Annotated in this window: 55 protein-coding genes and 1 pseudogene (1 of these 56 cut by a window edge); 28 read left to right on the top strand and 28 right to left on the bottom strand. The window is 74.3% G+C overall.

Annotated features, from left to right (window positions below; translation table 11 throughout):
- Positions 1-988: the 5' portion of a phosphoenolpyruvate carboxykinase (GTP) gene (locus FHL79_RS10330; RefSeq protein WP_138758515.1), read on the bottom strand. 830 nt of this gene lie to the left of the window's left edge; the window shows 988 of its 1,818 coding nt (coding positions 1-988); the start codon lies at positions 986-988; the stop codon falls past the left edge of the window.
- A 188-nt stretch (positions 989-1,176) separates the two neighbouring features.
- Between FHL79_RS10330 and FHL79_RS10325 the strand changes: the two genes are divergently transcribed.
- Positions 1,177-2,358, top strand: coding sequence for an NADH:flavin oxidoreductase/NADH oxidase (locus tag FHL79_RS10325; protein ID WP_138758514.1), 1,182 nt, complete (start codon positions 1,177-1,179; stop codon positions 2,356-2,358).
- 70 nt (positions 2,359-2,428) lie between these two features.
- Here the strand turns inward: FHL79_RS10325 and FHL79_RS10320 are convergent, their stop codons facing one another.
- Entirely contained in the window at positions 2,429-2,929 is a 501-nt protein-coding gene (locus FHL79_RS10320) for an SRPBCC family protein (protein WP_138758513.1), read from the bottom strand.
- Positions 2,926-3,255 carry an ArsR/SmtB family transcription factor gene (locus FHL79_RS10315; protein WP_138758512.1) on the bottom strand — a complete coding sequence of 110 codons (330 nt, stop codon included), beginning with the start codon at positions 3,253-3,255 and terminating at the stop codon, positions 2,926-2,928. The genes FHL79_RS10320 and FHL79_RS10315 overlap by 4 nt, the downstream gene beginning before the upstream one ends.
- Before the next feature lie 84 nt (positions 3,256-3,339).
- Here FHL79_RS10315 and FHL79_RS10310 point away from each other — a divergent pair, with 84 nt between their 5' ends.
- The 3 genes from FHL79_RS10310 (at position 3,340) to FHL79_RS10300 (ending at position 4,912) form a co-directional block, all read left to right on the top strand.
- Positions 3,340-3,576: a hypothetical protein gene (locus FHL79_RS10310; protein ID WP_138758511.1), complete on the top strand. Its 237-nt coding sequence runs from the start codon at positions 3,340-3,342 to the stop codon at positions 3,574-3,576.
- A gap of 80 nt (positions 3,577-3,656) precedes the next feature.
- Entirely contained in the window at positions 3,657-3,899 is a 243-nt protein-coding gene (locus FHL79_RS10305) for an acyl carrier protein (RefSeq protein ID WP_138758510.1), read from the top strand.
- 50 nt (positions 3,900-3,949) lie between these two features.
- Positions 3,950-4,912: an NAD(P)H-dependent flavin oxidoreductase gene (locus FHL79_RS10300; RefSeq protein WP_138758509.1), complete on the top strand. Its 963-nt coding sequence runs from the start codon at positions 3,950-3,952 to the stop codon at positions 4,910-4,912.
- A 91-nt stretch (positions 4,913-5,003) separates the two neighbouring features.
- Here the strand turns inward: FHL79_RS10300 and FHL79_RS10295 are convergent, their stop codons facing one another.
- The 6 genes from FHL79_RS10295 to FHL79_RS10270 form a co-directional block, all read right to left on the bottom strand.
- Positions 5,004-5,696, bottom strand: coding sequence for a DsbA family oxidoreductase (locus FHL79_RS10295; protein ID WP_138758508.1), 693 nt, complete (start codon positions 5,694-5,696; stop codon positions 5,004-5,006).
- A gap of 29 nt (positions 5,697-5,725) precedes the next feature.
- Positions 5,726-6,751: a cation diffusion facilitator family transporter gene (locus FHL79_RS10290; RefSeq protein WP_138758507.1), complete on the bottom strand. Its 1,026-nt coding sequence runs from the start codon at positions 6,749-6,751 to the stop codon at positions 5,726-5,728.
- 65 nt (positions 6,752-6,816) lie between these two features.
- Positions 6,817-8,022: an HNH endonuclease signature motif containing protein gene (locus FHL79_RS10285; protein WP_138758506.1), complete on the bottom strand. Its 1,206-nt coding sequence runs from the start codon at positions 8,020-8,022 to the stop codon at positions 6,817-6,819.
- 132 nt (positions 8,023-8,154) lie between these two features.
- Positions 8,155-9,018, bottom strand: a complete 864-nt coding sequence (locus FHL79_RS10280; RefSeq protein WP_138758505.1) for an ATP-grasp domain-containing protein — start codon at positions 9,016-9,018, stop codon at positions 8,155-8,157.
- Positions 9,019-9,086: 68 nt separating this feature from the next.
- Positions 9,087-9,380: a DUF1905 domain-containing protein gene (locus FHL79_RS10275; RefSeq protein WP_138758504.1), complete on the bottom strand. Its 294-nt coding sequence runs from the start codon at positions 9,378-9,380 to the stop codon at positions 9,087-9,089.
- Positions 9,381-9,419: 39 nt separating this feature from the next.
- Positions 9,420-9,788: a MerR family transcriptional regulator gene (locus FHL79_RS10270; protein WP_218938417.1), complete on the bottom strand. Its 369-nt coding sequence runs from the start codon at positions 9,786-9,788 to the stop codon at positions 9,420-9,422.
- Between the two features lie 96 nt (positions 9,789-9,884).
- Between FHL79_RS10270 and FHL79_RS26480 the strand changes: the two genes are divergently transcribed.
- Both FHL79_RS26480 and FHL79_RS10265 read left to right on the top strand, forming a co-directional pair.
- Positions 9,885-10,097, top strand: coding sequence for a KR domain-containing protein (locus FHL79_RS26480; protein WP_369333691.1), 213 nt, complete (start codon positions 9,885-9,887; stop codon positions 10,095-10,097).
- Positions 10,025-10,588, top strand: coding sequence for an SDR family NAD(P)-dependent oxidoreductase (locus tag FHL79_RS10265; protein ID WP_246080598.1), 564 nt, complete (start codon positions 10,025-10,027; stop codon positions 10,586-10,588). Before FHL79_RS26480 ends, FHL79_RS10265 begins: the two co-directional genes overlap by 73 nt.
- Positions 10,589-10,676: 88 nt before the next feature.
- Here FHL79_RS10265 and FHL79_RS10260 read toward each other — a convergent pair whose 3' ends face one another.
- Positions 10,677-11,054, bottom strand: a complete 378-nt coding sequence (locus FHL79_RS10260) for an FKBP-type peptidyl-prolyl cis-trans isomerase (protein ID WP_138758503.1) — start codon at positions 11,052-11,054, stop codon at positions 10,677-10,679.
- A gap of 199 nt (positions 11,055-11,253) precedes the next feature.
- On the opposite strand from FHL79_RS10260, the gene FHL79_RS26140 reads away from it, so the two are divergent.
- Together FHL79_RS26140 and FHL79_RS10250 are read left to right on the top strand one after the other, a co-directional pair.
- On the top strand, positions 11,254-13,974 hold the full coding sequence (locus FHL79_RS26140; RefSeq protein ID WP_138758502.1) for an ATP-binding protein: 2,721 nt from the start codon (positions 11,254-11,256) through the stop codon (positions 13,972-13,974).
- Positions 13,975-14,393: 419 nt separating this feature from the next.
- Positions 14,394-15,530: an MFS transporter gene (locus FHL79_RS10250; protein WP_171058105.1), complete on the top strand. Its 1,137-nt coding sequence runs from the start codon at positions 14,394-14,396 to the stop codon at positions 15,528-15,530.
- A gap of 9 nt (positions 15,531-15,539) precedes the next feature.
- On the opposite strand, the gene FHL79_RS10245 is transcribed toward FHL79_RS10250, so the two are convergent.
- Complete coding sequence (locus tag FHL79_RS10245; protein ID WP_138758500.1) at positions 15,540-16,766, bottom strand: amidase; 1,227 nt, start codon at positions 16,764-16,766, stop codon at positions 15,540-15,542.
- On the bottom strand, positions 16,763-18,748 hold the full coding sequence (locus FHL79_RS10240; protein WP_138758499.1) for an acetoacetate--CoA ligase: 1,986 nt from the start codon (positions 18,746-18,748) through the stop codon (positions 16,763-16,765). Before FHL79_RS10240 ends, FHL79_RS10245 begins: the two co-directional genes overlap by 4 nt.
- A 77-nt stretch (positions 18,749-18,825) precedes the next feature.
- On the opposite strand from FHL79_RS10240, the gene FHL79_RS10235 reads away from it, so the two are divergent.
- Positions 18,826-19,998, top strand: coding sequence for a glycosyl hydrolase (locus FHL79_RS10235; protein WP_171058102.1), 1,173 nt, complete (start codon positions 18,826-18,828; stop codon positions 19,996-19,998).
- 27 nt (positions 19,999-20,025) lie between these two features.
- On the opposite strand, the gene FHL79_RS10230 is transcribed toward FHL79_RS10235, so the two are convergent.
- The 6 genes from FHL79_RS10230 to FHL79_RS10205 form a co-directional block, all read right to left on the bottom strand.
- On the bottom strand, positions 20,026-20,403 hold the full coding sequence (locus FHL79_RS10230) for an ATP-binding protein (RefSeq protein WP_171058101.1): 378 nt from the start codon (positions 20,401-20,403) through the stop codon (positions 20,026-20,028).
- Between the two features lie 28 nt (positions 20,404-20,431).
- Positions 20,432-20,767 carry an STAS domain-containing protein gene (locus tag FHL79_RS10225; protein ID WP_138758496.1) on the bottom strand — a complete coding sequence of 112 codons (336 nt, stop codon included), beginning with the start codon at positions 20,765-20,767 and terminating at the stop codon, positions 20,432-20,434.
- Positions 20,764-22,743: a glycosyltransferase family 2 protein gene (locus FHL79_RS10220; RefSeq protein WP_218938416.1), complete on the bottom strand. Its 1,980-nt coding sequence runs from the start codon at positions 22,741-22,743 to the stop codon at positions 20,764-20,766. The genes FHL79_RS10225 and FHL79_RS10220 overlap by 4 nt, the downstream gene beginning before the upstream one ends.
- Positions 22,740-23,945, bottom strand: a complete 1,206-nt coding sequence (locus tag FHL79_RS10215; RefSeq protein WP_218938415.1) for a PP2C family protein-serine/threonine phosphatase — start codon at positions 23,943-23,945, stop codon at positions 22,740-22,742. The genes FHL79_RS10220 and FHL79_RS10215 overlap by 4 nt, the downstream gene beginning before the upstream one ends.
- A 254-nt stretch (positions 23,946-24,199) precedes the next feature.
- Positions 24,200-24,991, bottom strand: coding sequence for a CPBP family intramembrane glutamic endopeptidase (locus tag FHL79_RS10210; protein ID WP_138758494.1), 792 nt, complete (start codon positions 24,989-24,991; stop codon positions 24,200-24,202).
- Positions 24,988-25,923, bottom strand: coding sequence for an NAD(P)H-binding protein (locus tag FHL79_RS10205; protein ID WP_138758493.1), 936 nt, complete (start codon positions 25,921-25,923; stop codon positions 24,988-24,990). The genes FHL79_RS10210 and FHL79_RS10205 overlap by 4 nt, the downstream gene beginning before the upstream one ends.
- Positions 25,924-26,014: 91 nt before the next feature.
- On the opposite strand from FHL79_RS10205, the gene FHL79_RS10200 reads away from it, so the two are divergent.
- From FHL79_RS10200 to FHL79_RS10185, 4 genes are all read left to right on the top strand, one after another.
- A complete protein-coding gene (locus tag FHL79_RS10200; protein WP_138758492.1) occupies positions 26,015-26,440 on the top strand; it encodes a DUF2237 family protein in 426 nt (141 codons plus the stop codon).
- Between the two features lie 36 nt (positions 26,441-26,476).
- Positions 26,477-26,968: a glutathione peroxidase gene (locus tag FHL79_RS10195; protein ID WP_138758491.1), complete on the top strand. Its 492-nt coding sequence runs from the start codon at positions 26,477-26,479 to the stop codon at positions 26,966-26,968.
- A 79-nt stretch (positions 26,969-27,047) separates the two neighbouring features.
- Complete coding sequence (locus FHL79_RS26475) at positions 27,048-27,203, top strand: DUF2510 domain-containing protein (RefSeq protein ID WP_138758490.1); 156 nt, start codon at positions 27,048-27,050, stop codon at positions 27,201-27,203.
- Positions 27,200-27,652: a nuclear transport factor 2 family protein gene (locus FHL79_RS10185; protein ID WP_138758489.1), complete on the top strand. Its 453-nt coding sequence runs from the start codon at positions 27,200-27,202 to the stop codon at positions 27,650-27,652. Before FHL79_RS26475 ends, FHL79_RS10185 begins: the two co-directional genes overlap by 4 nt.
- A 154-nt stretch (positions 27,653-27,806) precedes the next feature.
- Here the strand turns inward: FHL79_RS10185 and FHL79_RS10180 are convergent, their stop codons facing one another.
- A complete protein-coding gene (locus FHL79_RS10180) occupies positions 27,807-28,184 on the bottom strand; it encodes a hypothetical protein (RefSeq protein ID WP_138758488.1) in 378 nt (125 codons plus the stop codon).
- Positions 28,185-28,369: 185 nt separating this feature from the next.
- On the opposite strand from FHL79_RS10180, the gene FHL79_RS10175 reads away from it, so the two are divergent.
- Both FHL79_RS10175 and FHL79_RS10170 read left to right on the top strand, forming a co-directional pair.
- Positions 28,370-28,795 (top strand): hypothetical protein, encoded by a 426-nt coding sequence (locus tag FHL79_RS10175; protein WP_138758487.1) that lies wholly within the window; start codon positions 28,370-28,372, stop codon positions 28,793-28,795.
- Positions 28,792-30,057 (top strand): glutathionylspermidine synthase family protein, encoded by a 1,266-nt coding sequence (locus tag FHL79_RS10170; RefSeq protein WP_138758486.1) that lies wholly within the window; start codon positions 28,792-28,794, stop codon positions 30,055-30,057. The genes FHL79_RS10175 and FHL79_RS10170 overlap by 4 nt, the downstream gene beginning before the upstream one ends.
- A 15-nt stretch (positions 30,058-30,072) precedes the next feature.
- Here the strand turns inward: FHL79_RS10170 and FHL79_RS10165 are convergent, their stop codons facing one another.
- Together FHL79_RS10165 and FHL79_RS10160 are read right to left on the bottom strand one after the other, a co-directional pair.
- Positions 30,073-30,726 carry a phosphatase PAP2 family protein gene (locus FHL79_RS10165; RefSeq protein ID WP_138758485.1) on the bottom strand — a complete coding sequence of 218 codons (654 nt, stop codon included), beginning with the start codon at positions 30,724-30,726 and terminating at the stop codon, positions 30,073-30,075.
- Positions 30,723-31,529: a COG4705 family protein gene (locus FHL79_RS10160; protein ID WP_138758484.1), complete on the bottom strand. Its 807-nt coding sequence runs from the start codon at positions 31,527-31,529 to the stop codon at positions 30,723-30,725. The genes FHL79_RS10165 and FHL79_RS10160 overlap by 4 nt, the downstream gene beginning before the upstream one ends.
- A gap of 82 nt (positions 31,530-31,611) precedes the next feature.
- Between FHL79_RS10160 and FHL79_RS10155 the strand changes: the two genes are divergently transcribed.
- The 3 genes from FHL79_RS10155 to FHL79_RS10145 all read left to right on the top strand — a co-directional run bounded on the left by FHL79_RS10155 (position 31,612) and on the right by FHL79_RS10145 (position 34,317).
- A complete protein-coding gene (locus FHL79_RS10155) occupies positions 31,612-32,286 on the top strand; it encodes a response regulator transcription factor (protein ID WP_218938414.1) in 675 nt (224 codons plus the stop codon).
- Complete coding sequence (locus FHL79_RS10150; RefSeq protein WP_138758482.1) at positions 32,283-33,623, top strand: ATP-binding protein; 1,341 nt, start codon at positions 32,283-32,285, stop codon at positions 33,621-33,623. Before FHL79_RS10155 ends, FHL79_RS10150 begins: the two co-directional genes overlap by 4 nt.
- Before the next feature lie 82 nt (positions 33,624-33,705).
- Positions 33,706-34,317: a DedA family protein gene (locus tag FHL79_RS10145; RefSeq protein ID WP_246080594.1), complete on the top strand. Its 612-nt coding sequence runs from the start codon at positions 33,706-33,708 to the stop codon at positions 34,315-34,317.
- A gap of 79 nt (positions 34,318-34,396) precedes the next feature.
- Here FHL79_RS10145 and nhaA read toward each other — a convergent pair whose 3' ends face one another.
- Both nhaA and FHL79_RS10135 read right to left on the bottom strand, forming a co-directional pair.
- Positions 34,397-37,039 carry a Na+/H+ antiporter NhaA gene (gene nhaA / locus FHL79_RS10140; protein ID WP_171058100.1) on the bottom strand — a complete coding sequence of 881 codons (2,643 nt, stop codon included), beginning with the start codon at positions 37,037-37,039 and terminating at the stop codon, positions 34,397-34,399.
- Positions 37,040-37,080: 41 nt separating this feature from the next.
- Positions 37,081-40,455, bottom strand: coding sequence for a pyruvate carboxylase (locus FHL79_RS10135; RefSeq protein WP_138758481.1), 3,375 nt, complete (start codon positions 40,453-40,455; stop codon positions 37,081-37,083).
- 142 nt (positions 40,456-40,597) lie between these two features.
- On the opposite strand from FHL79_RS10135, the gene FHL79_RS10130 reads away from it, so the two are divergent.
- The 4 genes and pseudogenes from FHL79_RS10130 to ilvA all read left to right on the top strand — a co-directional run bounded on the left by FHL79_RS10130 (position 40,598) and on the right by ilvA (position 45,147).
- Positions 40,598-41,506 carry an SDR family NAD(P)-dependent oxidoreductase gene (locus FHL79_RS10130; protein ID WP_138758480.1) on the top strand — a complete coding sequence of 303 codons (909 nt, stop codon included), beginning with the start codon at positions 40,598-40,600 and terminating at the stop codon, positions 41,504-41,506.
- A gap of 113 nt (positions 41,507-41,619) precedes the next feature.
- Positions 41,620-42,159 (top strand): annotated as a pseudogene (locus tag FHL79_RS10125) (SDR family NAD(P)-dependent oxidoreductase); the annotation flags it as partial.
- A gap of 161 nt (positions 42,160-42,320) precedes the next feature.
- Entirely contained in the window at positions 42,321-43,814 is a 1,494-nt protein-coding gene (locus FHL79_RS10120; RefSeq protein WP_138758479.1) for an HNH endonuclease signature motif containing protein, read from the top strand.
- A gap of 73 nt (positions 43,815-43,887) precedes the next feature.
- The gene (gene ilvA, locus FHL79_RS10115; RefSeq protein ID WP_218938413.1) at positions 43,888-45,147 is read left to right on the top strand and encodes a threonine ammonia-lyase IlvA; all 1,260 of its coding nucleotides are present in this window, start codon (positions 43,888-43,890) and stop codon (positions 45,145-45,147) included.
- A 9-nt stretch (positions 45,148-45,156) separates the two neighbouring features.
- On the opposite strand, the gene FHL79_RS10110 is transcribed toward ilvA, so the two are convergent.
- Both FHL79_RS10110 and FHL79_RS10105 read right to left on the bottom strand, forming a co-directional pair.
- Entirely contained in the window at positions 45,157-45,426 is a 270-nt protein-coding gene (locus tag FHL79_RS10110) for a DUF2277 domain-containing protein (protein ID WP_138758477.1), read from the bottom strand.
- 52 nt (positions 45,427-45,478) lie between these two features.
- A complete protein-coding gene (locus FHL79_RS10105) occupies positions 45,479-46,672 on the bottom strand; it encodes an acyl-CoA dehydrogenase family protein (RefSeq protein ID WP_138758476.1) in 1,194 nt (397 codons plus the stop codon).
- Positions 46,673-46,789: 117 nt separating this feature from the next.
- Here FHL79_RS10105 and FHL79_RS10100 point away from each other — a divergent pair, with 117 nt between their 5' ends.
- The 4 genes from FHL79_RS10100 to FHL79_RS10085 are packed head-to-tail and all read left to right on the top strand — an operon-like array spanning position 46,790 to position 50,407.
- Positions 46,790-47,380, top strand: a complete 591-nt coding sequence (locus FHL79_RS10100; protein WP_138758475.1) for a TetR/AcrR family transcriptional regulator — start codon at positions 46,790-46,792, stop codon at positions 47,378-47,380.
- Positions 47,381-47,439: 59 nt separating this feature from the next.
- Positions 47,440-48,504, top strand: a complete 1,065-nt coding sequence (locus FHL79_RS10095; RefSeq protein WP_138758474.1) for a FecCD family ABC transporter permease — start codon at positions 47,440-47,442, stop codon at positions 48,502-48,504.
- A gap of 5 nt (positions 48,505-48,509) precedes the next feature.
- Entirely contained in the window at positions 48,510-49,592 is a 1,083-nt protein-coding gene (locus FHL79_RS10090) for a FecCD family ABC transporter permease (RefSeq protein ID WP_138758473.1), read from the top strand.
- On the top strand, positions 49,589-50,407 hold the full coding sequence (locus tag FHL79_RS10085; protein WP_138758472.1) for an ABC transporter ATP-binding protein: 819 nt from the start codon (positions 49,589-49,591) through the stop codon (positions 50,405-50,407). Before FHL79_RS10090 ends, FHL79_RS10085 begins: the two co-directional genes overlap by 4 nt.
- 62 nt (positions 50,408-50,469) lie before the next feature.
- Here FHL79_RS10085 and FHL79_RS10080 read toward each other — a convergent pair whose 3' ends face one another.
- The 3 genes from FHL79_RS10080 to FHL79_RS10070 all read right to left on the bottom strand — a co-directional run bounded on the left by FHL79_RS10080 (position 50,470) and on the right by FHL79_RS10070 (position 55,219).
- Complete coding sequence (locus tag FHL79_RS10080; RefSeq protein WP_138758471.1) at positions 50,470-51,459, bottom strand: acyl-CoA dehydrogenase family protein; 990 nt, start codon at positions 51,457-51,459, stop codon at positions 50,470-50,472.
- Positions 51,460-51,566: 107 nt separating this feature from the next.
- Positions 51,567-53,294 carry a methyl-accepting chemotaxis protein gene (locus FHL79_RS10075; RefSeq protein WP_138758470.1) on the bottom strand — a complete coding sequence of 576 codons (1,728 nt, stop codon included), beginning with the start codon at positions 53,292-53,294 and terminating at the stop codon, positions 51,567-51,569.
- Positions 53,295-53,407: 113 nt separating this feature from the next.
- A complete protein-coding gene (locus FHL79_RS10070) occupies positions 53,408-55,219 on the bottom strand; it encodes a BCCT family transporter (RefSeq protein ID WP_246080592.1) in 1,812 nt (603 codons plus the stop codon).
- Positions 55,220-55,434: 215 nt separating this feature from the next.
- Here FHL79_RS10070 and FHL79_RS10065 point away from each other — a divergent pair, with 215 nt between their 5' ends.
- The gene (locus FHL79_RS10065) at positions 55,435-56,337 is read left to right on the top strand and encodes a mechanosensitive ion channel family protein (RefSeq protein ID WP_138758468.1); all 903 of its coding nucleotides are present in this window, start codon (positions 55,435-55,437) and stop codon (positions 56,335-56,337) included.
- Positions 56,334-56,620: hypothetical protein (locus tag FHL79_RS10060; protein ID WP_138758467.1), on the top strand; the 287-nt coding region annotated here is incomplete at its 3' end. The genes FHL79_RS10065 and FHL79_RS10060, both read left to right, overlap by 4 nt.

Genomic DNA, 56,620 nt, shown 5'->3' with positions numbered 1-56,620 from the left:
CGTTGGGGTTGGTGTCCCAGCCGGTGCCCGGCGCGACGCCGAACAGGCCGTACTCGGGGTTGAGCGCGTAGAGCCGGCCGTCCTCGCCGAACCGCATCCAGGCGATGTCGTCGCCGAGGGTCTCGACCTTCCAACCGGGGATGGTCGGCTCGAGCATCGCCAGGTTCGTCTTGCCGCAGGCGCTCGGGAAGGCTGCGGCGACGTAGTAGGTCTTCTGCTGCGGGCTGGTCAGCTTGAGGATCAGCATGTGCTCGGCGAGCCAGCCCTCGTCGCGGGCCATCACCGAGGCGATCCGCAGCGAGTAGCACTTCTTGCCCAGCAGCGCGTTGCCGCCGTACCCGGAGCCGTAGGACCAGATGGCCCGCTCCTCGGGGAAGTGGACGATGTACTTGGTGTCGCTGCAGGGCCACGGGACGTCGGTCTGGCCGGGCTCCAGCGGCGCGCCGAGGGAGTGCATCGCCGGCACGAAGGGGCGGTCGGTGCCCATCGCCTCCAGGATCGCGCTGCCGATCCGGGCCATCACCCGCATGGAGACCACGACGTACTCGGAGTCGGTCAGCTCGACGCCGAACATCGGGTCCTCGGCCTCGACCGGGCCCATGCAGAACGGGATGACGTACATCGTCCGGCCGCGCATGCACCCCCGGTACAGCTCGGTCATGACGGCCTTCATCTCGCCCGGGTCCATCCAGTTGTTGGTGGGTCCGGCGTCGGCCTCGTCGACCGAGCAGATGAAGGTGCGGTCCTCGACGCGGGCGACGTCGCTGGGGTCCGAGGCGCAGTGGAAGGAGTTGGCCTTCGCGGTCAGCCGGGTGAAGGTGCCGACGTCCACCAGCTTCCCGGTGAGCCGCTCCCACTCCTCGTCGGTCCCGTCGACCCAGACGACCTGGTCGGGCTGGGTCAGGTCGGCCATCTCCCGCACCCAGGCGAGGAGGCGGGCGTGGGTGGTCGGGGCGTTCTCGAGACCGGGGGTGGCCACGGCAGTCACGGCGTCTCCTGCATGTGGGGACGCCTGCGCTGGGCGCGGGGCAGGCGTCGGCGCTGGCTGGGGGCCCGCCCCGACCGCTCCGTTGAGGCCGGGGGGATCCGCGAAGACTACTCGTATAGGACGTCTACCCACACTGTGACCTGCATCGCTGCGGGATGCCGGGCACCGGCAGCCGGGTTGTGCCGGTCGTGACCCAGCCGACCACTGACCAGCCCGTCCTGCTGCAGCCGCTGACCCTGCGCGGGGTCACGCTGCCCAACCGGCTGGTCGTCGCGCCGATGTGCCAGTACAACGTCACCGACGGCGTCGTCGGGGACTACCACCTGGTCCACCTGGGGCGCTTCGCCCTCGGCGGCTTCGGGCTGGTCATGGTCGAGGCGACCGGCGTGAGCGCGGACGGCCGGATCAGCCCCGGGGACGTCGGCCTGTGGGACGACGCCCAGGTCCCCGGGCTCGCCCGGGTCGCCGCGTTCCTGCGCGAGCACGGCAGCGTCCCGGCGATCCAGCTGGCCCACGCCGGCGGCAAGGCCAGCACGCTGCGCCCGTGGGACGGGCACGGCCCGGTGACCACCGAGAACGCCCGTCCCGGTGACGAGCCGTGGACGGCGGTCTCCCCCAGCGGCGTCCCGATGGGCGAGGGCTGGCCGGCACCCCACCCGCTGACGACGGCGGAGCTGGCCGGCGTGCGCGAGGCGTTCGTGGCCGCCGCCCGGCGGGCGCTCACCGCCGGGTTCGCCGTCGCCGAGGTGCACGCGGCGCACGGCTACCTGCTCAACCAGTTCCTCTCCCCGCTGACCAACCGGCGCACCGACTCCTACGGCGGCTCGCTGGAGAACCGGATGCGGTTCCCGCTCGAGGTGGTCGAGGCCGTGCGTGAGGTCTGGCCCGCCGACCTCCCGCTGGTGGTCCGGGTCTCCGCCGTCGACGCCCAGCGCGACGGGACGACGCTGGAGGACACCATCGCCTTCGCGCGCGAGCTGAAGACGCTGGGTGTGGACGCGATCGACGTCTCCGGCGGCGGCATCGGCGCAGGCTGGCAGCACCCGATCGGCTACGGCTACCAGGTGCCCTTCGCCGCGGCCATCAGGGGGCAGGCCGGGATCCCGACCATGGCCGTCGGGCTGGTGGTGGACCCGGCGCAGGCCGAGGCCGTCGTCGCCACCGGCCAGGCCGACCTGGTCGCCGTCGCCCGCGAGGCGCAGGACGACCCGAACTTCGCCGTGCACGCCGCCCGGGCGCTGACCGGCGGCTCGTACGACACCTACCCGGTGCAGGCGGGTCCGCGGCTGGCCGCCCGCGACCGGCTGCTGCACCGCCTCGGCCCGTGGACCGGCCCCGGCCCGGTCCTGGTGGAGGAGCCCGCCTCCTGAGGCGCCGGGATCTCCCCCGAGAGCGCGCCCCGGGGGGTCCCCACGACCGCCGAGGGCGCGCCTTCGGCGGTCAGCCGGCGGGGCGGCCGTAGGCCGGGCCGGTGGCGGCGAGGAAGGTGTCCCAGTCGCCCGGCCCGGGCGCACCGGAGACCTCGGCGCCGAACTTGTCGAGGTACCAGTGCCAGCCCAGGACGTAGTCCCCGGCGTCGGTGCCCGGGGGGAAGACCTGGGTGAAGACCAGGACCGTGCGGCCCTGCTCCTCGGCCAGGTCCAGCTCGATCCGCCACGCCTGCTCGGACTCCCACCGGACGACGAGGCGGCGGGGCGGGTCGCACTCGACGATCCGCATCGGCTCCCTGGACGCCCCCTCCTCGTGGGTCATCGTCAGGGTGCCCGAGCCGCCGACCCGCCGTTCGCCGTCGTAGGTGCCGAACCAGCGCGCGGTCCTGTCCGGGTCGGTGAGCGCGGACCAGACGTCCGCGACCGGGTCCGGCCAGCTGCGGCGGAACTGGACCTGCACCCCGTCGGCCACCTCGGTGACCTCGCCCAGCCGCTCGTCCTGCGTCGTCATCGACCGTCCTCCTGAGTCCGCGCCCGCCGTCCGCGGGCGATCTCGGTGTCCAGGGCGTCCAGGCGCTGCGCCCACAGCCGACGGTAGGGGGCCAGCCACGCGTCCAGCTCGGACAGCGGCCGCGGGTCCAGCGCGTACACCCGACGCTGCCCCTCGGCGCGGACCTGCACCAGCCCCGCCTCGCGGAGGACCCGCAGGTGCCGGCTGATCGCCGGGCGGGTCACCGGGAACTGCCCGGCGAGCTCCCCGGCGCCCCTCTCACCGGCCGCCAGCAGCGCGACGATCTGCCGCCGGGTCGGGTCGGCCAGTGCCGCGAGCGCCTCCACGGGTCATGTGTAACAGATGGCTTACGTAAGCGTCCAGTTACACATGACGGTTCAGGGCCGGGGCTCGCGGGCACGGTCGGGTGCATGACCGTCACCGACCCCGACGTCCCCGACCCGCTGAACGACCCGCGCACCCTGCAGGCCGACCCCGGCGCACTCGGCCAGGGCGAGGACCTCGCCTCCGCCGAGGACGACGCCGTCGCCACCGGTGAGGACGAGCTCGCCACCTCCCGGACCGAGGCCGACGAGGCCGGCGGCGGCGACGTGACCGGCGGCTTCGCCGGCGCTGTCGGCGAGGCGCCGACCACCGACCGGACCTGAGCCGGACCGGTCCGTTTCACCGACCGTCCTGGGGGGAACGAGACGTGGGTCACATCCGCGCGACGCGAGGAGGGACCCTCATGGCCACCGGTGAGACCGGCTTCGCCGACGTCACCTTCGACCTCATCTCCGTCCAGTACCACTCGCTCAAGGCAGGTCACGACTACGGCCAGTACGTCCGGGACGCCGAGAACGCCGGTCTGGACGACGTCGCCTCGTTCTTCCGCGAGGTGATGGAGCAGGACTCCCAGCGCGGGCAGCGCTGCCACGACCTGCTGCGCCAGCTGGCCGGCACCGAGCACGGCGGTCCGGCCACGAGCTGAGGCGTTACCCGCCGAGTGCGCCGCCGGGCCCCGAGGACCACGATGGGGCCGTGATCAAGACGGCGCTCACCCGGTGGTTCGACCTCGACACACCCGTCTTCGGCGCCCCGATGGCCGGGGTGGCCGGCGGCGAGCTCGCCCGCGCCATCTCGGTGGGCGGTGGTCTCGGGATGATCGGCGTCGGGTCGGAGACCCCCGTCGACTGGATCGCCGCGCAGGCCCGGGTGCCGGCCGAGGCCGACGTGTCCTTCGGTGTCGGCCTGATGGCCTGGGCGCTGGACCGGCGGCCCGAGCTGCTGGCCGCGGCGATCACGGCCGAGCCGGCATTGGTCTCGGTGTCCTTCGGCGACCCGGCACCGTTCGTCGGCCCGCTGCACGATGCCGGGATCGCCGTGGCCACCGCGGTCAACTCACGCAGTGACCTCGACCGTGCGGTGGCGGCCGGCGCGGACGTCATCGTCGTGCAGGGCACCGAGGCCGGCGGTCACACCGGGCAGCGAGCCACCCTCCCGCTGCTCCAGGAGGCGCTGACCGCGACCGACCGGCCGGTGCTGGCGGCCGGTGGCATCGCGACGGGCGCCGGGCTGGCCGCCGTCCTGGTCGCCGGTGCCGCCGGGGCGTGGATCGGGACGCCGTTCCTGGCCTGCACGGAGGCGACGAACACGGCGGCGGCGCGGGAGCGCGTCCGGGCTGCCAGCGGCGACCGGACGGTGCTCACCAGCGCCTTCGACATCGCCCAGGGTCTGGACTGGCCCCGGCGGTGGCCCGGGCGGGCCCTGGTCAACGAGTTCACCGAGACCTGGCACGGCCGGGAGGACGAGCTCCGCGGCGACACCCGGGCTGCCGAGACGGTCCGCCGGGCCCGCGCCGACGGCGACCTGGACAACGCGCCGGTCTACGCCGGGGAGTCCGTCGGGCTGGTCACGGCCGAGCAGTCGGCGACCGACGTCGTCCGCCGGCTCACCGCCGACGCCCGGAAGGCGCTGGAGCGCGCCCCACGCCTGCTGCGTTGACAGGCCGGGCGGAGCCCGACGCATTCGTCATCCGGCCCCGTTCAGAGGCTCGCCCCGAGCTCGTGAGGGGCGAGGAGGTCGGGGTCCTTCTTCAGACGGCGCAGCTGCCGTCCTCGCAGCCCTCGGCGGCGGGGACGGTGACCAGCGGGTGGCTGTCGGTCCAGGCCCGCTGCAGCAGCTCGAGCAGCTGCTCGGCGGGCTGCGCCCCGGCGGCCCCGTAGGCGCGGTCGACGACGAAGAACGGGACGCCGGTCGCACCCAGCGCGCGGGCGGTCGCGATGTCGGCGTGGACGGCGTCCAGGTAGCGCATGTCGACGAGCGCGCCGCGGGCCTCGTCGGCGTCCAGCCCGACCTCGACCGCCAGGGCCACCAACGAGTCGACGTCGAACACCGACCGCTGCTCGGTGAAGTGGGCGTGCAGCAGCCGCTCCTTCATCGCCCCGCCGAGGCCGCGGTCGGCGGCCAGGTGGATGAGCTGGTGCGCCAGCAGGGTGTTGCCGCTGACGCCCTCGGCGAGGTGGTACTCGAGCCCCTCACCGGCGGCGACGTCGACGACCCGGCGCTGCATCTGCGCCATCTCCTCGACGCTGCGGCCGTACTTGGCAGCCAGCGCGGGGAGCGTCGCCTCGGTGTGCCCCTCGGGGATGCTCGGGTCGAGCTGGAAGGACCGCCAGACGACCTCCACCTGATCGGCGTGCGCGAAGCGGGAGAGCGCCGTCTCCAGCTTGCGCTTGCCGATGTAGCACCACGGACAGACGACGTCGGACCACACCTCTACCTGCATGAACCGTCCGAACCCGCCGAGCGGTCGGCTCATTCCGCGGCGGGCGCAGCCACCTGTGCCCGCCCGTTGCCGGGGGTGGGGTCGAGGAAGACGTAGCGGACGCCGGGGTGCCGGGCGACGAGCCGGCGCTCGGCCTCGTCGGAGGCCCGCTCGATGTCGGCGACGGTGGCGGTGTCGGCGAAGTCGACCTTGGCGGCGACCAGCAGCTGTCCCGGGCCGATCACCGTGGTCAGCAGGAACGGCACGTCGTCGACCTGCGCCATGCCGGACAGCTCGTCCTTGAGCTCCTGCTGGGTGGCGCCGGGGACCGACTGGCCGATGAGCAGCGAGATGTTGGCCCGCGCCAGGGAGCCCGCGACCAGGACCAGCAGGACGCCGATCAGGATGGCCGCGATGCCGTCCCACAGCGGATCGCCGGTGATCTGCTCGAGGAACAGGCCCAGAGCGGCGAGCACCAGGCCGACCAGCGCGGCGCTGTCCTCGAAGGTGACCGCCTTGACCGTCGTGTCGGTGGTGTGCTGGAGGTACTGGCGGGAGCTGATGTTCCGCTCCTTCGCCTCGCCGCGGACCTGCCGGACGGCCTTGAGCAGCGAGCTGCCCTCGAGGACGAAGGAGACGGCCAGGATGACGTAGGAGATCGTCGGGGAGCCCTCGGGCTCGCGCTCGATGATCGTCGTGACGCCCTGCCAGATGGAGAACCCGGCGCCCACACCGAAGGTGCACAGCGCCGCCAGGAACGCCCAGAAGTAGGTCTCTCGGCCGTAGCCGAACGGATGGCGCTCGTCGGCGGCCCGGTTGCCGCGCTTGAGGGCGATGAAGAGCAGCACCTCGGTGACCGTGTCGGCCAGCGAGTGCGCCGCCTCGGACATCATCGCCGAGGAGTGGCTGATCAGACCGCCGAACAGCTTGGCGACGGCGATCGCCAGGTTCGCCACCCCGGCGACGATGACGGTGCCGGTCGACTCGCCGTCGGACTTCCCGGAGGGCTTCGTGGCGGCGCCGGCCTGGGCCTCCTCGATGAGGGCGTGCCGAGTCGCCGGAGCCGGTTGTGTCATGCACCTCTGGTGCCCCGGTCCGGTGATCGACAACCGCGCGCTCCGTGCGGCACGCGTCCCGCTGCTCACACCTGGAGCAGTGGTCCGATGAGGATCTCGGTGCCGTCGGGTCGGAAGGTGCGCCATCGTCCGCCGGGATCTCGTTCGACCCGGAACCCGTGGTGGACCTTCGAATGGTGCCGTTCACACAGGAGCCCGGAGTTCTCCAAGGTGGTCTCGCCGCCGAACAGCCAGTGGATGAGGTGGTGCACCTCGCACCAGTGGGTCGGGGCGTCACAGCCTGCGAACACGCAGTGCCGGTCCCGGCGCTCCACGGCCTTGCGCAGCCCGGGGGTGACCACCCGGTGGTCTCGACCCAGGTCCAGCGGCACCCCGTCGGGGGTCATCACGATGCGGGAAATGGCACCGTCGCAGGCCAGCCACCGGGCGCGGGCGGCGGAGATCTGTGCGCCGAAGCCGGTGCGCGCGGCGCCGGGGCCGGTCGCGGGGTCGACCACGTCGTCCAGCCCGACCTCGAGGACCACCTCCGGCTTGACGGTGCGCAGCAGCGGCAGGTTCCCGGACGCCAGCTGGTTGTCACACAGCTGGACCAGCGCGTCGGCCTGCTGCTGGGCACGGGTCCGGTCATCGCCCTTCGGGCGGGAGGCCTGCACGATCGACTCGATCGCGGCCCGCACCTTCTCGAACCCCACCGCGTCCAGATCGAAGCGACCCGAGCCGCTGCCATCGGCCTGCCGGGTGAGAGACAGCCGCCGACCTTCGGTGGGGTCCGGTTCGACACCGTCGGGGTCCAGCGCCTCCTGGTAGTGGTGCACCACCTGCGCCAACCGCTCGTGCGCCTCACCCTCAGCGACGGCGACCAGCGCCCGGTCGACCTCACCGAGATCCACGCCCTGCTCGTCGGCGGCGGCCCGCTCGGCCTCGCCCGCGATCGAAGCGATCACCGCCACCTGGGCGGCGGTGAGCGTGCCGTCGGCGAACGCCGCCGCGGTGGCCTGCAGGTGCTCCAACGCCCGGCCCGACCGCACCAGCCGGGCTGCCTCGCCCGCCGTCAGATGACCGTGCCCACGCAGCCAGGACGGCATCGTCTTCTTCCCGTCGTGCTCCGCGGCCCCGGTCAGCTCGCACCGGCGCACGGTGCGGGTGACCTCGGCGGCGATCCGGTTCTGCAGCACCAGCAACGGACCCAGCCGCTCCAGCAGCGCCGGCCCGGGCAGCAGGTCGAGGTCCTCGGCGGCCAGGGCGTCCAGCGCGGACTGCAACTCGCCCATGACACCTCCCGACCGCTCCGAACACCTGTACGAAGTCTAGCGGCAGAGGAGGGTCACGACAAGACGAATCCGCAGGTCAGGCGCTTGTCCACAGATCGCGGCGAGCCCTTGACCCCAGGCACCGGGGACTGTTCACAGCTGGGCGACGACGTGCTCGGCGAGCCGGCGCCGCCCCTCGGCGGAGGCGGACGCGAGGAAGAGGAAGCAGTCGGTGGCCTCCACCTCCAGCACCACCGGTCCGGTCGGGCCGGGAACCAGGTCGACGCGGGCGTAGCCGAGCTGCTGCCGACCGCCCGGTACCGCGGCCAGCGCCGCCTCGGCCACGGCACGCTGGGCGTCGGTCACCCGCACCTCCCGGACGGACCCCAGGACGTCGGCCACCACGACCGCTGCCCGGACCCCGTCGACGGTGAGCAGGGGCTCCCGCCGCACGGCGTGGGAGAGGACCCCGCCGAGGAAGACGACGCTCGTCTCGCCGTCCCGCTCGATGCCCGGCAGGTACGGCTGGACCATCGCCGTGCGCCCCTGCGCGTGCAGCCGGGCCACCAGCGCCAGCGCACCCGGGTCGTCGGGCCGACGGAACCGGCCGGTGTCCGCGGCGCTCCCGCTCACCGTGGGCTTCACGACGTAGTCGCCCTCCGGCGCCGTCCAGGAGTGGTCCGGCGGCACGAAGACCGTCGGGATGGTCGGCACCCCGGCCCGGGCCAGGTCGTCGAGGTAGTGCTTGTCGGTGTTCCACGCCAGGACCTCGCGCGGGTTCACCATCGCGGGACAGCGTGCCGTCCAGGCGAGGAACTCCTCGCGCCGCAGCGGGTAGTCCCAGGTGCTGCGGACCAGCACGGCGTCGAAGGCCGCCCAGTCGACCCGGGGGTCGTCCCAGACGACGGGCCGGGCCCGGACCCCGACGTCCGCCAGCGCGGCCAGCAGCAGCGGGCCGTCCTCGTCCAGCTGTGGAGCGGCAGCGCAGGTCGCCACCCCGATGCGCGGCTCGGTCATGGCCGCATCCTGGCCCCGACCGCCGACAGTCCCGACCGTCGACAGTCCCGACCGCCGACAGTCCCGGGTCAGCTGAAGCGCTGCTGCAGGTGGACGGCGACCGCGGTGCCGGCCTCGTGCTTGCCGATCGCCGCGCACAGCGCCTTCTTGAGCGGCAACCAGTGCGGGCCCTGCCCCGAGGGCATGAGGGTCGCGGCGAACGGGTGGCCGTCCAGGGTCCCGGCGACCTTCACCGCCCGGCGGGTGCCGAGCACCTCCGCGGAGCCGGGGAGCTCCAGGTAGGTGGGGAAGGCGCCGTCCTTCTCGATCACGCTGGCGAAGACGGCGTCGATCGACTGGCCGGGCTGCGGTGCGGAGGTCATGGGCAGAGGACTCCCGGCGCGGCCGGAAGTCATCGGTGGTCAGGCCACCGCACCGACCGCCGGGACGAAGTCGCGGCCGATGCGGATGACCTCGTCCAGCCGCTCGCGGGCCGCAGTGAGCTCGGCGATCTGCCGGTCGATGCCGTCCCGCTGCTCGACCAGCCGGGCCATCATGGCCGGCGTGGCGACGCCGGTGTGCACGCACGGCAGCAGCTCGAGGACGTCCCTGCTGGTCAGCCCGGCGGCGTAGAGCTGCTGGATGAAGTGCACCCGGTCCACGGCGTCCTCGGCGTACCTGCGCTGCCCGCTCGGGCTGCGCTCGCCCTCCAGCAGCCCCTGCTCCTCGTAGTAGCGCAGCGCCCGCACGCTCACGCCCGCGCGGGCAGCGACCTCACCGATGCGCAACACCGGACCTCCTCGTGATCGGGCTCACTCTTGACCCTGACGTCAACGTCAGCTCCTAGCGTCGCCCACAGGTCACCCCGAGCACAAGGAGCGCGCACCATGGACATCACCGGATCGATCGCCCTCGTCACCGGCGCCGACCGCGGCCTCGGCCGCCACTTCGCCCAGCAGCTGCTCGAGCGCGGCGCCTCGAGGGTCTACGCGACCTCGCGCCGTCCCGAGCTCGTCGACGTCCCGGGGTGGAGGTGCTCCGGCTGGACGTCACCGACCCGGAGTCGGTCGCCGCCGCGGCGGCAGCCGCCGGCGACGTGACGCTGCTGGTCAACAACGCCGGCCTCTCGACCCGGGCCGACCTCGTCACCGGCGACCTGGCCGACATCCGGCTCGAGATGGAGACGCACTTCTTCGGCACGTTGGGCGTCATCCGGGCGTTCGCGCCGGTGCTCGCCCGCAACGGCGGCGGCGCGATCGCCAACGTGCTCTCGGCGCTGTCCTGGTTCTCCACCGAGGGCGCCAACGCCTACAGCGCCGCCAAGGCCGCGGAGTGGAGCCTGACCAACGGCGTCCGGATCGAGCTCACCGAGCAGGGCACGTCGGTCACCGGGGTGGTGCTGGGGGCAGCCGACACCGACATGATGGCCGGCTACACCGGCCCGATGAGCGACCCGGCCGACGTCGTCCGGGCCGTACTCGACGGCGTCGAGTCCGGTGCGTGGGAGGTCCTGGTCGACGACTGGAGCCGGCACGTCAAGGCGTCGCTGGCCGCCGACCCGCGGGAGTTCTACGCACCGACGGCGGCCTGAGCCGCACGGCGGCCTGAGCCGCACGACGGGCGCTGGGTGCCAGGTCCGACCCGCGGACCTGGCACTCAGCGCACGCTGCAGGGCTGCTTCAGCGGACGCCGACCAGGTCGACGACGAAGACCAGGGTCGCGCCGGGCTTGATGACGCCGCCCGCGCCGCGTTCCCCGTAGGCCTTGTGCGCCGGGATGGTCAGCCGACGACGGCCGCCCACCTTCATCCCGGCGATCCCCTCGTCCCAGCCCTGGATGACCATGCCCACGCCGAGCCGGAACTCCAGCGGGTCGCCGCGGTCCCAGGAGGCGTCGAACTGCTCGCCGCCGTCGTGGGTGACCCCGACGTAGTGCGCGCTCACCAGGCTGCCGGCCGTGGCCTCCGGGCCGTCGCCGACCACGAGGTCCTCGATCACCAGGTCGTCGGGGGCAGGGCCGGTCGGCGGCTCGACGTCGGGACGGGTCGGTTCTGCCACGGTGGTCTCCTCGGGTCGTCGCCGGGTCTCCCCCGGCGGGGCTGGCCCCATCCAACACCGATCGGGCCGACCGCAGACCGGGCGCCGTCGACCGCGACCAGTTCCGCCCAGGTAGGTTCCCTGACCGGGCGGTCACCTCGGCCTGCCCGGTCCGGCACCGCAGCACCGCGGGACGGGTCCGCATCGGCTGGAGGTGTGGATGGCGCCCGATCTCCCGCCGGGCCCCGAGGGCAGCGGTGCGGCCACCGACCTCTTCGCCGGGGGCGGGGAGGCCGGTCGGCTGATGGCCGGGCACGACTGGTCGGCGACCCCGCTCGGGCCGGTGGAGAGGTGGCCGGCCAGCCTGCGCTTCGCCGTCCGCACCGTGCTGGCCTCGCGGTTCCCGATGGTGCTCACCTGGGGCCCGCAGTACCTGCAGTTCTACAACGACGGCTACGCGCCCTTCATCGGCGCCAAGCACCCCGCGATCGGCGAGGACATCCGGATCACCCTGGCCGAGGGCTGGGCGGCCCTGGAGGGCCCGGTCGAGCACGCCATGGCGACCCGCGAGGCGTCCTGGTTGCCCCGGCTGCCGCTGCTGCTGGCGCGGGCGGGGTACCGCGAGGAGACGTACTTCACCGTCTCGCACGCACCGGCGTTCGGGGACGACGGCCGGGTCGCCGGCATGCACGCGGTCTGCACCGAGGTGACCGGTGAGGTGCTCGGCGAGCGCCGGCAGCAGCTGCTGCACGACCTCTCCACCGCCGGTGCCCGGTTCGGCGACGACGAGACGCTGCTGTCGGGGTTGTGCGAGGCGCTGGCCACCGGCCCGCTGGACGTGCCCGCCGCAGCGGTCTACCTCGACGACGGCGGCCGGCTCTCCCGGGCGGCCGTCGTCGGCTGCCCGGCCGACCGGCTGCCGGCCGGCGTCGACGACCCCGACGAGCTCACCGGCCGGCTCACCGACCTCGGGCTGGTCGGCGGCCCGTGGCAGGACCCGGTGACCGACGCCGTCGTGCTCCCGCTCACCACCGTCGGTGGCGAGCGGCTGGGGGTGCTGGTCGCCGGCACCAGCCCCAACCGGGTGCTCGACGCCGAGTACCGGACCTTCCTGGAGCTGGTGGCCGGTCAGTTCGTCAGCGCCCTGGGCAACGCCCGCGCCTTCGCGGCCGAGCGGCGGCGGGCGGAGTCCCTCGCCGAGCTCGACCGGGCCAAGACCGCGTTCTTCTCCGACGTCAGCCACGAGCTCCGCACGCCGCTGACCCTGCTGCTCGGCCCGATCAGCGACATGCTCGACGACGCCTCCGAACCCCTGCCGCCCGGTGCCCGCGAGCAGCTCACGCTGGCGGTGCGCAACGGCCAGCGCCTGCAGCGGCTGGTCAACGACCTGATGGACGTCGCCAGCATCGAGGCCGGCCGCGCCAACGCCGTCCGGGTGGAGACCGACCTCGCCGACTTCACCGCCGAGCTCGCCGGCGTGCTGCGCGCCGCGGCCGAGCGGGCCGGGCTGCGGCTGACGGTCGACTGCCCGCCGTTGCCCCGGCCGGTGCACGTCGACCCGCGGATGTGGGAGAAGGTGGTCCTCAACCTGCTGTCCAACGCCGTCAAGTACACCTTCGTCGGCGGCATCTCGGTGGTCCTGCGGGACGCCGGGGACGGCGTGACGCTCACCGTCGCCGACACCGGTATCGGCATCCCGGCGCAGGAGCTGCCGCGGGTCTTCGACCGGTTCCACCGGGTGCCGGGGTCGCTGGGGCGGCACCGCGAGGGCACCGGCATCGGGCTGGCCCTGGTGCGCGAGCTGCTGGCGCTGCACGGCGGGTCGGTGACCGTGACCAGCGAGCCCGGCCAGGGCAGCACCTTCACCGCGACCGTCCCCTACGGCAGCCCGGACGCCTCGGGCGACGCCGACCACCCGGTCGGCCCCTCCGAGGTGGCCCGCGGCACGGCCGAGGCCTGGGCGGCCGACGTCACCCCGCGCGAGCAGCCGGCGGTCCCGGCCGGCGCCACCGCCACCGTGCTGGTCGTCGACGACAACGCCGACATGCGCACGTACCTCACCCGGCTGCTGTCCCCGGTGTGGGCGGTGCGCACCTGCACGAACGGCGAGGAGGCGCTGGCGGCCGTCGCCGAGGAGCTGCCCGACGTCGTGCTGACCGACGTGATGATGCCGCGCGTCGACGGGTTCGAGCTGCTCCGCCGGCTGCGCGCCGACCCGGCGACCCGCGACGTCCCGGTCATCATGCTCACCGCCCGGGCCGGGCAGGAGGCGGCCGTGGAGGGCTTCGCGGCCGGCGCAGACGACTACCTCGCCAAGCCGTTCCAGGCCGCCGAGCTGATCGCCCGGGTGCGGGTGACCATCGAGCGGGCACGCGGCAGGCGGGAGGCGACCGGCGAGGACCTGCCCACCCGGCCGCTGACCCTGCCGGCCGCCGGCCGCCCCGGGAGGACCTCACCCTCTCCGCACGTGCGGGACCTGGTGCCCTCGAGCCGCCCCCCGGCGGTCGCGCCGCCGCCGGCACCGGCGCAGGTGCACTACGAGCGCTGGCGGTTCCCGGCCACCCCGCAGTCCGTCGCCGCGCTGCGCCGCGCCCTGCGCCGGCTGTTCGCCAGCGCCGAGCTGGACGAGGACCAGGCCTACGACCTGCTGCTGGCCGCGTGCGAGGCGGTGACCAACGCCGTGGAGCACGCCCAGGAACCCACCGAACCGTTCGTGGACGTCGCCGCCGAGGTCGGCGGGGGCCGGGTGGTGATCACGGTGCGCGACCACGGGCAGTGGCGGGAGCGGGTGCCGAGCATGGACCGCGGCCGTGGGTCGACCTTGATGAGCGCGTTCGCCGACATCACCGCCGTCCCCGGTCCCGAGGGCACGACCGTCACCATCCGGGCGCCGCGCACCGACGACGCACCCGAGGCCGACACGCCCGCCGAGGCCGGCTGAGCCCGCGGCCTGCACCGCGAGGCGCAGGGATGCGGTAGGACAGCGGGGTGGCCACGCGACGGCAGTTCCTGGTGGGGGCCGGCGGCCGGCCACCAGCAGGAACGCCGGGAAGACGACGTCGGCCACGTGCAGCCCGTCCCACGCGGCGTGGTGCCACTGGGCGGCGATCGACCCGTTGCCCCGGTTGTCCACGACGAGCATGCCCACGACCGCCAGGCCACGGAGGACGTCGACCCCGTGGAGCCGCGGTCGGCTCCGGGACTCACCGAGGACGACGGCGGCCGGTGGGGTGACCGGTCGGCTCGCCATCCGTCCACGGTAGGACCGCCACGGGAAATGCGGCGGACGCACGGGCCGGACCGGACTACCGTCCGGCCATGCCCCCCGATTGACCCCCTCTCCCGCCGCCGGCCCGCAGGCTGGTCCGCCGCGTCCTCGGCTGGTCGTTCGTCGCCGAGTTCGTACCGCTGTACCCCTTCTACGCGCTGCTGTTCGCCGACACCGGCCTGGACGACGGCCAGATCTCGGCGCTGCTGGCGCTGTGGTCGGCCACCGCGGTGCTGGCCGAGGTCCCCTGCGGAGCGCTCGCCGACCGCTGGTCCCGGCGCGGGGCGCTCGTGCTCGCCGGTGTCCTGCAGGCGGCGGCCTACGCGGTGTGGCTGGTGGCACCCGGCTTCCCGGGGTTCGCCGGCGGACTGGTCGTGTGGGGGGTCGGCGGTGCGCTGGTGTCCGGCGCGTTCGAGGCGCTGCTGCACGACGGGCTGGCCGCCGCGGGCGCCGACGGCCAGTTCGGCCGGGTGTACGGCTGGGTGAACGCCGTCGACCTGCTGGTGCAGGTGCCCACGGCCCTGGTGGCCGCCGCGCTGTTCGCCGCCGGCGGCTACGCGGCGGTCGGCTGGGCGAGCATCGGCACCTGCCTGGCCGGCTCCGTGCTGGCGGCCTCGTTCCCCGAGGCCCCCCGCGGCACGGACGACGACGCGGACGACGACGGGTCCGGCTGGTGGGGGACGCTGCGGTCCGGCGCCGCGGAGGCGGCGGGCCGCCCGGTGGTGCGGGCAGCGGTGCTCCTCGTCGTCCTGCTCGGCGGGGTGGACGCGGTGGAGGAGTACTTCCCCCTGCTGGCCCGGGACTGGGGTGTGCCGGACCCGCTGAACCCGCTCGCCGTGCTCGGCATCCCGGTCGCCGGTGCGGCCGGTGCCGCGCTGGGCGGTCGAGCGGCGTCCTGGCCGCCGCGCGCGGTCGCCGCCGCCCTGGGCACGGCCGGCGTCGCGCTGGTCGCCGCCTCGCTGGTGGCGGTGCCGGCCGGGCTGGCCGCGGTCGCCGCGGGCTACGCGCTCTACCGGCTGGTGCTCGTGGTCGCCGAGACGCGGCTGCAGGAGGCGATCACCGGGCCGGCCCGGGCGACGGTGACCTCGGTGGCCGGCGTCGGGGTCGAGCTCGCGGCGCTGGCGGTGTTCGCCTCCTACGCCGTCGGCGGGCTGGCGCTGCTGGCCGCCGCCGTCCTGGTGCTGGCCGCGGAGCTGCCCCGGCTCATCCGGTCCGGTACCGGGACGTGACGGACCGGTTCAGCCCACCACGCACGGGGGTCGCTGCGTGTGCCAGTCCGTGCGCTGCTGGAACCACGCCCCGGCGTCGAGCAGCAGGTCCTCGCCGCCCACCGGGGCGGTGAGCTGCAGCCCCACCGGCATGCCGGAGACCCCGTGCCGGCCCGCCGGGAGCGCGATCGTCGGGCCGGCGTGCAGCGACCAGGGCGCGCTGAGCTGGGCCAGCCGGCGGGTGGTGGTCAGGACGTCGTCGTCGGTGCGCGACGGCGGGACGTCGACCGGGAGCGCCGGGGTGAGCAGCACGTCGACGTGCTCGAACAGCTCGTCCAGCCCGCGCTGGAACTCCCGCTGCGCGCCCAGCGCCTCGGCCCGCTCGTCCTCGGAGACCCCGGTCCCGACCTGCACCCGGGTGAGCGTGTCGGGCTGGAACAGCTCCGGGCAGGCCAGCCGCTGGGAGTGCAGGTCGGCGATCCCGGAGTAGATGATCGTGTAGAGGACGTCCTGCGCGGAGGCGATCCCCGGCACCTGCACCGGCACGAGCTCGGTCCCGCCGTCGGCGAACACCCGGCCGGCGGCCGCGACCAGCTCGGCGACGTCCGGGTCCAGGTCGTCGAACCAGAGCTCGGGCACCCCGATCCGGCGCGGCGGTGCCGGCTCCAGCTCGCGGGCGCCCCGGCCGGCCAGCACGGCGAAGACCCGGGCGACCAGGTCGACGTCGCGGGCGATCGGGCCGACCGTGTCGACGAGCTCGCAGACCGGGAAGGTCCCCGCGTCCGGGACGACGGAGATCCCCGGCCGCAGCCCGGTGACCCCGCACGCCGCGGCCGGCACCCGCACCGATCCCCCGGTGTCGGTTCCCAGCGCGACGTCGACCAGCCCGGCGGCGACCGCCGCGGCACTCCCCCCGCTCGACCCGCCGGGGACGCGGGCGAGGTCCCAGGGGTTGTGGACCGGCCCGGACGCGGAGTTCTGGCTGGTCAGGCCGATGGCGAACTCGCTGAGGTTGAGCTTGGCGACCATCTGCGCCCCGGCCGCGGCGAGCCGGGTGACGACCTCGGCGTCGCAGTCCGGCACGCGGTCGGCGAAGTACGCCGACCCGCAGGTGGTGCGCACACCGGCGGTGTCGATGCTGTCCTTGAGGCCGACCCGGAGCCCGGCCAGCGGACCCTCGGCCGAGTGCGGCAGCGGCGGCTCGATCGAGGTGATGACGGCGTTGGTCGCGGCCTGCACCTCCTGCACCGAGCTCATCGGTCGGCCTGGCGGGTCCGGGCGAGCTCGACGAAGTGCTCCACGGCGGTGGCGTCGTCGACCGCGCCGACGTTGAGCGCCTTGGCCGGCTCCACGCCCTGGAACAGCCGCTTGAGCGGGACCTCCAGCCGCTTCCCGGTGCGGGTGTGCGGCACGCCGGGGACGACGGTGATCTCGTCCGGCACGTGCCGCGGGCTGGCGTTGGCCCGGATCGCGGCCCGGATCTCCGCCTCCAGCTCCGGCGTCAGCTCCGCGCCCGGGGCCAGCTGGACGAACAGCGGCATCCAGTAGCCGCCGTCGCGCTGCTCGACGCCGAGCACCACGCAGTCGACGACGGCGGGGACGGCCTCGACGGCGGCGTAGATGTCCGCCGTCCCCATCCGGACGCCGCCGCGGTTGAGCGTGGAGTCCGACCGCCCGGTGATGAGGCAGGTGCCCCGCTCGGTGATCTCCAGCCAGTCGCCGTGCCGCCACACCCCGGGCCAGGGTTCGAAGTAGGCCTCCCGGTAGCGGACGTTCCCCGGGTCGTTCCAGAAGTACAGCGGCATCGAGGGCATCGGCTCGGTGACGACCAGCTCCCCCAACTCGCCGACGACGGGGTGCCCGTCCTCGTCCCAGGACGCGGCGGCGACCCCCAGCATCGGGCGCTGCAGCTCGCCGGCGGTGACCGGCAGCAGCGGCGAGCTGCCGATGAACCCGGTCGCGACGTCGGTGCCGCCGGACAGCGAGCCGAGGAAGACGTCGGACCGCACCGCGTCGTACACCCAGCCGAAGGTGCTGGCGTGCAGCGGTGACCCGGTGACGCCGATGGTGCGCAGCGCGGAGAGGTCGTGGTCCTCCCCGGGCCGCAGGCCGGCCTTCTCGCAGGCGCCGAGGTAGCCGGGGCTGGTGCCGAGGAACGTCATCCCGGTGCGCGCGGCCAGGGCGAACTGGGCATCGACCGCCGGGTACGTGGGGGCGCCGTCGTAGACGACCACCGTCGCGCCGGCCAGCAGCGCCGAGGTGGCGATGTTCCACATGATCCAGGCGGTGGAGGCGTACCAGAACAGCCGGTCTCCCGGCCCGACGTCGATGTGCAGGCCGATCTGCTTGCGCTGCTCGAGCACCAGCCCGCCGTGCCCGTGCACGATCCCCTTGGGCAGCCCGGTCGTGCCGGAGGAGAACACGATCCACAGCGGCGCGTCGAAGGGCAGCGGGGAGAACACCGGCTCCTGCGGGTCGGCGACCGCCTCGGCCCACGGCATCACGTCGCCCATCGGCTCGTCGGGGTGCAGCCGGGGCACCGAGATCGTCGTCCGCACGGTGGGCAGCGCGGCCCGCAGCTCGGCGACGACGTCCCGCCGGTCGTAGGCCTTGCCCCCGAACCGGTAGCCGTCGACGGCGACCAGCACCACCGGCTCGATCTGGGCGAAGCGGTCCAGCACGCTGCGGGTGCCGAAGTCGGGCGCGCAGGAGGACCAGACGGCGCCGATCGAGGCCGCGCCCAGGAAGGCGACGACCGCCTCGGGCACGTTGGGCAGGTACCCGGCCACCCGGTCCCCGCGCTGGACGCCGAGCCGGCGCAAGGTCGCGGCGAAGGCCCCCACCTGGCCGCGCAGCGTGGCCCAGGAGACCTCGACCGGCTCGACGTCCTCGGCGACCGCGATCAGCGCCGGGTGCTCCGCCGAGGCGTACCGCAGCGCCTGCTCGGCGTAGTTGATCGTGACGTCGGGGAACCACTCGGCGCCGGGCATCGCGCGCCGGGTGAGCACCCGGTCCTCCGGCACGCCGGGCAGCACGTCGGTGAAGGTGGCGACGTCGGCCCAGAACTGGTCGAGGTGGTCGACCGACCAGCGCCAGATGGCGTCGTAGTCCGGCGGGCTGCCGAAGTCCAGGCCGCGGCGGTCGGCCACCCAGGCGGCGAACCTGCCCAGCCGGCTGGCTGCCATCGACTCCGGCGTCGGGGACCAGAGGACCAGCGGCCCCGGTGTGTCAGCGCTCACGTCCGGAGCCTGCCACTCCCGGTCGCGCGGCGGCGCGTCGGACCGACCGGGACCCACCGGTGTCGCATCGTGGCCCGGTGCGCGCCCGGTTCTCTCCCCTGCCCGTCCTGCTCAGCGCGGCCCTCGTCGCCGCGACGGCCGGCTGCGCCGCGTCGGAGGCGGCGACCAGCGCGCAGGAGTGCAGCCCGGTGTCCACCGACGCCCTCGTCCCCGACGACGGCGTCCTGGTCGGTGCCAACGTCGACTGGGGCAGCCAGACGCTGGCCGAGTACGGCACCGCGCTGGGCCACCGGCCCGCCGTCGCGGTCAGCTTCAGCGGGCTGCCGATGAGCGCGGCGGACGGGTCGAACGTGGCCGGGGCGGTCGAGCAGGTCCGGGCCGACGGCGGGGTCCTGCTGCTGACGCTGGAGCCCACCGGCGGCCTCGCGACGGTCACCGACGCGGTCGCCGCCGACCTCGCCGGGCGGCTGGAGGAGTGGAACCGCTCGGGCGTCCCCGTCGTCGTCCGGTTCGCGCACGAGATGAACGGCTCCTGGTACGCCTGGGGGCAGCAGCCGGCCGCGTACGTGGCGGCCTTCCGCCGGGTCGCGGCCGCCGTGCACGCGGGCGCACCGGGGTCGGCGATGATGTGGGCGCCGAACTACGGCGGCGGCCACCCCTTCGCCGGCGGTCCGTACCAGGCGGTCGCGGGGAGCCCCGACGCCGCGGTGCTGGACACCGACGGCGACGGCGCGGTCACCGCGCTCGACGACCCCTACGCGCCGTACTGGCCCGGCACCGACGTCGTGGACTGGGTGGGCATGTCGCTCTACCACTGGGGCGACGTGGCGCCGTGGGGCGAGAACGAGGTGCCCGAGCCGGGCAAGCTGGTCGCCCAGCTGACCGGGGAGTACGTCGGCCTCGGCGGTGACGACCGTGCGCTGCCGGACTTCCACGGCGTCTACGGGGTCGGGTACGACAAGCCCCTCGCCGTCCCGGAGACCGCGGCGCTGTACGTCCCGGGGGCCGGCGGCGCCGACGAGGCTGCGGTCAAGCAGAGCTGGTGGCGGCAGGTGTTCGACCCCGGCCTGCACCAGGCACTGCCGCGGCTGGCGATGGTCAACTGGTTCGAGTGGGACAAGCAGGAGTCCGAGGTCGACGCGGAGGTCGACTGGCGGGTCACCGCCGACCCCGCGCTGCGCAGCGCCTATGCCGCCGACCTCCCCGCCTGGGCGCGGTGGGCCGAGGCCCTGCCGCCCTGCGCACCCTGACCCCCCGGCGGTCCGCTGACCCGCGGGTCAGGGGACGGCGCGCCGGCGGACGACCAGCCAGTGGTTGTCCGAGCCGTCGTGCCGGTAGGTGAGCTCGTCGACCACGGCGAGGACCAGCGCGAGGCCCCGGCCGGACTCGGCCATCACGTCGGGCATGGTCGCCGCGTCGAAGTCGACCTCCACCCGGCGCCCGGGGTCGCGGAACCGTGCCTCGAGCCGGTCGTCGAACACGTCGACCCCGAGGTGGAACTCGATCGGGGCCGCCCCCGCACCGTGCTCGACGATGTTGCCGGCGATCTCGGTGACGCCGAGCTCGAAGCGCATGCGGTCGTCGGGCTCGACGTCCGGATTGCCGGCCCACACCTCCACCAGCAGCGCGTGCACGTGGTCGAGGGACGCCGGCACGGCTGGGCTGCGGATGCTGTGGCGTGCCTCAGTCGTCACGGAGGGCCTCGGCGACACTGCCGTACGGGCGGAGGACCCGGTCGAGGTTGGTGAGCTGCAGGACCGTCATCACCTGCGGCTGCAGCCCGGCGATGCGCAGGTCGCCGCCGGCCTGCCGGGCCTGCTTCAGCCCGCCGATGACCGCGCCCAGGCCGGAGGAGTCCATGAACTCGCAGTCTCCGAGGTCGACGACGACCCGGGTGCGGCCGTCCTGGACGGCCCCGCTGACGACCTCGCGCAGGTCGGCCGCGTGCACCATGGTCAGCCGCCCCAGCGGGCGGACCACCGCCACGTCGGCGGCCTGCGTCGTGTCCAGCTCGATCATGATCCGGTCCTCTCCGTCACCCGGGGTGCCCGGTAGCGCGCGGCCCGCAGCACGATGCTGAGGACCGTCAGGTCGTAGGCCACCCACGCCAGGTTGACGTAGGTGCCCTGGGGGGTGGCCAGCCCGTGCTGCAGCCGCACGACGCCGATCGCGGCAGCGACGACCAGGACGGTCATGGCGACCAGCTGCGGTCGGACCAGCCGCCAGGTCGGGCCGCGGTCCGTGCCGGCCTTCGGCGTCACGACGAAGCCCAGCTCCCGCGAGAAGAACACGTTGCCCACCGCGGTGACGCAGGCGCGGATCCACAGCGGGAAGAGCGCCAGGCTGTACTGCTGCCCGCGCCAGGTCCGGAGGCCGTGGCCCACCACGCGGAACAGCACCTGGCTGACCACGAGGTAGGGCAGCAGGTGGAGCCAGAAGGCGTTCCCGTAGCTGGTCACCGGCTGCACGCCGGCGACCAGGTACAGGACCGGGGCGGCCAGGAAGGCGAGCGCCGCGAAACCGGCCAGGTAGCTCCACATGGTGGCCAGGTACATCAACCGCTGGCCGACGCTGAGCCCCCGCTGGACCAGCGGGTTCTCCTTGAGCATCACCTGCAGGGTGCCCTGCGACCAGCGCAGCCGCTGCTGCAGCATCGCGCCCAGGCTCTCCGGTGCGAGGCCGCGGGCGAGCACCTCGTGGTGGTAGACGGTGTGCCAGCCCAGGGCGTGCAGCCGCATCGCGGTGGCCATGTCCTCGGTGACCGAGATGGTCGCCAGCGGCATCACCGGCTGGGCCTCGTCGGCCCGGTCGACCTCGACCGCGGCGACCAGTGCCTTGACCGACTCCAGCGCGCCGAGCGGCGACCAGGAGCGGTGGGCCAGCGTGGTCAGCACCACGTCGTCGATGCGCGTGGCGAGCGCGCCGCCGGTGCCGAGCGACGGCAGCGCCTCGATCTCGGCCAGGTCGGCCTGCAGCCGGGCCAGGTCGTCGGACACGACGTCCCGGCCGGCGTCGTCGACGCGCTGCTGGAAGCGGTGGGTGATCTCCGAGACCGGCTGGCCGGCCCTGAGCTCGGTGCGGGCCCGGTGGACGGCGACGTCGACGGAGTCCAGGGCGGCGAGCACGGCCGGCCCGTGCCGGGCGGCCTCGCGGCGTGCCCCGGCGACCACCGACCCGGCCGCACGCAGCGCCCGGGTGACACCGCGCTCGACGTCGCGGACGTAGCCCACGATGCCCAGCTGCATCAGCGCGTCGCGCCGGACGACCGCGTTCGACCCGCAGAAGTAGGCGGCGTTCCAGCCGTCCTTGCCCTGCTGGATCGGGCCGTAGAAGAGCGGCGCCTGGCTGCCGAGGACGTCGGCGTCGTCGACGTTGGAGAACCACTGCGGGGTCTGGACCAGGCCGACCCGGGGGTCGTCGAACCAGCCCAGTGTGCGGGTCAGGATGTCCGGCGAGGGCACCTGGTCGGCGTCGAGGACCAGCAGGAACTCGCCCTCGGTGACCAGCAGCGCGTTGTTGAGGTTCCCGGCCTTGGCGTGCCGCGGCCGGCCGGCCCAGTCGGCACTGCGGGTGAGGTACCCGACGCCGGCCTGCAGCGCCGCGGTGCGCATCTCCTCGCGGTCACCGTCGTCCAGCACCCAGGTGCGGTGCGGGTGCCGGATGGCGAGGGCGGCGCGGGCGGTGGCCATGACCAGCTCGACCGGCTCGTCGTAGGTCGTGACGAAGACGTCGACGGTCGCGTCCGCCGGAGCCGGCGGGGCGTCCGCGCGCTGCCGGATCCGCCAGGTGGTGAGCCCGAAGAAGAACGCGTCGACGAGGCTGAAGGTCTCCGCCAGCGCCAGCGGGACGGCGATCCACCAGTGCGTCCAGTTGACCGACTCCAGCCAGCGCCAGACCAGGTAGTCCAGGCCGGCGAGCACGGTCAGCACGACCAGCACCCGGATGAGCAGCCGGCGCGCCGGGGACACGACCCGCAGGGCGCGGTGCCGGCTCACGTGGTGCGCCTGACCGCCACCACGGTGACGTCGTCGACCCGGACGCCCAGCCGGCGGGCGAGCACGGTGAAGCGGTCGACGAGGTGGGTCGCGTCCACGCAGTCCCGGACGACGTCGGCGATCTGCTCGAGGGAGTCCAGCGTGCCGTCGTAGAGGTCGAGCAGCCCGTCGCTGAACGCGATCGCAGTGTCCCCTGGCTGGAGCTGCACGACCTGCTCGGTCCACGTCTGGTCGGGCAGGACGCCCAGCGGCAGGCCGCCGTCCTGCGGCCGGTGTGCTGACCCGTCGGCCCGGACGAGCAGCATCAGCCCGTGGCCGGCGTCGGCGTAGTGCAGCTCGTGGGCGACCGTGTCCAGTCGCGCGTGGCAGAGGGTGACCATCCGCCCGGTGCGCTCCAGGTCTTCGTGGAGCGTGGCCGCAGCTCTGGTGAGGGCCTGGCCGGGGTCGCCGTCCCGGGTGGTCGAGCGCATGACCGCCCGGACGGTCGCCATGATGATCGAGGCGGGCAGCCCCTTCCCCATGACGTCGGCCAGCGTCACGACCAGCTGACCGTCGGGGGCGTGGTACCAGTCGAAGAAGTCCCCGCCCACGCTGCCGGCGGGCAGGCACATGCCGGCCACCTCGTAGCCGGCGACCTCGGGGACGCGCCGGGGCAGCAGCGCCTGCTGGACCCGCGCCGCGCTGTCCAGCTCCGCGGTGCGGTCGAGCTCGCGCTGGACCCAGGAGGCGAGCTCGGCGAGCAGGCCCTGCTCGGCCTCGCTGAAGTGGCGCGGGCGGTCGTCGACCAGGCAGAGCGCGCCCACCCGGTGGCCGCCCGGGCCCTCGAGCGGCTGGCCGGCGTAGAAGCGGATGTGCGGGGAGCCGACGACCGACGGGTTGGTGGCGAACCGCTCGTCCTCGGTCGCGTCCTCGACGACGAGCATGGCGCTGTCCCGGATGGTGTGGTCGCAGAAGGCCGCCTCCCGCGGGCCGTCGCCGAGGGCCATCGGGCCGTGCTGGGACTTGTGCACCTGCACCCGGTCGGTGACCAGGGTGACCGCTGCCGCCGACACACCGAAGAGCTGCTGGGCCATCCGGGTGATGCGGTCGAACCGCTCCTCGGGGCCCCGGCGGAGGACGTCGAGCATCTCCAGCGAACGGAGCCGGGCCAGCTCGTCGACCGCCGTCAGGACGGCGGCCCGGGACTCGGTCGCTGTGGGCACGGGCTCTCCTCTCGGGGTCCGACCAGGTCGGGAACCCGGTGCAGACGAGGCCCGCGGGAGTCGCGGCCCTCTCCCGTCCAGCATCGGCGCGTGGACCGGAGAGCTTGAGGAGCTGCTCCGGCCCCGGCGCCACGGGGGGCGTCGGGGCCGGACCCCGGGCGGGGCAGGCGATCGTCTCCGGGTCGGGGGCCCCGCCGGTCGGCTGACGCGCGGCTGCCTCCGGCCGCGACCCCGTCGTCCTGGGCGGGTCGGTCTCAGGGCTGGGCGGGCTGCTCCACGTCGATCGAGGCCTCGTCCGCGAACAGCGGGGGCAGGTAGCGGAGCATGAGCACCGACCAGGTCAGATGGGTGAGCGCGGGCGCCTGGATGCCGCCGGTGACCCGGCGCTGGAAGGCGAACAGCAGGCCCATCGGCACCGAGGCGAGCACCAGCGCCGGGTTGCGGGTGGCCACCGTCGCGAGCGTGTAGACGGCGGAGGACTTCAGCACCGGGTGCTCGACGCCGACCGCCGCGTACAGCGCGCCGCGGAAGAAGACCTCCTCGGCGAGGCCGTTGGCCAGCGTGGTCGTGGTGACCAGCGCCGGATTGCCCTGCTGGGCGTAGCGCAGCACCCGGGTGACCGCGGCCTCCAACGGCGGGATCCGCTTGGCCACCAGCGCCGCCGCGTAGAACAGCCCGAAGGCGCCCGCGCCGCCCACGACGGGGGTGAGCAGCGGCCGGCGCAGGGTGGCCCGCGGCGTCTGCACCCAGCCCAGGTGCAGCGGCCCGGACGCCAGCCCGCCGGCCACCCAGGTCCCGGCCACGCCGAGGGTCAGCGCGTAGAACGACGCCGAGTCCGGCTTCCGCGACAACGACACCCCGAGCAGCCCGGCGCCGGCCACCGACACCGCAGCGGTCACCCGGCGCCGGCGGCGGAAGGCCGCGTCGGACTCGTGGTGGTCGCGCGGCACCTTGTCCACCAGCCAGGCCGGCGCCCGGGACAGCAGCCGGGTGAGCCCGTCGTCGGAGATCAGCTGCTCCCCGATGCGGCGGCGCGCCCGGGTCACCGGATCCGACCCAGGCCTGCGGCGGTCTTCCCGTGCCGGGCCGCCCGCCGGGCCTCCGCGCGTTCCTTCAGCGCGGTCAGCACGGCGTCGTCGTAGGACATCGGCTCGAAGGGCACGATGCGACGGATCGCGTCGTCGGTGACCACCACCTCGTTGGTCATCGAGTCGATCAGCGACCGACCGGTCTGCACGTCGACGTCGGTGACCAGCGCCAGCCAGCGCGAGGACAGCTGCGGCGTCAGCAGCGGCACCGGGACGATGAGCAGCTTGCGGCCCTGGATCTCCGCGACCCGGGTGAGCATCTCCAGGTACTCCAGCACCTCCGGCCCGCCGACCTCGAGGGTCCGACCCTCGGCCTCCGGCGCCTCCAGCACGCCGACCAGGTAGCGGACGACGTCGGCCACCGCGATCGGCTGGGTCCTGGTGTGCACCCAGCGCGGGGTGACCATCGCCGGCAGGTGCGCGACGAGCTGGCGGGTCATCTCCCAGGAGACGCCGCCGTGGCCGATCACGATCCCGGCCCGCAGCACGGTCACCGGCACCCCGCCCTCGGCCAGCAGCCGCTCGACCTGGCGGCGGCTGCGCAGGTGCGCGGACAGCTGGTCGGAGTCGTCGCCGAGCCCCCCGAGGTAGACGATCCGGCCGACGCCGGCGTCCGCGGCCGCGCGGGCGAAGGACCGCGCTGCCTGGGCGTCCCGCTCCTGGAAGTCAGCGGAGTCCAGCGAGTGGACCAGGTAGTACGCCGCGTCGCAGCCGTCGAGGGCGGCTCGCAGCGACGACTCGTCGGACACGTCGCCGGCGACCGGTGCCCCGGCGCCGGAGTACCGGTCCGGGTGCCGGGTCATCGCCCGCACCTCGTGCCCCGCCTCCTCCAGGGCCGGCGCCAGCCGACCGCCCACGAACCCCGATGCCCCGGTGACCAGTACTCGCACCCCTCCACCCTCTCGCCCCGTTGGGTGTGGCGCGACTCCGCGGCACACGACCCACCGGGCGGGGGCTGTCGGCGGGCGCGATGATCGGCGGATGGGATCCCCCGGCGAGGAACGCAACGTCCTGGGTGGCCCGCTCGAGCCCTGCGGCACCGACCCGATGACCGGGTTCACCCGGGACGGCTCCTGCCGCAGCGGCCCGGACGACCTGGGCAGCCACACCGTCTGCGCCGTCGTCTCCGCGGAGTTCCTGGAGATGCAGCGGCAGCTGGGCAACGACCTCGGCACACCGCGCCCGGAGTACGACTTCCCCGGGCTGCGGCCCGGTGACCGCTGGTGCGTCGTCGCGGCGCGCTGGCTGCAGGCCCTGCAGGCGGGCGCGCCGGCCGGGGTGGTGCTCGCAGCGACCCACGCGAAGGCCCTGGAGGTGGTCCCGCTGGAGGCGTTGCGGTCGCAGGCCGTCGACGTCCCCGACGACCTCTCCTCACTGGGGGAACAGCCCTCCGACGGCGACGGTTGAGCCGCTCGACCGCACCCGCCACGTCGAGGAGCCCCCGTGAGCGACCTGCTGGACCTGCCCGTGACCACCCTCACCGGCGAGCCGACCACCCTCGGCGCGCTGACCGCCGGACGTGCCGCTCTGGTGGTCAACGTGGCCAGCCGCTGCGGCCTGACCCCGCAGTACGCCCAGCTGGAGGAGCTGCACGAGGAGTACGCCGACCGCGGGTTCACCGTGCTCGGCGTCCCGTGCAACCAGTTCGCCGGCCAGGAGCCGGGCACCGCCGAGGAGATCAGCACGTTCTGCTCGGCCACCTACGGAGTCACCTTCCCGATGACCGAGAAGCTCGAGGTCAACGGGGACGCCGCCGCTCCGCTCTACCGCCGGCTCACCGAGGTGCCCGACGCCGCGGGCGAGGCCGGGCCGGTGCAGTGGAACTTCGAGAAGTTCGTGCTGGACGCGCAGGGGCAGGTCGTCGGCCGCTTCCGGCCGCGCACCGAGCCCACCGCCCCCGAGGTGCGCGCCGCGATCGAGTCCGCGCTCGCCTGACCGGCCGACGGCGGGCGATGACCTACCTTCCTCCTCGGTCGGCGCAGTCGCGCCGGCCCGCTGACCAGGAGGAGCCCCGATGACCACGTCCCCCGCCGGCTGGTACCCCGATCCGGCCGGCAGCGGCGGGCTGCGCTGGTGGGACGGCGGGAGCTGGGGCCTGGCCGGCCGTCGGGGTGGCGGTCGCGGTGCTCGTCTTCGCGTTCGCCGACCTCGTCTGAGGAGACCGCTGTGAGCGACCGACCGCCGCTGCCCCCGTTCACCGCCGAGACCGCTGCGCAGAAGGTGCAGGCGGCCGAGGACGCCTGGAACAGCCGCGACCCGCAGCGGGTGTCGCTGGCCTACACCGAGGACTCGGTGTGGCGGAACCGCGACACCTTCCTCACCGGACGGGCGGAGATCGTCGCGTTCCTGACCGCCAAGTGGGAGCGGGAGCTGGACTACGCGCTGCGCAAGTCGCTGTGGGCGTTCACCGATGACCGGATCGCGGTCCGGTTCCAGTACGAGTGGCACGACGCCGCCGGGCAGTGGTGGCGCAGCTACGGCAACGAGAACTGGGAGTTCGACCCGCACGGGCTGATGCGCCGCCGGGAGGCCAGCATCGACGACGTCCCGATCACCGTGGCGGAGCGGCGGATCACCGGCCCGCGCACGCCCGGCGAGCCGGAGATCCCGCTCCGCTGATCGTCTGCTGCTCCCGGTGACGCTCGAGCTCTGCCCCCAGGTGTGTGGGCAGAGCTCGACTGACGCCGACACCTCCTCTGCGGAGGCTCGAGCTCTGCTCCACATCTGGAGCAGAGCTCGACTCGCCGTCCACAGGTACGGCGTCCGGCTCGGGTCAGGTCGTCGGGTCGGTGCCCTCCGTCGTCCCGCCGTCCGTGGTGCCGCCGTCCGTGATGCCGGGAGCCCCGGCGCGGGGTCCGCCCGGCGGCATGCCGCCGCTCCCGTCGGGTGGCGTGCCGAACTGCCGGCCGCCCTCCGTGCCGTCGGGCACGCTCTGCGTCGTCGAGGTCCCGGTGTCCGCGGAGGCGGTGTCGGCGGTGGCCTGGCCGACGACCACGCCGACGGCCACCCCCACGGCGAGCAGTCCGACGACGGCCGCGCCCATCCGCACCGTGCCGCGCCGGGACGACGGTCGGGACGCCGCGGGCGCTGGAGGAGGAACGGCCGGCTGCGGCGGGACCGGAGCGGCGAACGGGTGATCGGGCTCGGTCATCGGTGCTCCTCGTGCTCGGGGATGTGCACGAGGAGGTTCGACCGCGTCGCTGTGCACGGCGCCGCCCACCGCTGGGCCCGGCCTGTGAAGATGAGCGGGGCCGGGTGGCCGCGGGACGGCCACGTCCGACAGCATGAGCGGGTCCGGCGGCTCTGGTGGCCGCCGGCAGGTGAGGAGCGCGGACCGTGAGCACGTCGAGGAGCAACCGGGTCAAGGCCGTGATCAGCACGGTGACCCTGACCGGCGCGGCCATGGGCTGGCTGACCGCCTGCGGCGCCGGGGGCGAGGACGAGAACGAGGCCCGCGAGGTCTACTGCGTCGACGAGCAGGACCGGGTCGTCGACGACGACCAGTGCGAGGAGGCCGAGCGCAACGGCGGGTTCGTCGGCGGGCTCCCCTTCTTCTTCCTGCTCGGCGGCTTCGGCGGCAACCGCTACGGGGTCGGGCAGACCATCCCCCGCCAGTACACCGGTGCCGCCACCCGGCTGAACCCCTCCGACAGCAGCGCGCGGTCCCGCGCCGGCATGCCGAGCACCGGGAAGGTCGCCTCGGGCACCCGCATCTCCGGCGGCATCGGCAAGGGCTCCGTCGGAGGGAGCAGCGGCTCGTGAGGCGGTTGTACGGCACGGCTCGGCTCGGCTGGGAGGCCGAGATCGAGTCCCAGGGCCTGGTCTACAACAAGACGACCGTCCCCGGCGGTGACACCCGCTCGTACTGGCGGGAGGACGTGTTCTACGACTTCACCGGCGCCGAGATCGACCGGCTGGCCGAGACCACCGACCAGCTGTTCGCCGCCTGCGTGGAGGCCGGGGAACTGGCGCTGTCCGACGAGCGGCTGCTGGACCGGATGCGGATCCCGAAGGACGCCCGAGACGTCATCCGGGGCACCTGGGAGTACGAGCCGCCGAGCATCTACGGCCGGTTCGACCTGTGGTGGGACGGCGTGGCGGCGCCCCGGCTGCTGGAGTTCAACGCCGACACCCCGACGTCGCTGGTCGAGGCCGCGGTGGTCCAGTGGGCGTGGCACCTGGAGACCGGGCAGGGCAAGGACCAGTGGAACCAGCTCGACGACCGGCTCGTGGACGCCTGGCGGCGGAACCTGTCGCGCTGGGAGGCGCACTACCGACGCCGTCCGGAGCGGGTGCACCTGGCCTGGACCGAGGGCGACCGCAGCGGCGAGGACTGGATGACGGTGGCCTACATGGCCGACTGCGTGCGCCGGGCCGGCTACGAACCGGTCGTGCTGACCACCGAGGAGCTGGGTCTGGACACCGGTGACGCCCGGTTCTACGACCCGCAGGGCAACCGGCTCGACGTCGTCTTCAAGCTCTACCCCTGGGAGTGGCTGCTCGAGGACGAGTACGGCCCGTCGGTGATCGCCGACATCCGCCGCCCGGGCGGGACGACGTGGATCGAGCCGATCTGGAAGATGCTCTGGTCGAACAAGGGGCTGCTGCCGGTGCTCTGGCAGCGCTACGAGCACGACCCGGTGATCTCCCGGTACCTGCTGCCGGCGTTCTTCGCCGACGATCCGCGGGCCGGGGAGCTGCGGGAGACCGGGTTCGCCCGCAAGCCGCTGTTCGGCCGCGAGGGGAACAACGTCGAGCTGGTCGCGTCGGGCGGTGAGGTGCTGGCGTCGATCGGTGGCCGGTACGGCGCGGAGGGCTGGGTCGTGCAACAGCTGTGCGCGCTGCCGGACTTCGCAGGTCCGGACGGCCCGCACCACCCGGTGCTCGGCGCGTGGGTGGTGGACGGCGAGGCCGCGGGGCTGGGCGTCCGCGAGTCCGACGGTCTGATCACCGACGACCTGTCCTTCTTCGTCCCGCACACCATCGACTTCGTGCGGCCGCCGAACACCACCTGGTCGGCCTGACCCGGTCCCACGGCCTCACCACCCTGGCCCGTCCGTCAGCGCGGCCACCGCGGCGAGCAGCGCACCGGCCAGCGCGTAGGACGCCAGCACGTCGGTCAGCCAGTGGTCGCCCAGGTACAGCCGGCTGGCACCCATCACGGCCGAGGCCCCCGCGGCCCCGGCCACTGCCAGCACGCGTGGGCCCACCGACCGGGTGGCCCGCCAGACGACCAGCGCCACCGCGCCGGCCAGCGCGGTGACGACCAGCGTGTGCGCCGACGGGAAGCCCGAACCGGTCTCCGGCACCCCGAGCATGGCGGCGGTGGCCGGCCGGGCCCGGCCCACGACCGCCTTGACCAGCTCGGCGAGCGCCACCGCGCCGACCACCGAGGCGCCGAGCGTCAGCAGCGGTGACACGGAGCGGCTGCGGACGGCGATGAGCAGGACGATCGCGGCGGCGAGCAACGCGGCTGCGCCGTCCAGGACGGTGCCGCTGACCGCCTCGAAGAAGCCGGTCAGCGCGCTGCTGCGGTGCCCGACGAACCAGCTGAGCACCGGGGCGTCGTCCTCGGCCAGCCCCTCCCGGGTCACCACCATCCCCAGCACCACGCCCCAGACCAGGAGCAGGGCTGCGCTGGACCACCACAGCGGCGCCGCCGGCCGGCGACCCGGCGATGCGGTGGCGCTCACCGCCGACCCGTTGCGGGGGTCGCGGTCACGGGCGGGGTCCGGTCCCGCTCCGTGACGGCCAGGAAGCCGACCACGGTGAGGATCACCACCAGGAACACCAGGCTGGTCACCGTCGTCCCCAGGCCCAGCCCGCCGTCCGCCCGGTCCTGCGACAGCCCGTCCCCGAGGGAGGCGCCGAGCGGCCGGGTGAGCACGTAGGCGATCCAGAACGTGAGGACGGCGTTCGCGCGGAACACCAGGTGACTGACGGCGACCGCCGCGATGAGCACGGAGACGACCAGCGCCGTGGGCCAGTACCCGAGGCCCAGCTTCTCGTCGACCAGGTCGCCGACCGCCGTCCCCAGGGCGAAGGTGACCAGGATGGCCAGCCAGTAGAAGCCCTCCCGGCGGCCGGTGACGATGCTGTGGATCGACAGCGTCCCCTCCGTCGCGTACCAGGCGGCGAAGGTGACGGCGAGCGCCACGGCGAACACGACGGTGCTCACCACCAGCGGCACGCCGAGGGCGTCGGTGAGGTTGTCGGTGACCAGCGTGCCCACGACGCTGATGAGCACCACGGTCAGCCAGTACAGCGCCGGCACGTAGCGGCGGGCCCGGAACTGAGCGGCGAGGGCGACGAGGAAGACGACCGACATGAGCACGGTCGTGCCCCCCAGGCCGAGCCCGAGGCCGGACAGGAAGTCGGCGAAGGTCTCCCCGACGGTGGTGGCCAGCACCTTGATCACCCAGAAGAAGAGGGTGACCTCGGGGACCTTGTTCAGCAGCTGACGCGCGTGCCGCGCGCCGACCGGGGAGTTCGCCATGCCTGCAGGGTCGGCTCCACGCCCTGAACGGCGCCTGAACGGCTCTGCCGCGTGGCGGCGGCGGTCGGGCACCATCGTCGCCGTGCCCGAGGTGCTGGTGGTGGAGGACGACGGTGCGCTGCGTGCCGCGGTGGCCCGCGCGCTGCGGGAGCACGACCTGGAGGTGACGACGGCCGCCGACGGCACCGGGGCCCTCGCCGCGGCCGGGCGGGGGCCGGACACCCGCTTCGCCGCGGTCGTGCTGGACATCGGGCTGCCGGACTCCGACGGCCGGGACGTCTGCCAGGCGCTGCGGGCCCGCGGGATCGACGTCCCGGTGCTGTTCCTCACCGCCCGCGACCAGTTGCACGACCTGCTGTCGGGGTACGCCGCGGGCGGCGACGAGTACCTGACGAAGCCCTTCCACGTGCGGGAGCTGGTCGTCCGGTTGCAGGCGCTCCTCCGTCGTGGGGCCGCCCGCCCGCTGCCCCAGCCGGCGGTGCTGCAGCTGGACCCCGCCGCCCACGCACTCGACGGACCGGCCGGGCGCCAGTCGCTGACCCCGACGGAGTTCCGGCTGCTCGCCGCGCTGATGGCCGCCCCCGGCGACGTGGTCCGCCGCCGGGAGCTGGCCCGGGCCGGGTGGCCGGAGGGTGCGATCGTCGCGGACAACACCCTCGACCAGTACGTCGCCCGGCTGCGCCGCAAGCTCGCCGAGGCCGGCGACCACGGCCGGTCGATCGGGACCGTCGTCGGCGTCGGCTACCGGTTCCAGTGAGCGTGCTGCGCCGGTCGAGCCTGCGGGACCGGCTCTCCTGGTCGGCCTCCGCCGTGGTCGCTGCGTGGGTCCTGCTGCTCGCGGTGGGGGCGAACCTGCTGCTGACCTCGGCGCTGTCCGGCCAGGCCGACAGCGTGCTGGAGGCCCGGGCCCAGGCGACCGCGATCACCCTGGACGTCGCCCCCTCGGGCGCGCTCACGGTCGACGAGGGGCAGGACGACCAGGCACTGGACCTGGGCACCTGGATCGTCGCCGCGGACGGCACCGTGGTCGAGGGCCCGCCGGGCAGCCCCCCGCGGCTGGACCGCGCCGCGCTGGAGCTCGCCGCGAGCGGCCGGCGGACGACGGAGGTCGGCGACCAGGACCCGCTGCGGCTCCTCGCCCTGCCGGTCGTCCGAGGGGACGACCGGGTGGCGACGGTGGTCACCAGCACGAGCCTCACCCCCTACCGGCAGCTGGAGCGGCTCGCGCTGTGGGGCAGCGCGGCGGTTGCGCTCGTGCTGCTGGTCATCGTGCACCTGGTGCTGCGGGCGAACGTGCGCCGCGCGCTGCGCCCGGTGCAGGAGATGAGCGAGCAGGCGGCCCGGTGGAGCGCTGAGGACGTGGACCGCCGCTTCGGCTCCCAGCCCCGCCCGACCGAGCTCGCCGAACTGGCGGGGACCCTCGACGGAGTGCTGGACCGGCTGTCCGCCGTGCTGCGGCACGAGCAGCGGCTGACCGCCGAGCTGTCCCACGAGCTGCGGACGCCGCTGGCACGGCTGCGGGCCGAGGTCGACCTGACCCGGGAGCGCCGTCCGCAGGACCAGGCCGTGGCCACCGGGCTGGCCGCGGTGGACGCCGCCGCCGGCGACATGCAGCAGATCATCGAGACGCTGCTGGCCTCGGCCCGGGCCGGCACCCGGACCGCGCCGGGTCGCTGCTCTCCGACGCAGGCCGTCGCCGACCTGGTGGTGGCGACGGCGGCCCCGCCCGGGGTGCGGGTCTCCGTCGACATCGACCGCGCCCTCACCGTCGGCGTGGACGCCGCCGTGCTGCAGCGGTTGCTCGCGCCGGTGCTGGACAACGCCCTCCGGTACGCCCGCAGCTCGATCACCGTGCACGGCGAGCGCACCAGGGACGGCGTGCTCCTCGTCGTCTCGGACGACGGGCAGGGGGTGGCCGCCGCCGACGTCGACCGGGTGTGCGACCCCGGCTGGCGCGGCGACCCCGAGGACGGCCACCCCGGCGGTGGGCTCGGGCTCGCCCTCGCCGCCCGGCTGGCGGCCGCCTCGGCCGGGGCGCTCACCTGCCGTCCCGGACCCGGCGGCCGGTTCGAGATCCGGCTGCCTCCGGGCTGAACGCGGTCGGCCCGCCGTCGAGCCCGCCACCGGACCTGCACGTTCAGGCGGCGTTCAGGTCCACCGACCTACCGTCCCGGGGGTGAGTGGACTCCTCGACCCGACGCATCTGATCAACACCTTCGGGCTCGTCGGGGTCATGGTCGTCCTCTTCGCCGAGTGCGGACTGCTGGTGGGCTTCTTCCTGCCCGGGGACTCGCTGCTGTTCACCGTCGGGCTGCTCGTGGCCGGTGGCCTCGTCGCTCCGCTCTGGGTCGTGCTGCTGTTCCTGCCCGTCGCCGCGGTCGCCGGGAACCTGGTCGGTTACTGGATCGGGCGGAAGGCCGGTCCGGCCGTGTTCAGCCGACCGGACTCGAGGCTCTTCAGGGCCGAGTACGTCGAGCGGTCGGTGGCCTTCTTCGAGCGCAACGGCACCCGGACCATCCTGCTGGCCCGCTTCGTGCCGGTCATCCGCACCTTCGCGACCGTGATGGCCGGTGCCTCCCGGATGGACGTCGGCCGCTACACCGTGAACTCGGTCATCGGCGGTGTCGCCTGGACGACCGTGGTGACCCTGCTCGGCTACTGGCTGGGCCAGGTCGCGGTCGTCCGGGACCACGTCGAGCTGTTCGTCCTGGGGGTCGTCGCGCTCTCCCTCGTGCCCGTGGCGGTCGAGGTCGTCCGTGGCCGCCTGGCCCGGCAGCACTGCGCATGACCCACCGCCGTGACCCGGGCCGGCCGCATGCTCCGTCGCGCCCTGCAGGTGGGCGCCGGCCTGACGGTGCCGTGGCCGGTCACGAGGTGGTGAGGTCCCGGGTGGCCGAGCCGGCCGCGGCGAGCAGGTCGTCCCGGGTGGGCTCGGCCAGCACCCGGCCGTCCGGGCGGATCACGATCGGCCGGGTGCCGCCGTCGCCACCCGCCTCGGCGAACAGCGTGCGGGCCGCCGCGTCCTCGGCCGGGTCGAGCCACTGGTGCGCGATCCCGTCCTCGGCCAGCTCGGCCTGCAGTCGCTGGCTGGCCGGCCACCGGCGGTCGCCCACCACCCGCAGCCCGTTGGCCTGCCCGATCAGCATCGCCCGGCGCAGCAGGAACGACCGGGTGATGAGGTCGCCCAGCTCGCGGTCGCGGGCCAGCAGCGCCCGGAGCTGCTCCAGGGTGATCACCACGACCTCCCCGGCCTCGGCGGCCACCAGCGAGCGCACCGGCCGCTGACCGGCGAGCTGGTTGAGACCGCCGAGGAACCGCCCGGGCCCGTTGATGGCGACCACGCGCTTGCCCGGCCCCTCCAGCGGACCCTCGACGATCGCCACGGACCCGGACAGGATCACGAAGAAGTCGTACTCCGCGGCGCCGGAGCGCAGCAGCACCTGCCCGTGCTCGGTGCGCAGCCGCCGGCCGACCCGGGTGAGCGCGGTGAGCTGCGCCGGGGTGAGTCGCGGGGTCGACCCGTCGTCCGGGGTCTCCTCGAACCCGCCGTCGGGCAGGCGGGTGATGCCCGGGAGCTCGGCCGACGGGGACAGCGTCACCCCACGCACGGCCGCCGACGTGGCCCCCGACGGCGGCAGCGGCTGACGGCCGGGGCCGCGCGGGTCGCTGGCCAGGAGCGCGGCGGCGAGCGCGTCGGTGGTCGTCGGCCCCTCGTGCCGCACGCCGTTGACGAAGAAGGTCGGCGTGCCGGTCACCCCGCTGGCCTCGGCCGAGGCGACGTCCTCGCGCACCCGCGAGGCGAAGGTCCCGTCGCCGAGCTCCCGGGCGAACCGGCCCAGGTCCAGCCCCAGGGCGGCTGCGTGGTCGAGCAGCTCGCCGGCCTCGAGCTGGTCCTGGTGGGCGAAGAGCCGGTCGTGCATGGCCCAGAAGGCACCCTGCGCACCGGCGGCCTCGACGGCCTCGGCGGCCAGCTCGGCGTGCGGGTGGACGTCGGGCAGCGGGAGGTGCCGGAAGACGTAGCGCAGGTCCTCGCCGAACCGGCGGCGCAGCTCGCTGAGCACGCCGGTGGCCCGCCCGCAGAACGGGCACTCGACGTCACCGAACTCGACCAGCTCCAGCGGGGCGCCGACCGCCCCCCGCACGTGGTCGCGCTCCGGGTCGACCGGTGGGTCCAGCCGGCGGGCGGCCGGGGTCTCCTCCGCGGGGTCGCGCCGGCCGAGCAGCCGGAACCACACCGCCCCGAGGACGGCGGCGGTGAGCGCGGCCGCGAGGATGCCGACCCGCGCCTCGTCCTGCAGCTCGGGATCGGTGAAGGCGAGGTCGGTGACGAAGAGGGAGACGGTGAAGCCCAGCCCGGACAGCACCGCGCCGCCCCAGACGCTGCGCAGGTCTACCCCGGGCGGCAGCCGGCCGAGCCGGAACCGCACCGCGGCGGTCGCGGCCACCCCGACGCCGAGGAACTTGCCGAGCACCAGGGCGACGAAGACGCCGATGGTGACCGGCGAGGTCAGCGCCCGGGCCATCAGATCGGTGCTCAGGTGCACCCCGGCGTTGGCCAGCGCGAACACCGGGACGACGACGTAACCGCTCCAGGGCACCAGCAGCGCGCCGATCCGCTCGTTCGGCGAGATCGCCCGCTCCACCGAGAGCTTCGCCTGCCGGGCCAGGGCCGGGTCCGGCGACTGGCGGAAGGCCCGGGTCAGCAAGCCGGCGGACTCGACCTCGCTGCGGCGCGGCGGGTAGGCGCTGACCAGCAGTCCCAGCACCACCCCGCCGATCGTCGGGCTGACCCCGGAGGCCTCCATCGACAGCCACATCACCACCCCGACGGCGAAGTAGAACGGCCCACGCCAGACCTGCAGCCGGGTGAGCAGGTAGAAGGCGAGGACGCAGAGGCCGGCGACGGCCAGCGCCAGCAGGTCGATCTCCTCGGAGTAGAACACCGCGATGGCGCTCAGCGCGCCGATGTCGTCGACCACCGACAGCGACAGCAGGAAGACCCGCAGCTGGGTGGGGCAGCGCGGACCGACGAGCGCGAGGACGCCGAGCAGGAAGGCGGTGTCGGTGGCCATCGCGATGCCCCACCCGTGGGCGCCCGGCCCGCCGGCGTTGAACGCCGTGTAGACCAGCGCCGGGACGACGAGCCCGGCGAGCGCCGCGAGGGTGGGCACCGAGAGCCGGTTGCGCTGGGTGAGCTCACCCATCTGCAGCTCGCGGCGGACCTCCATCCCGATGAGGAAGAAGAAGAAGACCATCAGGCCCTCGTTCACCCAGTGCTGCAGGGACTCGGTGACCCCGGCGGACCCGAACCGGACGGCGAACTCGGTGTGCCACAGCCGGTCGTAGGAGTCGCCCCACGGCGAGTTGGCCCACAGCAGCGCGACGACCGTCGCGGCGACGAGCAGGGCGGCACTCGCCGCCTCGGTGGCGATGAAGCGGCGCACCGGGGCGGAGAGCTGGGCGATGAGGTGCCGCGAGCTCGACCGGGTCGTCGTCCGCGCTGAGGTCACCGGCACTTCCTACCGCCCCGGTGTGACGCCTGGGGAACCCCTCAGCCCAGGACGACGAGCAGGTCACCGCCCTCGACCTGCTGGACGGCGCTGATCGCCACCCGGGTCACCGACCCCGCCCGCGGCGCGGTGATCGAGGCCTCCATCTTCATCGCCTCGATGGTGCCGATCTGGGTGCCGGCCTCGACCTCGTCGCCCTCGGACACCGCGAGGGTGACGACGCCGGCGAACGGCGCGGCCACCTGGCCCGGGTCGCTGCGGTCGGCCTTCTCCGCGGGCTGGACGTCGGCCGAGACGGACCGGTCCCGCACCGACACCGGCCGCAGCTGGCCGTTCATCGTGCACATCACCGTCCGCATGCCGCGCTCGTCGGCGTCGGAGACCGCCTCGATGCCGATGAGCAGCCGGACACCGGGCTCGAGGTCGACCTGGTGCTCGGTGCCTGCGCGCAGCCCGTAGAGGAACTCCTTGCTGGGCAGGACGCTGGTGTCGCCGTAGGTGTCGCGGTGCTGCTCGTACTCCTTGGTGGGGCCGGGGAACAGCAGCCGGTTCAGCGTCGCCCGGGGCTCTTTCGCCAGCCCGTCGAGGTCGTCGTCGGTGAGCTCGGCGGGCGGCTCGGCCGGACGGCGTCCCTCCAGTGCCCGGCTGCGGAACGGCTCGGGCCAGCCGCCGGGTGGGTCGCCCAGCTCGCCGCGCAGGAAGCCGACGACGGAGTCGGGCAGGTCGTGCGTGCCGGGGTCGGCGGCGAAGTCGTCGGCCCCGACCCCGGCGCCGACCAGCTGCAGCGCCAGGTCACCGACCACCTTCGACGACGGGGTGACCTTGACCAGCCGGCCGAGCAGCCGGTCGGCCGCGGCGTACATCGCCTCGACCTCCTCGAACCGCTGGCCCAGGCCCAGGGCGATGGCCTGCTGGCGCAGGTTGGACAACTGCCCGCCGGGGATCTCGTGGGTGTAGACCCGCCCGGTCGGTGCGGGCAGCCCGGACTCGAACGGGGCGTACACCCGGCGGACCGCCTCCCAGTAGGGCTCGAGGTCGTTGACCGCGCGCAGGTCCAGCCCGGTGGCCCGCTCGGTGTGGTCGGTGGCCGCGACGATGCTGCTCAGCGCCGGCTGGCTGGTGGTGCCGGCGAGGGCCGCGCTGGCGCCGTCCACGGCGTCGACGCCGGCCTGCCAGGCGGCCATCAGGGTGGCCAGCTGCCCGCCGGGGGTGTCGTGGGTGTGCAGGTGCACCGGCAGGTCGAACCGCTCGCGCAGCGCCGTGACCAGGGTCGCCGCCGCCGGCGGGCGGAGCAGCCCGGCCATGTCCTTGACAGCGAGCACGTGCGCGCCGGCCTGCACGATCTGCTCGGCCAGCCGCAGGTAGTAGTCCAGGTCGTACAGCTGCTCGGCCGGGTCGGAGAGGTCGGCGGTGTAGCAGAGCGCGACCTCGGCGACCGCCGTCCCGGTCTCCCGGACGGCGTCGATGGCCGGGCGCATCTGGCTGACGTCGTTGAGCGCGTCGAACACCCGGAAGACGTCGATGCCGGTGCGGGCGGCCTCGGCCACGAACGCCGTCGTCACCTGCTCCGGGTACGGCGTGTAGCCCACGGTGTTCCGCCCGCGCAGCAGCATCTGCAGGCAGACGTTCGGCACCGCCTCGCGCAGCGCGGCCAGCCGGTCCCAGGGGTCCTCGTGCAGGAACCGCAGCGCGACGTCGTAGGTGGCCCCGCCCCAGGCCTCGATGCTCAGCAGCTCGGGTGTGGCCCGGGCCACGTGCCCGGCTACGGCGACCAGGTCCTTGGTGCGCACCCGGGTGGCCAGCAGCGACTGGTGGGCGTCCCGGAAGGTGGTGTCGGTGACCGCGAGCGCGGTCTGCGCGCGCAGGTCGGCGGCGAAGCCCTCCGGACCGAGCGCGCGCAGCCGGTCGCGGGAGCCCTCGGTCGGTGGGCGGCTCAGGTCCAGCCGCGGCAGCTTCTCGGTCGGGTCGACCAGGTGCGGCCGCTCGCCGAACGGCTGGTTCACCGTCACGTCGGCCAGGTAGCTGAGCACCTTGGTACCCCGGTCGGCCGAGGAGCGGGCGGTGAGCAGCTCCGGGCGCTCCTCGATGAACGACGTCGTCACCCGGCCGGCCCGGAAGTCCGGGTCGTCGAGCACCGCCTGCAGGAACGGGATGTTGGTCGAGACGCCGCGGATCCGGAACTCAGCCACCGCCCGCCGCGCGCGGGCCACCGCGAGGTCCCAGGTGCGGCCGCGGCAGGTGAGCTTGACCAGCATCGAGTCGAAGTAGGCGCCCACCTCCGCGCCGAGGGTGGCGGCGCCGTCCAGCCGGACCCCGGCGCCACCGGGCGAGCGGTAGGCGGTGATCCGGCCGGTGTCCGGGCGGAATCCGTTGGCCGGGTCCTCCGTGGTGATCCGGGTCTGCAGCGCCGCCCCGCGCAGCACGATCGAGTCCTGGGACAGGCCGAGGTCGGCCAGCGTCTCCCCCGCCGCGATCCGCAGCTGGGACTGCACCAGGTCGACGTCGGTGACCTCCTCGGTGACGGTGTGCTCGACCTGGATCCGCGGGTTCATCTCGATGAACACGTGCCGGCCCTCGCGGTCGACCAGGAACTCGACGGTCCCCGCGCAGGTGTAGTCGATGGCCCGGGCGAAGGCGACCGCGTCGGCACAGATCCGCTCCCGCAACTGCGGGTCGAGGTTCGGCGCCGGGGCGATCTCGATGACCTTCTGGTGCCGGCGCTGCACCGAGCAGTCCCGCTCGAACAGGTGGATGACCTCGCCCTCGCCGTCGGCGAGGATCTGCACCTCGATGTGCCGGGGGTCGACGACCGCCTGCTCGAGGAAGACGGTGGCGTCGCCGAACGCCGACTCCGCCTCCCGCATCGCCGCCTCGATCGCGCCGCGGAGCTGGCTGCGGTCGTCCACCCGGCGCATGCCGCGTCCCCCGCCACCGGCCACGGCTTTGACGAAGATCGGCCCCTCGATCTCCTCGGCGGCGGTCAGCAGCACGTCGACGTGGTCGCCCGGCTCGGTGCCCTGCAGCACCGGCAGACCGGCGTCCCGGGCCGCGGCGATCGCCCGCGACTTGTCACCGGTCAGCTCCAGCACCGCGGCCGAGGGACCGACGAAGGTGATCCCCGCCTGGGCACACGCCTCGGCGAGGTCGGGGTTCTCCGACAGGAACCCGTAGCCGGGGTAGACGGCGTCGGCCCCGGCCCGCTGCGCGGCGCGGACGATCTCCGCGACGTCCAGGTAGGCCCGCACCGGGTGCCCGGGCTCGCCGATCTCATAACTCTCGTCGGCCTTGAGCCGGTGCACGGAGTTGCGGTCCTCGTGCGGGAAGACGGCGACCGTCCCGGCACCGAGCTCGTAGGCGGCACGGAACGCGCGGACGGCGATCTCGCCACGGTTGGCCACCAGCACCTTCTCGAACACGGGGGTCTCCTCTCGTGTCGGGTGGCCGCCGGAGCCGCCCTCGTCGGGCTGACGCTAGCGGCGACGTCCGACGGTGCGGTCGTGGGAGAGGTCCGTTGTGCACGACGTGAGTGGTCGCGAGGATCCCGGGTAGCGGGGGGTGGTGACTGCTGACGACCTCTCCTCCACCGCGGCGCAGCAGGAGGTCGTGCTGGTCATCGGCGCCTCCTCCGGCATCGGCCGCGCCAGCGCCATCGAGTTCGCCACGCGCGGTGCCTCGCTCGTGCTGGTCTCGCGCAGCGCGACCACGCTGGCCGACGCGGCCGCCGACTGCCGGACCGCCGGGGCGTCCGCGGTCGAGTGCGTCCCCGCCGACGTCCTGGACCCGGACGCGGTGCAGGCGGCCGTCGACCGCGCCACCAGCACGTTCGGCCGGCTCGACGTCGTCGTGCACACGGCCACCGTGATGGCCTACGGCCGGATCGAGGACGTCCAGCCCGACGTCTTCGAGCGCGTCGTCGACACCGCGATCCAGGGCACCTTCCACGTCTTCCGGTCCGCGCTGCCGGTGCTGCGGGCGCAGCGGCGCGGCCACGTGGTCGTGGTCAGCTCGCTGCTCGCCTCGATCACCGCGCCGACGATGGGTGCCTACGTCACCGCGAAGTGGGGTCAGCTCGGCCTGATCCGCACCCTGCAGCAGGAGCTGCGCGACCTGCCCGACGTGCACGTGTCCGCGGTGGCCCCCGGCGGCACGACCACGCCGATCTACGAGCAGGCCGCGACCGTGCTGGGCAACACCGGCCACCCGCCGCCGCCGGTCTACACGCCGGAGCGGGTCGCCCGGGCGGTCGTGGCCCGGATCGACGACCCCCGCCGGCTGAAGCAGTCGGGCGTCGCCAACCCGATCATCATCGCCGGCTTCCGGCTGTTCCCGCCGGTGTTCGACGTGCTGGTCGGGCCGCTGCTGAAGACGTTCGGCATGGCCCGGGACTCCGTGGCGCCGACGACCGGGAACGTGTTCGCGCCGGTGCCGGAGAAGGAGGCGACCCGGGGCAGCTACTTCGGGTTCTGAGCGCGCAGTCCGGCAGCCGAGCGGACGAGTGCGGCGACCGCTGGTGAAGTGCTGGTGGCCGGCCAGGCGACCACCGTGGTGATCTCCGGCGCGTCGACGCGTTCGGGGTCGCCCTCGACGTCACCTCCGACGCCAGCGCCACCGCGGCAGCGGCGTCCATCGAGCAGACAGCGGGACGGCCCGACGTGCTCGTCGACAACGCCGGCATCTCCGGCTCCGTCGCCGACGGCGCGCAGGACCCGACGACGCTCGACCTCGACGTCGTCCGCACCGTGCTCGACACCAACGTGTTAGGGGTCGTCCGGGTGACGAACGCGATGCTCCCGCTGCTCCGCCGCGCGGTCTCGCCGCGCATCGTGAACATGTCGAGCACCATGGGGTCGCTGACACTGCAGACCGGGCCGGTCATGGCCGCCTACGCACCGTCGATGTCGATGGTCAACAGCATGACGGCCCAGTACGCCCGCGCACTGGCCGACACGAACGTCCTGGTGAACGCCGCGTGCCCCGGTCACGTGGCGACCGAATCCACCGGCTTCAACGCGCCGCGGACGCCCGAGCAGGGCGCCGCCATCGCCATCCGGCTCGCCACCCTGCCGGACGACGGGCCGCGCGGTGGCTTCTTCGACGACGGGGGCGCCGTCCTCTGGTGACGAGCTGACTCGCCGGCCGAACTGCACAACCGGTCCACCCACCCCCTGGCCCTCAACAGGTCCCCACAGATCCGCCCGCGGATCAGCGCCCGCGTCATACGGACCGGGAAAGCCCAGCTCATGCCGCCAGAATTGTCAGACCCCGCCCGTATGTTCGGTCCATGACGACGACCGCGGAGCTGCCCGGGCCAGAGGTGCCTGGGTCGTTCCGGTCGCGGGTCGATGTGTTCTGGGTCGGGGACGGGCACGCCGAGCCCGACCCGTTCGCGTTGTCACCAGACCGCGCGGCCGTGGAGTTGCAGGCCATACAGCAGCGGCGGGCCCGAGACACCGCACGGGAGGCCGAGCTGATCCTCGGCATGGCCGGCGCCCGCCCGGCCAGAACCGATCCGCTGCCAGGCACCTCCGGCGCCCGCAAGGCCGGCTGGTCCGGCGGTGATCCTGGTGACGGGATCAGCGAGTTCTTCACCGCCGAGCTGGCCACGGTGATCAACCTCGGGCGCACCACCGCCTCGAAGAAGTTGGACCACGCGCTGACCTGGCAGAAGAAGCTGCCGCGGACCTTCGCCGCGCTCAAGGCCGGGGAACTCGACGAACCCCGCGCCCGAGCGCTGGCCGACGTGCTGATGCACACCAACGCAGCCGTGGCCCGGCAGGTCGAGGACGCACTGCTGCCCGAGGCGAGCGATCTGTCGGTGTACAAGCTCCGCGACCGCGCCACCGAGCTGATGGTCGAGCTGGACGCCAAGGCCGCCGACCTGCGCCGCGAGGAGGCGGAGAAGACCGCCGACGTGCACCTCTACCCCTCGGCCACCGACGGCCGGTCCACGATCGCGACGGACCTGCCCACCGATGAGGCCGTCGAGTGCTACGACATCGTCGACCAGCTGGCGAAGATGCTCAAAGCCGACGGCGACCCCCGCCGGATCGGCGCGCTCCGGGCGCACGTGCTGTCGCGGCTGATCCGCCGCCCCGCCGACCACGGCCTCCCCGCCGTGGCGGCGAACGTCACCGTCGCCGCCGACCTGGACGCCCTCGGCGGGACGGGCAGCACGCCGGGTGAGGTGGACGGGTTGCCGATCACCGCCGCCCACGTCCGTGAGCTGCTGGCCCGGGTCGGTGCGTTGGGGCTCACCGCCCCCGACGGCGGGACGCTGACGTTCGCGATCACCGGCCCGGACGGGCAGCTGCTGGCCACCCTCACCCCCACCGAACTCACCCGGCTGGCCCGCCGAGGCTGCCCCCAGCACCCCGAGACTCCGTGCGACTGCCCGGTCACCGGGCCACCACCGGCGACCGGCGCCTACCAACCCACCGCCCGGCAACGGGCGTTCACCACCACCCGGGACCGGCGGTGCCGCTTCCCCAACTGCGGGCAACGCGTCGGCTGGACCGACCTCGACCACGTCACCAGCGCCGCCTGCGGCGGCGCGACCGACTGCGCCAACCTGTGCTGCCTGTGCCGCTCCCACCACCGGCTCAAGACCTTCGCCCCCGGCTGGCGGTTCACCATGACCCCCGACGGCGTCCTCCAGGTCACCACCCCATCGGGAGTCACCCGGACGACCCGACCACCGGGCATGCGACCACCGCCGACCGAGACAGCACCCGAGCCACCAGCGCCATCATCCGACGACGACCCTCCACCGTTCTGACCCCGGCATGCCGCCGAGCGCGGCTGCGTCCCGCCGGGCAGCACGGATCAGCGGCCGGGGCAGGATGGCGACCGTGACCGATGTGCGCACAGGGTTCTCCGCCGAGGTCTCGCAGGCCGCCCGCCGGTTGGCCGGCGTCGCCGAGCGGACACCGCTGCAGCGCAACGCCCGACTGTCCGAGCTCACCGGCGCCGCCGTCTGGGTCAAGCGCGAGGACCTTCAGGTCGGCCGCTCGTACAAGGTCCGCGGGGCCTACAACACGATCAGCCAAGTGGACGCCGCCGGTCGCGCCGCCGGGGCGGTGACCGCCAGCGCCGGCAACCACGGCCAGGGTGTGGCCTACGCCTGCCGGGTCCTCGGCGTCCGCGGCAAGGTGTTCGTCCCCGGCACCACCCCGCGGCAGAAGCGGCAGCGGATCGCCGCGCTCGGCGGGGACATGGTCGAGCTCGTCGTCCTCGGCGACACCTACGACGACGCTGCGTCGGCTGCTGCTGCGCACGCTCTGGCCACCGGCGCGACGCTGGTGCCCGCCTTCGACTCCCTGTCCACCGTCGCCGGGCAGGCCACCGTCGCCGTCGAGGTCCTCGAGCAGCTGGGCAGCGTGCCCGACGTCGTCGTCCTCCCCGTCGGCGGCGGGGGCCTGCTCGCCGGCTGCGCCACCTGGCTGGGAGAGAACGCACCCGGCGTCCGGGTGGTCGGCGTGGAGCCGGCCGGCGCTGCCGGGATGGCCGCGGCCATGGCAGCAGGGCGTCCGGTGGAGCTCCCGGAGATCGACACGTTCGTCGACGGTGCGGCGGTCCGCCGGGCCGGCGACGTCACCTTCCCGCTGGTGCGCGACGCCGGCTGCGACCTGGTGACCGTGCCCGAGGGGCAGATCTGCACCGAGATGCTGGACCTGTACCAGGTCGACGGGGTGATCGCCGAGCCCGCGGGCGCCCTGGCGAGTGCGGCGCTGACCGGCGGCAGCGTCGTCGTCGAGCCCGGTCAGACGGTGGTGAGCGTGCTGTCGGGCGGCAACAACGACGTCAGCCGGTACGCCGAGGTCGTGGAGCGCTCACTGGTGCACCGCGGGCTCAAGCACTACTTCCTGGTCGAGTTCCCGCAGGAGCCCGGGGCGCTGCGCCGGTTCCTCGACGAGGTGCTCGGCCCGGACGACGACATCGTGCTGTTCGAGTACGTCAAACGGGACAACCGGGAGACCGGGGCGGCACTGACCGGGATCGAGCTGGGCAGCGTCGACGGGCTGGCACCGCTGATGGCCCGGATCGAGTCCGGTCCGCTGAAGATCCAGCACCTGGCCCCCGGCACGACCGCCTACCGCTTCCTCGTGTGAGCGAACTCCCTAGCGGGCGTACCTCACCGCGGCGCGGGCGCGCGCCTGCGCGGCGAGCACCTCGCGGTCCTTGGGCGGCGCGGTGGTGACCAGGTCGGCGAGCAGGTGCTCGGTCGCGTGCGCGATCTCCTCGACCGCCCGGTCGAACGCGGCCTGGTTCGCCTGCGACGGCTTGGCCGACCCGCTCACCTTGCGGACGTACTGGAGCGCGGCGGCCCGGACCTCATCCGACGTCGTCGCGGGCGCCAGGTTGTGCAGCACGTGGATGTTCCGGCACATGCGCCCAGCGTAGGGGCCATGTTGGCCAACATGGCCCCTGGAGGACGGCGGTTCAGCGGGCGAGGGCGAAGCCGGTGCCGGCGACCGTGGTCCGGTCGCTGCCGCCCTTGGCGAGCGCCCGGCTGATCACCATCCGCTGGATCTGGTTGGTGCCCTCGAAGATCTGCATGACCTTCGCCTCGCGCATGTACCGCTCGACCGGGAAGTCGCGCGTGTAGCCGTAGCCGCCGAAGACCTGGACGGCGTCGGTGGTCACCTTCATCGCGTTGTCCGTGGCGACCAGCTTGGCGATGGAGGCCTGCTGGCCGTAGGGCTGACCGGCGTCGCGCAGCCGGGCCGCAGCCAGGTACATCGCCCGGGAGGTCTCCACCGCGGCCGCCATGTCGGCGAGCAGGAAGCCCAGCCCCTGGTGCTCGATGATCGGGACGCCGAAGGTCTCCCGCTCCCTGGCGTACGCCACCGCGTCGTCCAGCGCGCCCTGGGCGAGGCCGGTGGCGACCGCCGCGATGCCCAGCCGACCGGCGTCCAGCCCGGACAGCGCGATCGGCAGCCCCTCGCCCTCGGCGCCGAGCAGCCGGTCGGCGTCGATCCGCACGTCCTCGAAGCGCATGGTGGCCGTGGTCGAACCGGTGAGCCCCATCTTGCGCTCGGCCGGGTCCGCGGTGAGCCCGGCGGCGTCGGCCGGCACCAGAAAGCACGAGATGCCGCGCGACCGGTCGTCGGAGGTGCGTGCCATGACCTTGTAGAAGTCGGCCTGCCCGCCGTGCGTCGTCCAGGCCTTGTCCCCGGAGAGCAGGTAGGAGTCGCCGTCGCGGACCGCCCGGGCGCGCATCGCCGCCGGGTCGGAGCCGGCGTGCGGCTCGGAGAGGCAGTAGGCGCCGAGCAGCTCGCCACCGAGCATGTCCGGCAGCCAGCGCTGCTGCTGCTCGGGGGTGCCGCGGGTGGCCAGCCCGAAGCAGGACAGCCCGTGCACGCTCACGCCCACCCCGACGCTGGCCCACACCGCCGCGATCTCCTCCAGCACCTGCAGGTAGACCTCGTAGGGCTGACCGCCGCCGCCGACGTCCTCGCCGTAGGGCAGACCGAGCAGCCCGGCCCGGCCCAGCGTGCGGAACACGTCGCGCGGGAAGGCCTCGTCGGCCTCGGCCTGCACGACGCGCGGCGCCAGCTCCTCGCGGGCCAGCTGCCGGGTGAGGTCGAGCAGGTCGGCCGCCTCCTGCGAGGGGACCAGACGAGAGACGGGCACAGCGCACCTCCGGGGCTCCGGGACGACGCCGTCCCGGACTCGTGTCAGTACTCAGGGACTGTACGCAGTACTCCGACGGGGCGCCTTGTTACTGTCCGGGACCGCGGAGGAGGCCTGATGACGTCACTGGACACGCGTTCCACCCGCACCCAGGCACGCCGCGAGGAGCTCCTCGACGAGCTGGTCACCCTGGTGCTGGCCGAGGGGTTCGGCGCGTTCACCCTCGACGACCTCGCCCGGCGGCTGCACTGCTCGAAGAGCACCCTGTACGGACTGGCGGCGAGCAAGGAGCAGCTGGTCGTCGCCGTGGTCAAGCGCTTCTTCCAGCGGGCGACGGTCGCCGTCGAGGAGCGGGCCGCCGTCCCGGCCGACCACCGCGAGCAGCTCAGCGCCTACCTGCTGGCCGTCGCCGAGCAGCTGCAGCCGGCGTCGGCGGCCTTCTTCGCCGACGTCGCCGCGTTCGCGCCGGCCCGGGAGATCTACGAGCGCAACACCCGCTCGGCGGCGGCCCGGGTGCAGCGGCTGGTGACCGACGGTGTCACCGCCGGGACCATCCGCCCGGTGCACGCCTCGTTCGTGGGTGCGGCGGTCGCCGCGGTGATGGACGCCATCCACCGCGGCGCGATCACCGCCGCCACCGGCCTGGACGACGCCGCGGCCTACCGGGAGCTCGCCGACCTCGTCGTGGCCGGCACCGCCCCGCGGTAGGACAGGGACCGGTTGGGTAAGGTGAGCCTTACCAGCCCCGCCGTCCCCAGGAGCCGCACGTGGCGCAGCGCACCGCCACCCGGCCCCCCGCAGCGGCCCACGCCGCCCGCGACGGCCTGCTGCGCGGCGGGGGCAGCCGCCTGCTCGGCCTCTGGCTGCTGCTGGTCCTCACCGTGGCGGTCTGCGCGCTGAGCATCGCCGTCGGCACCCGTTCGATCGGCCTCGGCACCGTCTGGCACGCCCTCCTCGACGGCAGCACGCCGGGCGACGAGACGGTCATCGTCCGCCAGCTCCGGGTCCCCCGCACCCTCCTCGGCCTGCTCGCCGGCCTGTCGCTGGGCGTCGCCGGCGCGCTCATGCAGGGCCACACCCGCAACCCGCTCGGCGACCCGGGCCTGCTCGGCGTGACCGCCGGCGCCTCGTTCGCCGTGGTGCTCTCCATCTGGCTGTTCGGCGTCTCCACCGCCTCGGGCTACATCTGGTTCGCCTTCGCCGGCGCGCTCCTCGGCAGCGTCGCGGTCTACCTGGTCGGGTCCTCCGGCCGCGGCGGGGCGACGCCGGTGAGCCTGGCCCTGGCCGGGTCCTCGCTCAGCTTCCTGCTCTTCGCCCTCGTCCAGGCGATCACCATCCGCGAGACGACGGCGCTGGACGCCTTCCGCTTCTGGGTGGTCGGCGCCCTCGCCGGCCGGGACGCCGACGTCGTCGGCCAGATCGCACCGTTCGTCGTCCTCGGTCTGGTGGCGGCCATGGTGAACGCGCCGGCGCTGAACCTGCTGGGCCTCGGTGAGGACGTCGCCCGTGGGCTCGGCACCCGGATCTGGCTGGCCCGTGGGACCGGCCTGCTGGCGATCACGCTGCTCACCGGCGCAGCCACTGCCGGCTGCGGCCCGATCGCCTTCGTCGGGCTGGTCGTGCCGCACGTCGCGCGGGCCGTCACCGGTCCCGACCACCGCTGGCTGGTCCCGTACGCCGGGCTCCTCGGGGTGGTGTTCCTGCTGCTCGCCGACGTGCTCGGCCGGGTGGTCGCCCGCCCCGGAGAACTGCAGGTCGGCATCGTGCTCGCCGTGGTCGGTACCCCGTTCTTCATCGCCCTGGTCCGCCGTCGCAAGCTGGCGATGCTGTGACCGCGGTGGCGCCCACGCGCGCTCCCGCGGCACGGCCTGACCCGCGGCGCACCCTCCGGGTCGGCGGGTTCTCGGCCACCTACCGGCGCCGCCAGCTCGTCGTCCCGCTGCTCGTGCTCGTGGTGCTCGTGCTCGCCGCCGCGGTCAGCCTCGGCCGCGGCGACTACCCGATCAGCGTGCTCGACGTGCTGCGGGTGCTGGTCGGTGCGGGCGATGACACCCAGCAGTTCATCGTGCTCGGGCTGCGGGCACCCCGGATCGCCGTCGCCGTCCTGGTCGGGACGGCGCTGGGCATCTCCGGGGCGCTCATCCAGACCTTCGCCCGCAACCCGCTGGCCAGCCCCGACATCCTCGGCGTGACCGGTGGTGCCGCGGTCGGCGCGGTCGCGGTGATCGTGCTGGGTGGGACGACGACGGCCAGCCGGTTGCTCGGCGGGCTCGGCCTGCCCGCCGCCGCCCTCGCCGGTGGCCTGCTCATGGCGCTGCTGGTGTTCGGCCTGGCCTGGAACCAGGGCCTCGACGGCTACCGGCTGGTGCTGGTGGGCATCGGGCTGTCCGCGATGGCGCTGGCGGTGGTCCGCTACCTGCTCACCCGCAGCACCATCCAGGACGCCGCGGTCGCCAACGTGTGGATCACCGGCTCGCTCAACGGCCGCGGCTGGGACCAGGCGCTGCCGCTGGCCCTCGCGCTGCTGGTCCTGCTGCCCGTCTCCCTCGCGCTGAGCCGGGTGCTCGGCGCGCTGCAGTTCGGCGACGACACGGCACGCGGCCTGGGCGTGCGGGTGCCGCTGGCGCAGGCGGTCACCGTGGTGGTCGCGGTCGCGCTGGCCGCCTTCGCGGTGTCCGCAGCCGGGCCTGTCCAGTTCGTCGCCCTCGTCGTCCCGCAGATCGCCGTCCGGCTGACCGGCGGCTCGAGGCCGCCGTTGCTGGCCGCCGGGCTGCTCGGCGCACTGCTCGTCGTGGCCAGCGACCTGGTGGCCCGCACGGTGCTGCCCGAGACGTTCCCCGTCGGCGTGGTCACCTCGGTGGTCGGCGCCCCGTACCTGCTCTGGCTCCTGGTCCGCGGAAGGCGGCGAACGACCCTGTGACCGCTCTCGAGAGCCCCTCCACGACCGCGACGGTGCGGCTGGCCGCCGACGGGGTCCGGCTCGGCTACGGCGACAAGGTCGTCGTGGCAGACCTGGACCTGCAGCTCACCGACGGGTCCTTCACCGCGATCGTCGGCCCCAACGGCTGCGGCAAGTCCACCCTGCTGCGCGCGCTCGGCCGGCTGCTCCGGCCCACCGCGGGCTCCGTGCTGCTCGACGGCCGGGCGATCACCTCGACACCGACCAAGGAGGTCGCCAAGGTCCTCGGCCTGCTGCCCCAGACGCCGCTGGCACCCGAGGGGCTCACTGTCGCCGACCTGGTCGCCCGCGGCCGGCACCCGCACCAGAGCTGGCTGCGGCAGTGGTCCTCCGACGACGAGGCCGTCGTCACCGAGGCGCTGACCTGGACCGACATGGTCGAGCTCGCCGACTCACCGGTGGACGCGCTCTCCGGCGGTCAGCGGCAGCGGGCCTGGATCTCGATGGCGCTGGCCCAGGGCACCGACCTGCTCCTGCTCGACGAGCCCACGACCTACCTCGACCTCGCCCACCAGGTCGACGTCCTGGAGCTGGTCGGCCGGCTGCACACCGAGCGCGGCCGGACCGTCGTCGTCGTCCTGCACGACCTCAACCTCGCCGCCCGCTATGCGCAGCGCCTGGTCGCGATGAAGGACGGCGTCCTCATCGCCTCCGGCACCCCCGCGGAGGTGCTCACCGAGCAGCTGCTCGCGGAGGTGTTCGAGCTGGAGGCCCGGGTGGTGCCCGACCCGGTCACCGGCACCCCGATGGTCGTCCCGGTCCGCCGGCTGCGCTGAGCGGCGGCCCCCGTGCAGGGCCCCGCCGCGAGCTTGCGAGTGGTGGGGGGCACGGGGGTCCTTCACCAGCCGCCCAGCTCGGCGACGAGCGCGCTCTTGATCGCCGGGCGGGAACCGAAGACCAGCAGGAACAGCGCCTCGCGGGCGAGCCGCTCGGCGTGCGCCCCGGCCAGCACCGCACTGCTCCCGGTGGCGGTGACCAGCAGGCCGGACGCCCGGTGGGCCAGCGCGGACGCCGCCGCGCGGGCCGCGGGCAGCTGCTCCGGTCCGGCCACGTCGAGCCGGGTGCGCGCCGCGACCAGCTCGTCGTCCAACGGCGAGGGACCCAGCAACCGCGCGCAGCGGGCGACCAGCCCGAGCGCCAGCGAGCCGTTGGGCCGCAACCCGGCCGCGTCACCGGCCCGGATGGCGGCCAGCGGCACGGTGCCCACCAGCCGGGCGACCGGCACCCGGTGCCCGGCGAGACGCAGTTCGACGGTCGCGCTGGCGGACACCGCGACCATCCGCTGCGGCACCGCGGTCGACGTCGGGGACGGCGCCGCGTCGACCAGCACGAACCAGACGTCGTCGGCGTCGTCCCGCGCGGCCACGAGCAGCAGGTCGACGTGCCCCCATCCGGTCACCCACGGGACGGCGCCGTCCAGCACCAGCTCGTCCCCGGCCCGCCGCACGGTGACCGCCGCCGGACCCGGGCGCAGTGCGGCCTGCAGCGCGACACCGGCCCGCCGCCGTCCGGCGCACAGGTCGGGCAGGAACTCGTCCCGGAGCCCCGCCGGACCGTCGGTGAGCGCGCCGAGGACGCCGAGGTGCTGCAGCCAGACGAAGGCCGTGGACAGGTCGCCGGCGGCCAGCTCCTCGATGACCGCGGCCACGGTCTGCGGGTCGGCGGCCAGCCCGCCGGTGTCCCGTGGACCGGTCAGCCCGTAGAGGCCGGCGTCGGCCAGCGCGTCCAGGTGCCCGCGCGGCACGGCCCCCGCCGCGTCGACCGCAGCGGCCGCGGGGAACAGCAGCTCCTCGGCGAGCACCCGGGCCCGGGCGACGACGTCGGTCACGCCGCCATCGTGCCCGCCACGAGCGGAGCGAGGGGTGGGGGGGCAGTCAGGCCCCCTTGCAGGGGCCCGCCGCGAGCCTGCGAGTGGTGGGGGGCAAGGGGGTCCTTCTAGTAGGTGAAGGCGCCGACGGCGGAGCGCAGGTCGCTGGCCATCCGGGACAGCTCGTCCACGGCCTGCCGGGTCTGCCCCAGCGCCTGCGTGGTCGAGGACGCCGCGGTCGAGACCCCGGTGATGTTCGTGGCGATCTCGGTCGACCCGCCCGCGGCCTCCTGCACCGACCGGGACATCTCGTTCGTCGTCGCCGTCTGCTCCTCCACCGCACTGGCGATGGTCAACTGGTAGTCGTTGATCGCACCGATGATCTCCGAGATCCGGCCGATCGCCGAGACCGCGCCCGAGGTGTGGCCCTGGATCGCCTCCACCCGCCGGGCGATGTCCTCGGTCGCCCGCGCCGTCTCCTGCGCCAGCTCCTTGACCTCGTTGGCCACCACCGCGAAGCCCTTGCCGGCCTCACCGGCGCGGGCGGCCTCGATGGTCGCGTTCAGCGCCAGCAGGTTGGTCTGCTCCGCGATCGAGGTGATGGTCTTGACCACGGCACCGATCTCCTGCGACGACGTGCCCAGCTGGGTGATCGTCGCGGTGGTGGCCTCGGCCTCGCCGACCGCCTGCGTGGCCACCCGGGCCGCCTCGTTCGCGTTCTGGCTGATCTCCCGGATCGATGCGCCCATCTGCTCCGCACCCGCCGCGACCGTGGCCACGCTGCGGGACACCTCGTCCGCGGCGGCGGAGACCACCCCGGACTGCGCGGACGTCTCCTCCGCGGAGGCGGAGATCTGGGCGGACGAGGCCGACAGCTGCTCCGACGCCGCAGCCACGGCGTCCGAGGAGGCGGCGACGCCGGCCAGCACCGACCGCAGGTGCGCCTGGGCGCGCCCGAGCGAGGCCGCCATCCGGCCCAGCTCGTCGGCGGAGCGCACCTCGGGGGAGACGGTGAGGTCGCCGCGGGCCATGGCGTCGGCGGTCCGGCTCACGTGGGCGACGGTCCCGGTGATCTGCCGGATCACCCAGGCCGCGAGCGCCCCGGCTCCCAGCAGGCTCAACGCCAGGACCACCCACAGCAGCCGGGTGGCGCCGGCGGCGGCGGCGTTGCCCGCGTCCTTGACCGCCGCGGCGCCGGCGGTCTGCGCGTCCAGCTCCGCCTGCATGTCGTCCATCAGCACGTCGGTCGCGTCCTGCAGGGCGCCGGTCAGGACGCCGCCGACCACGGCATCGGCCTGGAAGGCGGCGGCGCTCGCGCCGGCGGCCGTGGCCAGCGCGTTCCGGGTGGTGCCCACCAGCGCCGCGGCCGCCGCGGCGTCAGCGGTGCTCGCTGCGTCGGCCGCCGGGACGAGCTGTCCGGTGGCGACGGCGTACCAGTCGTCCAGGTCGCCGGTCAGCGTCGCGTAGGCGGCCGGCGAGGTGGCCAGCGGCTCGTACCCGTCCAGCTTCTGCTGCAGGTCGTCGCGCCGCTCGGCCAGCTCGGTGAGGAGGGCCTGCCGGCCGGCGGCGTCCACCTGCGGGTAGGTGATGTAGCGCGCCCGGTCGCCCTGGAAGGCGCGCTGGATGCCGCTCAGCTCGGTGAGCGGCTCCACGCTCTCGGCGTAGAGGGCGTCCTGCTGGTCGCTGAGGTCCCCCATCCGCACCGTGGCCAGCGTGGTGAGCCCGACGGCGACCAGCCCGAGCACCCCCACCGTCGCGCCGATCTTGACCCCGACCGGTCGGTCTGCCGCCCAGTTCCCCCCGTTGCCGGCACGCCCGGCGTCGGCCGTTGCGGGGGAGGACGGGTCACGGGTCATGGTCGGGCTCCTCAGGGTGGGCGAGAACTGGCGGTTCTCGGATCTCCCATCGGCAGTCCGCGTGCCGGGTGCACCCCCGGCAGCCCTCCCGCCTCACCAGCACCAGCCGGCGGTCAGTCGCGCGGGGCCTGCGGCCGCCCGACCGGGACGTCGTCCGGGTCAGGCACCCGGTCCTCGGCCGGCAGCGGCTGCACCCGGTCCCGGTCGGTCGCCGTCGGCTCGACCACCAGCTGGAAGTCCTCCCCGTGCCGGGTGATGCCGTCGACGACGGCCTGCTCGACCGCCTCGTTGGCGTACGCCCGGCGCAGGACCGCCGGGTCGGACCGGAGGTCCTTGGCCAGGGCGACGGCCATGCCCACCATCACCAGCGCGAACGGCAGCGCGGCGATGATCGTCAGGTTCTGCAGCCCGGTGAGGGCGTCGTCCCCGCCGACCAGCAGCATGATCGCCGCGACCGCACCCATCACGACGCCCCAGAAGACGACGACCCGGCGGCTCGGGGACAGGGTGCCCCGCTCGGACAGCGAGCCCATCACGATCGAGGCGGCGTCGGCACCGGAGACGAAGAAGACGGCCACGAGCACCATGACCAGCACCGTCATCACCGTGGCCAGCGGGTACTGCTGGAGCACGCCGAACAGCTGCCCCTCGCTCGTCGCCTGGCCCGCGACGTCGGCGCCGTCCCGCTGGGCGGCGATGCCGGCCCCGCCGAAGACGGCGAACCAGACCAGGCTGACCGCGCTGGGCACCAGCAGCACGCCGGTGACGAACTGCCGGATGGTCCGGCCGCGGCTGATCCGGGCGATGAACAGCCCGACGAACGGCGTCCAGCTGATCCACCAGGCCCAGTAGAAGACCGTCCACCCGCGCAGCCAGGTGGCCATCGCGTCCCCGCCGGAGGCCTCGGTGCGGCCGGCCATCTCGCCCAGGTCGGCGACGTAGCCGCCGATCGCCTCGGGCAGCAGGTTGAGGATGAAGACCGTCGGGCCGGCGACGAAGACGAACACCGCGAGCACCACCGCCAGCACCATGTTGGTGTTGGACAGCCACTGGATCCCCTTGGCGACCCCGGAGACGGCCGAGGCGACGAACGCCGCGGTGAGCACCGCGATGATCCCGACCAGCACACCGTTGCCGACGGTCCCGGCCCAGCCGAGGATCTCCATGCCGCTGCCGATCTGGAGGGCGCCCAGGCCCAGCGAGGCCGCCGAGCCGAACAGCGTGGCGAAGATCGCCAGCACGTCGATGACCCGCCCGGCCGGGCCCTCGGCGCGGCGACGCCCGATCAGCGGGACGAACGCGGCGCTGATCAGCTGGCGGCGGCCGCGGCGGAAGGTGCCGTAGGCGATCGCCAGCCCGACGACGGCGTAGATGGCCCACGGGTGCAGCGTCCAGTGGAACAGCGTGGTCGCCATCGCCGTCCGGGCGGCCTCCGGCGTCGAGCCGCCGACCGTGCCGGGGGGCGGTGACACGTAGTGCGACAGCGGCTCGCTGACGCCGTAGAACATCAGGCCGATCCCCATGCCCGCGCTGAACATCATCGCGATCCAGGAGATGGTCCGGAACTCGGGCGCCTCGCCGTCCCGGCCCAGCGTTATCCGCCCGTAGCGGCTCGTGGCCAGCCACAGGACGAAGACGACGAACCCCGAGGCCAGGACCACGAACAGCCAGCCCAGGTTGGTCTCGATCCAGGTCAGCGCGCCGCCACTGGCGCTGCCGAGGCCGCTGGGGGTCAGGAAGCCCCAGGCGAGGAAGGCCAGCGCGAGGACAGCCGCGACGCCGAAGACGACGACGTCCAGCCGGCCCGAGCCCTCGGCGGCCGAGGTGGGCGGGTGGGCCAGCGCGGGGTGGACCCCGCCCGCGTGGTGGCGCTCGGCCCTCGGTCCGCGGCGTCCGCGGCCGGGTGGTGCGGAGGATGTGCTCACAGTGGTGTGGCGGCCCGCGGTCGGGGCGCCTCCCCTTTCGTTCGTCATGCGTGGCGTCGGGCGCCGTCCGCGGGCTCGAGACGACGACCGGAACACCGTGCGCTCGGTCGGCGCGCATCGCAAACCGAAGATGATCACGAGTTCATGACTCAGAGTCACCGGCCGCCCGCACCCCAGCGCGGCTGAGCCGGGGCCAGCGGGCACACTGGGCGCCGATGGACGACATCCTCGACTGGCTCCGCGGGCCAGGCCTCGAAGCGCTCCTGATCATCCTCGGCGCGGTGCTGCTCGCCCGGTTCGTGAGCTGGCTCGGCAGGCGGATCACCGACCGGATCGACGCCACCGCGACCGGCTCGGACGCGCTGGTGCGGTCCGAGGCGGCCAAGCACCGGCACTCGCTGACCCAGGTCCTGACCTGGGCGGCGATCGTGATGATCTGGTCGGTCACCATCTTCTTCGTGCTCGAGCGCCTCGGCGTGCCGGTCACCGGCCTGGTCGCGCCGGCCACCGTCCTGGGCGTGGGTCTCGGCTTCGGCGCGCAGCGGGTGGTCGGCGACGTGCTCGCCGGCTTCTTCCTGATCACCGAGCGGCAGTACGGCTTCGGGGACGTCGTCGCGATCCAGGTGGTCGGTGGCGGCGACCCCGCCGAGGGCACCGTCGAGGACGTCAACCTGCGGATCACCCGGGTGCGCTCGGTCAACGGCGAGGTCGTGATCGTCCCCAACGGTCAGATCGTCAAGGTCGTCAACCTGTCCCGGGACTGGGCCCGCGCGGTGGTGGACGTCCCGGTGCCGGCGACGACCGACGTCAACCGGGTCCAGGAGGTGCTCCGCGACGTCGGCAGGCGCGCCTACGACGACGAGCGGCTGCACCGGCTGCTGCTCGACCCGCCGAGCGTGATGGGCGTGGAGAGCCTGGCGCTGGACGAGGTGAACCTGCGGATCGTCGCCCGGACGTTGCCGGGCAAGCAGTTCGAGGTCGGCCGGGACCTGCGCGCCCGGGTGGCGCTGGCCCTGTCCCGCGAGGGCGTGTCGCTGCGCGCCACCTCCGCCCAGGACGACGACGTGCAGGACGAGGCGCTGGCCGAGGACCGGGTGCGCAGCGGAGGTGGCGCATGACCAGGCCCTCGCCGGACGAGCGGCCCACGACGGTGCTGCCGATGACCACGCTCGAGCAGCCGACGGTCGTCACCGCGCCGGCCACCCGCCGCGCGCGGGTGTGGCGGCACATCCCGTCCCGGATCGGCCGCGCCCGCACCTCCACGCTGGTGATCGGCTGCCTGTTCGTGCTGCTGCTCGGCCTCAACGCCGCACTGCCGCGGGACGCCGGCGGCACGGTGCCGGTGACCACCTCGGACGGGCGCACCATCCAGGTGCCCCGGTCCTACGTGCCCGCCGACCC

The sequence above is a fragment of the Modestobacter altitudinis genome (assembly GCF_005930475.1).
GTDB lineage: Bacteria > Actinomycetota > Actinomycetes > Mycobacteriales > Geodermatophilaceae > Modestobacter > Modestobacter altitudinis.
Note: the sequence above shows the minus strand (reverse complement) of the source record. Positions and strands in the feature narration are given on the sequence as shown.

Bases quoted from the DNA above. Each gene is read 5' to 3' on its own strand.
- FHL79_RS10180 (WP_138758488.1), bottom strand. From the start codon at position 28,184: ATGACCGAGCCCGATCACCCGTTCGCCGCTCCGGTCCCGCCGCAGCCG.
- FHL79_RS10275 (WP_138758504.1), bottom strand. From the start codon at position 9,380: ATGACCTCCGCACCGCAGCCCGGCCAGTCGATCGACGCCGTCTTCGCC.
- FHL79_RS10065 (WP_138758468.1), top strand. From the start codon at position 55,435: ATGGACGACATCCTCGACTGGCTCCGCGGGCCAGGCCTCGAAGCGCTC.
- FHL79_RS10295 (WP_138758508.1), bottom strand. From the start codon at position 5,696: ATGCAGGTAGAGGTGTGGTCCGACGTCGTCTGTCCGTGGTGCTACATC.
- FHL79_RS10285 (WP_138758506.1), bottom strand. From the start codon at position 8,022: ATGGGCGAGTTGCAGTCCGCGCTGGACGCCCTGGCCGCCGAGGACCTC.
- FHL79_RS10310 (WP_138758511.1), top strand. From the start codon at position 3,340: ATGACCGTCACCGACCCCGACGTCCCCGACCCGCTGAACGACCCGCGC.
- FHL79_RS10075 (WP_138758470.1), bottom strand. From the start codon at position 53,294: ATGACCCGTGACCCGTCCTCCCCCGCAACGGCCGACGCCGGGCGTGCC.
- FHL79_RS10160 (WP_138758484.1), bottom strand. From the start codon at position 31,529: ATGGCGAACTCCCCGGTCGGCGCGCGGCACGCGCGTCAGCTGCTGAAC.
- FHL79_RS10305 (WP_138758510.1), top strand. From the start codon at position 3,657: ATGGCCACCGGTGAGACCGGCTTCGCCGACGTCACCTTCGACCTCATC.
- FHL79_RS26480 (WP_369333691.1), top strand. From the start codon at position 9,885: ATGGACATCACCGGATCGATCGCCCTCGTCACCGGCGCCGACCGCGGC.
- FHL79_RS10200 (WP_138758492.1), top strand. From the start codon at position 26,015: ATGGGATCCCCCGGCGAGGAACGCAACGTCCTGGGTGGCCCGCTCGAG.
- FHL79_RS26140 (WP_138758502.1), top strand. From the start codon at position 11,254: ATGGCGCCCGATCTCCCGCCGGGCCCCGAGGGCAGCGGTGCGGCCACC.
- FHL79_RS10120 (WP_138758479.1), top strand. From the start codon at position 42,321: ATGACGACGACCGCGGAGCTGCCCGGGCCAGAGGTGCCTGGGTCGTTC.
- FHL79_RS10280 (WP_138758505.1), bottom strand. From the start codon at position 9,018: ATGACCGAGCCGCGCATCGGGGTGGCGACCTGCGCTGCCGCTCCACAG.
- FHL79_RS10110 (WP_138758477.1), bottom strand. From the start codon at position 45,426: ATGTGCCGGAACATCCACGTGCTGCACAACCTGGCGCCCGCGACGACG.
- FHL79_RS26475 (WP_138758490.1), top strand. From the start codon at position 27,048: ATGACCACGTCCCCCGCCGGCTGGTACCCCGATCCGGCCGGCAGCGGC.
- FHL79_RS10290 (WP_138758507.1), bottom strand. From the start codon at position 6,751: ATGACACAACCGGCTCCGGCGACTCGGCACGCCCTCATCGAGGAGGCC.
- FHL79_RS10100 (WP_138758475.1), top strand. From the start codon at position 46,790: ATGACGTCACTGGACACGCGTTCCACCCGCACCCAGGCACGCCGCGAG.
- FHL79_RS10225 (WP_138758496.1), bottom strand. From the start codon at position 20,767: ATGATCGAGCTGGACACGACGCAGGCCGCCGACGTGGCGGTGGTCCGC.
- FHL79_RS10245 (WP_138758500.1), bottom strand. From the start codon at position 16,766: ATGAGCTCGGTGCAGGAGGTGCAGGCCGCGACCAACGCCGTCATCACC.
- FHL79_RS10320 (WP_138758513.1), bottom strand. From the start codon at position 2,929: ATGACGACGCAGGACGAGCGGCTGGGCGAGGTCACCGAGGTGGCCGAC.